This is a genomic window from Alcanivorax profundi, from assembly GCF_003597125.1.
Lineage (GTDB): Bacteria > Pseudomonadota > Gammaproteobacteria > Pseudomonadales > Alcanivoracaceae > Alcanivorax > Alcanivorax profundi.
Map to the genome: position 1 here is coordinate 575,611 of NZ_QYYA01000003.1, position 49,419 is coordinate 625,029.

Here is a 49,419-nt window from a genome sequence, read left to right on the forward strand (position 1 = left end):
GCTGATCAATACCGCCAGGCGGTGAGGCTGGGAGTCAGTCACCAATCAGGATTCCAGGCCGTCCAGTACCACTTCTGGCTCGCCATCGGCGGCGCGGATTTCGCCCATCAGGAAGGCTTTCTCGCCTTCAGCTTCCATGAGCGCAAGGGTGGCATCAACTTGATCGGGGGCTACGGCGATGACCATGCCGACACCGCAGTTGAAGGTGCGATACATCTCAAAGGCGGGAACCTGGCCTTCCTGCTGTAGCCACTGGAAGACAGCCGGGAATTCCCAGCTGCGGGTATCGATCACTGCCTGGGTGTTTTCCGGCATCACGCGGGGCAGGTTTTCCGGCAAGCCGCCGCCGGTAATGTGGGCGAGGGCATGCACGTCAACCTGCTCGAGCAGCTTGAGAAGGGGTTTGACGTAAATGCGGGTGGGGGCCAGCAGGTGCTCGATCAGCGGCTTGCCGTCCAGTTCGATGTCGGTGTCTGACTGCGCCATGATACGGCGGATCAGGGAATATCCGTTGGAGTGGGGACCGGACGCGGCCAGTGCGATCAACTTGTCGCCGGCCTGCACCTTGCTGCCATCCAGAATGCCGTCTTTTTCCACCACGCCGACACAGAAGCCCGCCAGGTCATAGTCCTCGCCTTCATACATGCCTGGCATTTCTGCCGTTTCGCCGCCGATCAGGGCGCAACCTGCCATTTCGCAACCTTCGCCAATGCCGGTCACCACGCTGGTGGCGGTTTCCACATCCAGCTTGCCGGTGGCGTAGTAATCCAGAAAGAACAGCGGTTCGGCGCCGCCTACGATCAGGTCGTTAACGCACATGGCGACCAGATCGATGCCGACCTTGTCGTGACGGCCGGTATCAATGGCCAGGCGCAGTTTGGTGCCAACGCCGTCAGTGCCGGCAACCAGAACCGGGTTCTTGTAGCGGGAAGGCAGCTCACAGAGGGCGCCAAAACCGCCCAGGCCTCCCAGAACTTCTGGCCGTGTGGTGCGTTTGGCGACAGGGGCAATGCGCTTTACCAGCTCGTTGCCAGCATCAATGTCTACGCCTGCGTCACGGTAAGTCAGCGGCCGTTTGGATTCGGTCATGGGAGGCTCCGGATAGGTGAAGGCGCGTATTTTAAGAGCCTGAGGGCTATCTTTCCACTGCTGTGTTGGGTTGAAAATCCGGTTCGCCTGCACGCAGTGAATAGGTGATAATGGCGCGCTTCAAAGAACAGGCTGGATTTCGCACCTATGCGGTTTGACAGATTACGGGTTGTGCTGGCATCGATACTGCTGGCGTTGGCCGCCCCGGCGATGTCCGGGGCGCTGGATACAGTAGATGTGCCGGTTGCGGACCGCAGCGCGGATGCCATGGAGGCTGCGCTCAAGGCTGGGCTGGATGAAGTGCTGGTCAGGTTGAGTGGCTCCCGTGATGTGCTTGATGAGCCTGTCGCGCAGGACGCTGCCGAGCAGCTGGATCGCTGGGTCACCCGTCATGATTATCGCGATAACAGCCTGGTGGCCCATTATGACGTTCAGGGGTTGCTGGGGTTGCTGTCGTCAGCGGGAGTGCCCGTTTGGGGGCTACCGCGTCCCCGTTTGCTGGTCTGGCTGGTCGATCAAGGTGCAGGCAAAGGGGATATGGTCTCCCCTGAGCACCCCCTGTATGCCGAGGTTGAGGCCGAGGCGGCGCGGCGTGGGTTGTCGCTGGTGTTCCCTCAGTGGGATAGCGAGGACAGGAATGCGCTGGCAGTGGCCGATATCCGGGGGCGTTTCGATGACCGGCTTGAACAGGCCTCTGCCCGATATCCTCATGAAATGACTGTGGCCGCGGTGCTATATAGCGGTTCCTCCGCCAAGGTAAGTTGGCGCATCCTCCAGGGTCGCAAGACGCTGGAGCAAGGGCGTCTGGAGGCGGATGATAATTCGGCAGCGGTGGCGAGGTTGGCGGATGAGCTGGCCGATACATTGGCGGGTCGTTTTGCGGTCAAGGGCAATCGTACCGAACAGCGCACGCTACTGACCGTGAACGGTGTCGATAGCCTGTCTGGTTGGCACAGCTTGGATCAAAACCTGAAAGGAATCAGCGGGATGCAGCAGGCCATGCTGATCCAGGTCTCGGATGCCTCGCTGGTCTATGCGTTGGATTTTGCCGCCGATGACAGCCAGCTACGTGACTTGCTGGAGTTATCGTCCAGCCTGCGTCCCTGCCCGGACCCGGCCGTCCCCGGTCCACAGTGGCTGTATTGCTGGCAAGGCTGATCATGCAACAAAGTGGACAACTTCCCCTGGCCCTGCAACTACGGGAAGGGAATGACCTCGAAAACTTTGTGCCAGCAAGCAATGGTGCGGCGCTGCAGGGCGTGCATGAAGTGGTGACAGGCAATGACCGTCAGGCCTTTGTATGGGGGGCGACCGGGCAGGGCAAGAGCCACCTGTTAGAGGGCGCGGTCCGTCTGGCCCAGCAGCAAGGGTTGAGTGCGTGTTTATTGCCAGCCCGGGAGCTCATACCCCTGAGCCCGGAAGTGCTGGAGTCCATGGAGCAGTTCACCCTGCTGGCACTGGATGATGCGGAGCACTTTGCCGGGCAGCCACAGTGGGAAGAGGCGCTTTTCCATCTTTATAACCGTCTGATGGCCAACGGTGGGCGCCTGGTGGTGACCGCCAGCGCTTCACCGGGGGCATTGGGGCTGGCGTTACCGGATCTGGCGACCCGGCTGGCGGCCGGCCCGGTTTACCGACTCCAGGTATTGGAAGAGGAAGGGCTGGAAACCCTGCTGCAGGACAGGGCAAAGGCCAGGGGACTCAAGTTGGAGAGGGATGTGGCCCGTTATGTGGTCACCCGTAGCGAGCGTAGCCCGGCAGCGCTGCTCGCTCTGCTGGAGCGCCTTGACCGACTGGCACTCGCGCAACAACGTTCTGTCACTATTCCCTTTGTCAAGGATGCGCTGGGGTGGTAAAAAGACTCGCTTAACAGATAAACAACAGTTTGCTACCGATATTGACGGTAGCATTGCTCGTGATTACATGGGGTTACATGGCTTCCAGCCCCGCGAGTGGAATGACTATTAGAACAATAATGCCAGGCGTTGAGCCTGCAGGAGAATAGAATGCGCCACCTTGGGCTACGGTATTGCCTTGCTGGCTGCGCCATGATTTTCGCGGCCTCTACCCATGCGACGACCTATGAGATTAACAGTACAGAAGATGCTGAGGTCACGGTTGTTGTGCATGGATCTGGTGAGAATGCTGAGTGGCTGGTGACTACCAGTCTTGCTGATGGGTTCTGTTCGCTGCGGGAAGCGGTTGTTGCCAGTAATTACCAGATTGAAGTCGATGGCTGTGCGGCCGGAACAGCCAGCAATATCATTCGTTTGGAAGAAGAAGAGACCTACTTGCTGACTGAAGGTGAGTTGGTGGTGGGTAACGGCGAACGAATCATTATCACCGAAGATGAGTCCACCTCTCCCTCCACTTTCACCGATACAACAGAACCCCTCCAGGCTCAAATCCGCTTTGAAATGATGCTTGATGCATTTGAAGAACCCGATGGAAAGGTTTTTCCTGTCATTTCTGCTGCACAACAATCCCGACTCTTCAATATCGATCCAGGCGGAGCCATGACTCTTGTCAATGTCGTGCTGGAAGAGGGAGACGCAAGCAGTGACGATGGCAATGGTGGCCTTATTACGGCAAACGGGCCGATTGTGATCAACGAAAATGTGACCTTCCAGCGTGGACGTGCGACTAACGGTGGTGCGCTATATCTGAAAGAGGGCTCCGGTGTGGCTTTCCTTAACGGCGCCCGATTTGAAGACAATGTTGCCACGGGAGTCGGAAGTGTTATCGCCACAGATGATACTTTTGTGAGCTCTGTAATTGGCTATTCCTTTTACATGGCGGGAAACAGTGCACAGGGCGGAGCAGACGCAGCACTCATCCATATTGATGGTGATGAGGATTCGCGGGTGGGGCTTGAGCTGATTAACGGCACCATGACTGACAATACTGGCGGTGCGATCAATGTTGTCACTGATAACTACACCGCCATCCTTTCCAACATGACCATTGCTTTCAATGATGGTGTCGCCCTGACGTTGGCTGAAACCGCGTTTGATGATCCAGCCAACGCTGAAGTAACGGACCATATTCTGCATACGGTAATGGTCGGCAATGACGGAGGGGCTTGTGCAGGGGCGGGTCTGGATGGCTCGGCTAACCCCGATGCTGCAGCACGCCTTCTTTTCACGATTACGGATGACTCCTCTTGTCCTCTGCCAGAAGAACAGACTGAAGGAACCCCCGTAACCAATGATCCAAACGGTGCCACTGCCGATGTCTTCCTGGGGGAAGGTCGACGGGCTTGCGGACATGTTGATTTCGGTGGTGAGCAGACCGGGGCGGGTGCCTGCCCTCCCATGACGGCGGAGGCGCTGGGTGGGCCATATCCAGGCTTTCTGCCCAATCCCGAGCCGAGTGCTGTAATTGGTGGGGATCCCATGGCGCCAAGCCTGTTCGATCGGGGGTTCCCGGAAAACGTGGCTTCGGTGGATCAGTGTGAAACCAGCGATAATCGTGGAAACGCACGAGGTGGTGCAGGTGGGCGTTGTGATATTGGTTCCATCGAGTATCTGAGGGCACAGGCAATCGCTGACGAAATTGACCTGATCAGCGGCAAAAGCGTGTTGGCGGATGTGATTGCCAATGATCTCAACGACACCACCATTGACTGTGCACGTGTGTCGGCACCTGATGAGTGCTTGACGGTAGTGATTCAGCCGGAGCGAGGTTCTGCAACGGTTGAGGTAGACGGAGACGGTTATCCAAGAATCCGATACCGCCCAGCCAGTCGTTTTCAGGGTGTAGACCAATTGCGTTATGAAGTTCACCGGGATGCCTTTTTCGGCGGTACAGACATTGGCACCAATCAGAGTGAAATTGCGAACCTTGTTGCTGAGCCAGCCAGTGGCCTTACCGAATCCAAAAGTATTGGCGCGCAGGGTGGCTTGATGCTGCTGTTACTTGCGGTTGCCGGGATGATCCGACGATTCCCCAAACTGTTGCCCGGCCTTTTGCTGGTGGCTGCTGCACCAGCGATGGCGGTAGATATCACCGTCAATTCGCTCAGAGATGATGTGGTTCCGATCAAGAATGACGGATTGTGCACCTTGCGAGAGGCCTTGGAGAATGCTTCCGGCGCGGGTAGCCCGGATTGTGCCTACGGTGGACAATCTGAAGACCGTATCCTGCTTCCTGCTGGCGAGATCAATCTGCAGTCGACCCTGATTATTGAGGGGGGGAGTGTGGTGATTGAGGGTAAGGGGGTCCAGGATGAGGATGCCGGTGATGACGAGGAAACACAGACAAGAATTCTTGGGAATAACACTTTTCGTCTGTTCGAGGCGCAAGCTCCACAGAATAGTGGGCAGCCAGGGGTGACTTTCCGGTATCTGACTCTGGAAAGGGGCGCGGCTACCGATAATGGGCAGCAGAACTCCGGTGCTGGCGGGGTAATCATCACCGGCGGATCAGTGATCTTTGACCGGGTTGCGATACTCGACAATCATGCAGATACCGTGGGCGGAGTTGCTTTTGTCCGTACCAATGCGGGTAACAAGAAACTGATTAGTTTTAATAGAGCCTACGTTCGCGGCAATACGGCGGGCATCTCCGGAGGTGTCTTGTCGACTACCCCACTGAGCAAAGAAGTTGTTGAAGTGGCGATGGTTGACAGTACCTTTGAGAACAATTCCGCAGCGGTTGAGGGTGGTGTCATTGATGCGAATATTGCTGCCGGGCAATTGGCGGTGAGCAACAGTACCTATGTGTCCAATAGTGCTCCGGAAGGCGCTGCGATGGACCTTTCTGACATGATTATCAACGCGACCATCGCTAACAGCACCTTCCTGAACAATGCGGGCGGTGGTAATGGCATTGAACTAGGAAATGCCGATATCCGGCTGCAGCTGGGGAATTCAATCTACTTTGGCAGCGGAGATGCCTGTAGCACGGACACGACAGATCCTACGCCCCTTTATACTAGTCACTACAACGCGTTTTCCGGTGCAGCCTGCGCAGCAGATACGGAAAGTGACAACCAATCCGGAGTAGGGACGACAGCGTTGTCCTCAAGTTTGACGGCGGCAGAAGGCAGTGCCGTAGATTATGTGCCGCCATACCTGGCCATGTCAGATGCTGCCAATGACATTATTCTGGTTGACAAGGGTAACGACGAGGACGCTTTGCAGTCAGGTACTGCGCAGCCTAAAAGCTGTCGAACCACCGACCTCAGAGGGATTTCACGAACGTCAGGTGACGGATGTGACATAGGTGCATTTGAGTACCAGCAAATCACAGCAGGTGATGATGAGGCCACTAATCGAGCCTTGCCGGATCGACGTGCTGCCATTGATATCCTGGAGAATGACCTCGCCAGCGATGGTGCAGAAATTGTGTATCTGGAAGAGCTTGATCCCAGAGTTTTCAAGTCAGGGGTTTTCTGGTTCGAGCATGCGGAGTTGGATAACAATGATCCCCCTGTGTATCAAGGCACTGGTTTCATGTATGAGCAGGATGCTGATGATCCGACCTTGTTTGTCCTTGATACGGCAGGTACAGCAAGTGAGGCGGTCAATGGTGCCTCAATTCAGTTCGTTTGGCTTTATTACAATGAAAACCGTACAGGCTATGACCTGAAATGTGGAGATCCGATCTCTCAGGATGTTATCGATGCCAATCCAGATCTGCTGGAGGATGGTGATGTCGCTGACGAGTGCATTGTGTTGTTTACGCCAGCCAATACCGAAGTCTTCAATGAAGGTGTTTGCCAGGCAGAAGCGGATGAGCCTGTTGTGACGGCATTCCTTTATGGGTTTGAAGACAGCGAAGGCCAGATGGTTCAGGCAGGAGAGGAAGCCACCGTTGAAGTGACGATTACGGACAAGGCACCTATCCTCGAGGGCAAGTCAGTAGTCAACAAGCGCGGAAACAAGGTCGTGTTCAAGCTTAGCGCATATGATCCCGATGATCCTGATGCCGAATTCGACTGGAGCAAGTACTTTATTCATGTTCGTACTGAACCATCGTTTGCCAAAGAGGATGAATACGGTAGTGCTATCGACAAGGGTTTGATCATTGATCAGGAGACTGGCACGGTGACTTACCTTCCGGACAGTAACCTTAGCCCGTTCAAGGATTCTTTCTCGCTTGAGGTGGAGGATGTGCTCTGTGACACCACTTCAACAGCGGCGACTTTCACGATCAGTTACCCGAGTGAGTCGGCCTCTGGCGGAGGAGGGAGTGCCGGGGCACTGCTGCTCGGTGCAATACTGTTGCTGTTACGCCGCCGGTTTGCGGCGTAACAGGGTTCGTTTGATCAGCTCCCACACCAATGCGCCCAGTATCATGCTGAGCAGCAACATAAACAGCTTGGGTATGTCTGCCAGTGTCCAGAACAGGATGTCGATACTGGTGGGCTCCAGGTTCTGGAACACCACAATGACCAGCAGCACCAGCCCCAACAGTTGCAGCGCGCCAAGGGGATGAGCCAGCAGCCATTGTCCGGATTTCTTGCCGCCCCGGGCCAGGGCGGAGGACTTCTTGCCTGTGTTATCGAGCTTGTGATCATCCATGGCGGACTCCTTTCATTGCTGTGTGCTTTTTCCTTCTCCTTCTCACCATAGTCCAACTCGTCGCCAGCGTGCCAGCCCTCTATACTTGTTGATCTGTAGACAAGCGGAGGTATGAATGGATATCAGTGCGGGATGGGATCTTGTTGTAATTGGCAGTGGCCCGGCAGGTGAAGCGGCGGCCATGCAGGCGGCCAAGAAAGACCTTCGCGTTGCCATTGTGGAAGATCAGCCCTCGCTGGGTGGAAACTGCACTCACTGGGGCACCATTCCCTCCAAGGCGCTGCGGCATCAGGTCCGCCAGGTAATCCGCACCCAGCGCAACCCCCTGTTGCGCGGCATCATCAACCCGCGGGAAATTCGTTGGCAGGATCTGATCGCCCGTACCCGCGAGGTCATCGATTCCCAGGTCAAGGTACGTACTGACTTCTATATCCGAAACCGGGTGACGGTGTTCGGCGGGCGTGGACGCCTGATCAGTCCTAATGAAGTACAGGTGGATGACAGGGAAGGGCGTCAGCATCTGCTCAAAACCCGCAATGTCCTCATTGCTACAGGCTCACGGCCATATCACCCTGAGGATGTGGATTTTGACCACCCAAGGGTTTACGACTCCGATACGGTCCTGACCATGGATCACACCCCGCGTCATCTGATCATTTACGGTGCGGGGGTGATTGGTTCCGAGTATGCCTGCATTTTTACCGGCCTGGGGATCCGGGTTGATCTGGTGAACTCCCGTGAGCATTTGCTGGATTTTCTGGATACGGAAATTTCAGATGCGCTCAGTTACCACCTTCGCGAACAGGGGTGCACCATCCGCCAGGGTGAGCAGTACAAGCGAGTGATGGCGGATGGCGATGGCGTGACCCTGGAGCTGGAATCGGGCAAGAAGCTGCGTGCGGATGCGCTGCTGTGGTGTAACGGTCGCTCCGGGAATACTGCGAATCTGGGGCTGGAAGAGGTGGGGCTCAAGGCGAATAGCCGCGGCCAGCTCAGTGTCGACGAGCGCTACCAGACAGCACTGGAGAACATCTACGCCGTCGGCGATGTGGTGGGCTGGCCCTCACTGGCCAGTGCCTCCTACGATCAGGGGCGTTTCTGTGCGGCTGCCATCGCCGGGGATGAGATCAAACAGGTCAAGGATGTCCCTACCGGCATCTACACCATCCCGGGCATCAGCAGTGTGGGGCAGACCGAACAGGAGCTCACCGAAGCCAGAATTCCCTACGAAGTGGGGCAGGCGTTTTTCCGTAATCTGGCGAGAGCCCAGATCACAGGTGAGCGGGTCGGGATGCTGAAAATTCTCTTTCACCGTGAGACATTGGAAATCCTCGGAATTCACTGCTTCGGCTACCAGGCCATGGAAATCGTCCACGTAGGCCAGGCGATCATGCGCCAGCCCGGCGAGCAGAACACCCTGGAATACTTCATCGATACCACCTTCAACTACCCGACCATGGCGGAAGCATATCGGGTGGCGGCGATTAATGGGATTAATCGGATACGGCGGTGATTTCAGTTAACAGTTAACAGTGAATAGTGAACAGCGCGCGTAAGCGCCTTGTTTTGATCTGAAACGTATGAGGCCGCGCCCAAACCATGAGCGCGGCCTCATACGTTTCAAAACCCAAAAACTCAATCGCGTCGCTGTTAACTGTTCACTATCGATTGTTCTTCCCCGCCTCCATAAAAAACTCCCGATTACGCTGCCTCGCCTGGCCATTTTTGCGGACCAGAACGTAGGTGGCGCCGGTGCCGCCGCGGTTGGCGGGGGCGGTGTGGTAGGCGAGGACCAGGTGGCTTTCCTGTAGCCAGTGCATCACGTAGCTCTTGAGAAAGCCGGGGCGCTCGCTGTGCAGGCCCTTGCCATGGCTGATCAGGACAGTACGCTGGTTTTGTTCATGGGCCCGGCTGAGGAACTCATGGACCAGGGTGCGGGCTGCCATCAGCTTGACCCGATGCAGATCCAGCACGTCCTGGGCGTCATATTTGCCCAGCCGCAGTTTGCGGTACACCCCTTCCTGCACGCCATCCTTCTTGACCCCGATGATGTCCAGCGGGCCCACCTGCTCAACGTGCTCGGGCACGGTCAGGGGGTTGTTGTCCTGCTTGCCTTCTGTCACTGCAGAGGCACGGCGCAGTTGTTCGCGAATGCTGTCCTGGCGTCGCGGGCTGGCGTCATGATTGCGCCCGTCAGGCTTGATGGGGGTCACATCGGCCATTTCCTGGCGAAACAGGTCGTCGTCGCTGTTCATGTGCGGCCTCCAGCATGTTTGCACTGTTTTACTTGCATGGTACCCAATGCCGGCAGAAACTGGGAGTGAGGGTCCGCTCTGAGGTGATGATATGGAACGCCGACGATTCAGAAGACCGCGCCTGAGTCTCAATGTTCAGGCTTGCAGTAACGACCATGCTGTTGGGCATGTGCTGAACCTCACCGATGAAGGGGTGTGCCTGACAGGCCGTGGAGCCCCTCCTGCCGAACCGTTTCCTCTCAAATTCGAGCTTCCTCTGCCTGTGTATGGTCAGAGGGAAATCCATGTGCTGGCAGAGCCACGCTGGCACGATTACCTGTCCAATGGTCATTGGCGGGGAGGGTTTTATCTGCAGGCTGATAATGATGCGATAGCGCTATTAACCACGCTGGCAGGGCGATACGGCGACCGCTGATCTCGGTTGATCAACAGGTTCCCGAATTTCAGAAAAACCCGTAGCGGGCAGGCCAGCATGGCTGACCTGCCTGTGCCCCCACTCATTCTGAGCGGGGATTCACCATCAGAGGTGACTCGTCAGGCCGAGACCTTACTGCGGCCGTGAGTCGCGGGTTTCTCGCGACTCATTGTTCTCCTCTGAATTGTGCCGATGGCGTTTTGCGTCGCGTTTGCGGCGTTCACGATCAGCACGTTTGTGTTCTTCTTCCCATTCATCGGGCTCATAGTCATCAAAGTGTCGACGACCCATCTTGCTGCTCTCTTTCCAGCGGGTGAGTGGAGGGTTCCTGCGGATATATAGCACTAAAACGGGGAAGGGAGAAGGGCCCGGCACACCTTTGTATTCATGTGCCGGGTGAGAGCCGACTAGCGTGCGTAGGTCCGGTCCAGATAGGCCAGAATATCTGCCGATTCATATAGTGCCGTCCCGGTATTGGGATCCACCAGATAGGGGACGGCAATACGGCCGGTTTTTTCCATCAGGGTCACCCGATTACGCTGGGTCGGCTGGTAATCGGGGGCCAGGCGTTTGCGCACGGGCGGAAGCACCCAGTCCTGCCATTGGTCGCGGCCACACTGTCGCAGCAGGTAGGGCAGCTGCAGTTCGGTGAGGCGTTCGCGCACCAGGCGTGCAAACGGGCTGGCCTCGAAGGAATACAGCTCCAGCGGTTGTTCAGGTGCGCGAGATTCCATCAGGTGCAGACCATGACGGGCGCGGGGCAGGGAAGCGGCGGTGGCCGCGGCGGTACGCAAGCTGCGTACCAGCCAGCGCTGCGGTGCGGGCCGACCGCCGTACTCGTTGTAGAGGTACTCAATGATATCGGCAGACTCGTACAGGGCGGCGCCCGTGTTGGGATCCATCAGGTAGGGAAACTGCTGTTTGCCGCCCAGGCGCTCCACCAACGGCCGGTAACGGTCGCCGCCTTTGGGGCAGGGGAATACCATCACATCCAGATCCAGATCGGTGAGGGCCTCACGGACCAGGCGACAGAAGGGACAGCCTTCCATTTCATACAGTTCCAGCGACTCGGCGGGAGTCTTGCGGTGGCCGCGGGTGGCAATGCCGCGGCCCTGCTGCAGGGCTGAAGAGGTCAGCGATTGCAGCACATCCAGGGTATGAGACATGTTCGTGCTCCTGTTTACGATGACCGCACCATAGCAGTTCCCCGGCGGCGGGCAATGGCTGCACAGACAGGGCCAATCTGTTTGCCCTTTCCGCTCAAGTCGCTTGTTAACTCATGTCATTGAGTGACGGGGCCGGGGCAGGCACTCTTACCGTCTTTCTATCGTGGGCAGGAAGCCTGTTTTCGCACTGCCCTTCATAACCCGTCAGCAGATCGCTGACATCTGCCTGAGGCAAGAGGAAGGTTCCATGACCGAAGCCTATATCTACGACGCGATTCGTACGCCCCGAGGCCGGGGCAAGAAGGACGGCTCGCTGCATACCGTGAAGCCGATCACCCTGGTTGTTGGCTTGATTAACGAACTGAAGGCCCGCTTCCCGAACATGGACCCGGCGATGATCGATGACATCGTCATGGGTATCGTGTCCCCGCTGGGCGATCAGGGCGGTGTGCTGCCCAAGATTGCGGCCCTGGCTGCCGGTCTGCCGGAAACCGTATCCGGTCTGCAGATCAACCGTTTCTGCGCCTCTGGCCTGGAAGCGGTAAATCTGGGTGCCATGAAAGTGCGCTCCGGTTTCGAAGACCTGGTACTGGCCGGCGGTGTAGAAGTCATGAGCCGTGTTCCCATGGGCTCTGACGGTACGCCCTGGGCGCTGGACCCGGAAACCAACTACGACACGGGCTTTATCCCGCAGGGCATCGGTGCTGACCTGATCGCGACCGTGGAAGGTTTCACCCGTAAGGACGTGGATGAGTACGCCGCCAATTCGCAGGCCCGTGCAGCCAACGCCTGGGACAAGGGTTACTTCGCCAAGTCCGTGGTGCCGGTTAAAGACATGAACGGCCTGGTGGTTCTGGACCGTGACGAGCACGTTCGCGCCGGCACCACCGCCGAAGCGCTGGGTAACCTGAACCCGTCTTTCGCCATGATGGGCGAAATGGGCGGTTTCGATGCTGTGGCACTGCAGAAGTACCACTGGCTGGAAGAGATCAACCACGTTCACACCCCGGGTAACTCCTCCGGCATCGTGGACGGTGCAACCCTGTTGCTGATGGGCAACAAGGACGCCGGTGACAAGATCGGTGCCAAGCCCCGTGGCCGCATCGTTGCCACCGCTGTGAGCGGTGCGGATCCGACCATCATGCTGACTGGCCCGGCACCGGCGGCCCGCAAGGCCCTGGCCAAGGCCGGCATGACCGCCGACCAGATTGACCTGTGGGAAATCAACGAAGCATTCGCTTCCGTGGCCATGCGCTTCATGAAAGACATGGGCATCAGCTATGACATCACCAACGTGAACGGTGGTGCCATCGCCATGGGTCACCCGCTGGGCGCCACCGGTGCCATGATCGTCGGCACTGTGCTGGACGAGCTTGAGCGTCGCGACCAGAAATTCGGCCTCTGTACCCTGTGTGTGGGTGCAGGTATGGGTATCGCCACCATTGTTGAGCGCCTGTAAGCGGCCACCGGAATTGGAGATATTGAAATGACTGAATCGACTATTCGCTGGGAAAAGGGCGCGGATAACATTGTTACCCTGACCCTGGACGATCCGCAGCAGTCTGCGAATACCATGAATGACCGCTACACCAAGTCCATGCACGACACGGTGGAGCGTCTGGAAAAAGAAAAAGCCGACATTGCCGGCGTTATCATCACCTCTGCCAAGAAAACCTTCTTCGCCGGTGGCGACCTGCGTGACCTGATCAAGGTCAAGCCGGAAAATGCCCAGGAAATGGCGGATGGCGGCAAGTTGCTCAAAGGCGATCTGCGCAAGCTGGAGACCCTGGGTATTCCGGTGGTGTGTGCCCTCAACGGCACCGCGCTGGGTGGTGGTCTGGAAATTGCCCTGTCCTGTCATCGCCGTGTTGCCCTGAACAACCCGAAAGCCCAGTTTGGTCTGCCGGAAGTGTCGCTGGGCCTGCTGCCGGGCGCCGGTGGTATCGTGCGTACCGTGCGTATGCTGGGTATCCAGAACGCGCTGATGAACGTGCTGATGCAGGGTCAGCGTATGAAGGTCGACAAGGCCCTCAAGGTTGGCATCATCGATGAAGTGGTCGACTCTGAAGAAGAGATGATCGCCAAGGCCAAGGAATTCATCCTGGCCAACCCGAAGTGCCAGCAGCCCTGGGACGAAAAAGGCTACAAGATCCCTGGCGGTACCCCGTCCACCCCGAAGTTTGCTGCCAACCTGCCGGCCTTCCCGGCTAACCTGCGCAAGCAGCTGAAAGGCGCCAACTACCCGGCACCGAAGAACATCATGGCGGCGGCTGTCGAGTCTGCCCAGGTAGACGTGGACAACGCCTTCAAGATTGAAGAGCGCTACTTCATTGATCTGGTGACCGGTCAGGTTGCCAAGAACATGATCAACGCCTTCTTCTTCAACCTGCAGGCCATCAACGGTGGCGCCAGCCGTCCGAAAGATGTGCCGAAGTTCACCGCCAAGAAAGTCGGTGTACTGGGTGCGGGCATGATGGGTGCCGGTATTGCCTACGTGACCGCCATGACCGGTTCCGAAGTGGTACTGAAAGACATCTCCGTCGAGAATGCCGAGAAGGGCAAGGACTACTCCCGCAAGCTGCTGGACAAGGCCATCTCTCGCGGCAAGATGACCGAAGAGAAGAAAGAGCAGGTGCTGTCCCTGATCACCGCGACTGCCGATGCCAAGGATCTGGAAGGCGTGGACTTTGTTATCGAAGCCGTGTTCGAAAGCACCGAGCTGAAGCACAAGGTATTCCAGGAAATCGAAGACGTGGTACTGCCCGACGCGGTACTGGGTTCCAACACGTCCTCCCTGCCGATCACGGGTCTGGCCAAAGGCGTGAAGAAACAGGATAACTTCATCGGTATCCACTTCTTCAGCCCGGTAGACAAGATGCCGCTGGTGGAAATCATCTGCGGTAAGGACACCTCTCCGGAAGTGCTGGCCAAGACCTACGATTACTGTCTGCAGATCCGCAAGACCCCGATCGTGGTCAACGATGCGCGCGGCTTCTTCACCACCCGTGTCATCGGCACTTTCGCCAACGAAGGTATCGCCATGCTGGGCGAAGGCGTTTCTGCCGCGTCCGTAGAGCAGGCTGCCCAGCAGGCTGGCTACCCGGTAGGTACCCTGAAGCTGATCGATGAAATCAACATGGGCACCGCCCTGAAGATTTCCAAGGCAGCGGAAGACGATGCCAAGCGTGATGGCACTCCGCCGCCGCCGCATCACCCGGCTGGTGACGTCATGAAGAAGATGGTTGAAGAGCTGGATCGTCCTGGCAAGCTGCAGGGCAAGGGCTTCTACGACTATCCGGAAGGTGGCAAGGCCAAACTGTGGCCGGGTCTGAAGGATGCCTTCGGTGACTCCACCGAGATTCCGATGGAAGACATGAAAGAGCGTATGCTGTTCATCGAAGCCATGGAAGCGGTGAAGTGCTTCGAAGAGGGCGTTATCGAGTCTGTCGCCGATGCCAACATCGGTTCCATTTTCGGTATCGGCTTCCCGGGCTGGACCGGTGGTGTGATCCAGTACATCAACCAGTACGAGGGTGGTCTGAAGGGCTTCGTTACCCGCGCCCAGGAACTGGCCGCCAAGTACGGTGACCGCTTCAATCCGCCGGCATTGCTGGTCGAGAAAGCCGAGAAGGGCGAGATCTTCGAGTAAGCTCTCTCCAGTCATAAAAAAAACCCGGCTTCGGCCGGGTTTTTTTATGGGGGAGTGCAGTGCAGGGGTTAGAGCACTCCGTTGTTGCCAGGTTGTCGATTGGCTTTGCGCAGGCAGGCCGTCAGCGAGCTTATGCGATTGCGTGGCTGGCGTGAGGTGAATCCGGCATCATGCTTTGGAGCCAGCGACGAAGTTCGCTGGGTTTTAGGGGCTTGGGGAGCAATATATCTCCACCGGCGTCGAGACATTGCTGTCGATACGCTTCGCTGCTGTTACCGGAAATAAACAGTATCGGCAGGGTAGGTGCCTGGTTGCGGACCTCTCTTGCCACGGTAAATCCATCCAGAATCGGCAGCTCCACATCCGCCACAAGCATGTCTACCTCGCGCTGCTGAAAGAGACGCAGGGCAGCCTCACCGTCGGCGGCCAGGACATAGTCATGGCCCATTTCCTCGATGATACGGCAGATGATAAGACTGACGGCTTTATTGTCTTCAACAACCAGAATTTGCATACCTGATTTGTAGCCCAAGCCCGCACGGGAAACAAGGGCAAGGCGCTTCTTTGACACGCAAGAGTGTGACAAGGTGCGACAGGCGGCAATTCTGACTGCTGGAAATTGATATAATTGGTCCGTTAAGCCCTTACGGGGGTAAAACCGTGTCAATTAGCTGCAGTTTCTTTATTATTGGCGTTCCACGGCCCCAACGGGCCACAGCAGCCCGGCTGACAATAATGCTGAACGGGTGGATCAGACGGTAAGAGGATAGCTGGTCGATGTACCATCGCAGAACGATCAATATCAATCGAGTGGTCAAACTGCTTCAGGGGGCAGCACGTTCCGGGGCCAGTATTCCGGAGCTTCTCGACAAGTGCGGTATACACCGCCAGTTGCTTGAAGACCCGGATGCCACTATCGAGCGTGATACATTCATCAAGATGATGCTCTTGATCATGGAGCAGACACAGGATGAGTTCCTGGGTTTTGGTCAGGGCCGCAAGTCAAAGCCTGGCACTTTTTCCATGATGGCCCATGCCGTGATTAATTGTCCGAATCTCGGGGCGGCGGTTGAGCGGGGGCTGCGCTTTTATGACCTGTTCGAATTGAGTTCATTTTTGAGTCTGGAAACAGGTGAAGATACGGCCAGGCTGGTCGTCCGTACGGATCCTCGACTGGATTTCCGTGAGGTGATCATTGAGGCCTCCCTGTTCATCTGGCTGCGTTTCATGAGCTGGTTGGTGGGCAAGGCGATCGAGCCACAGGAAGTGAAACTGGACTACTCGGACAGTAAAAATGATGAGGAGCACCGTTTCCTCTTCGATTGCCCCATCGTCTACGGCGCCGATGAGAACGCCGTGAGTTTCAAGGCCGAGTTTCTGGAATTGCCGCTGGTACAGAACGAGCTGTCGCTGTCCAAGTTTCTCAAGGACTCCCTGGCACAACTGTTTGACGGTAACATCCACAATGTGGGGCTACCCGCCCAGATTCGTGCCATCATTTCCAACGAATACGGTAACAGCTTCCCGGATTTCACCGAGATCTGCGGCAAGCTGAACATGACGCCACAGACTCTGCGTCGTCGCCTCAAGGAAGCCAATACCAGCTACCAGGAAATCAAGGACTCGATCCGCAAGGATGCTTCCGTGTACTACCTGTCAAAGCCGGAACTCAGCATCGACGAAATTGCCTTGCTGATGGGCTTCAGCGAAGCCAGCTCCTTCCATCGTGCCTTCAAGAAGTGGACAGGTAAAACGCCGTCCAGTTTCCGTAAAGAGCACTTCGGCGTGACGCAGTAGCCTAACCAGGACCCGAAATGATCGACAACGACGCCACCACGGCGCGCCTGCTGGTGACCTGCCCGGACAAACCGGGCATCATCAGCGCGGTAAGCACTTTCCTGTTCAATCACGGTGCCAACATCACCGATTTCGATCAGCACTCCAGTGATGCCCATGGCGGCACATTTTTCCTGCGACTGGAATTCCAGACCCCGGATCTGGACTGTTCCCGCGATGCTCTGCGAAACAACTTCGCCACGCGCGTGGCGGAACCGTACGGTATGCAGTGGCAGATCAGCTATGCCAGCGAGAAGAAGCGCATGGCGGTGCTGGTATCCCGTCATGATCATGTGCTTATGGATCTGCTGTGGCGGACCTCCCGGGGAGATCTGCCCGCCACCATTCCGATGGTGATCAGCAATCATGATGACCTGCGTGATGAGGTCGAGCGGTTCGGTATCGAGTATCACCATATTCCGGTGACGGCAGACAACAAGGCGGAAGCGGAAGCCGAAGCACTGCGGTTGCTGGAGGGCAGGGTGGACGTGGTGGTCCTGGCTCGCTACATGCAGATTCTCAGCCCGGATTTCGTGTCCAATTACCCCCATCGGGTGATTAATATCCACCATTCCTTCCTGCCGGCCTTTGTCGGCGCGAATCCTTATCAGCAAGCCCACGACAAGGGGGTGAAGCTGATCGGCGCAACCAGTCACTACGTGACCGCAGATCTGGATCAGGGACCGATTATCGAGCAGAACGTGCAGCGGGTCAGCCACCGCCATTCTGCGGCAGAGCTCAAGTCGCTGGGTCAGGACGTGGAGCGTCAGGTGATGCTGCGGGCGGTGCGTTGGCACCTTGAAGACCGGGTCATCGTGGACGGCAACAAGACGGTGGTGTTTGTGAAATAGAGGCGGGTAGGGCTATGACACGGCGCTGAAGCTCTGCAGGCAAAGCTTCAGCGGCGCTGTCACTGGATACTCAGTTTGTGAATCGAAGCCCGATACCGAGGGTGCCGTAAGTTTCGGATTCCAGGCTGGTGTACTGGTATTCGGCGGTAAGAGCAAGTTTGTCGAGCAGAGGTACCGCGACCCCTGCGGTAATGAAGGGGGCGATACCGCTTTGGTTGTCGCTTTGCGGGGCGTCATCAACGATGCTTACTGTCGCGCCGCCGCCATCCAGCAACACTCGGCGTTGATCATCTTCCAGCTTGAAATCGTAAAGGTAGCCCCCTCCTTTCACGTAGAGCCAGTAAGGGCTTTGCCACACGGCCGCCAGAGTGAAGCCGTTCAGTTTCAGCGAGGTTTCTTCTTCGACCCTGACACTGCTGGCCCCGGCCCCTTGCTCTGAGGTAGTAGGGGATCGGGTGAACATGCTGTCCTCCCGCACCTCGCTTTGGCTGATAAAGCCAGCTTCCAGACCAAAGCGACTATTTTTGCCCAGCTCTACACTGTTCAGCCACATGCCAATATTGATGTTCAGCCCATCCGCGGTGTCAAAGCCATAGGGATCCATGTCTGCCCGGATCATCTGGGCTTCGGCGTAGAAATCCACGTCCGGCGGTGCCAGCTCTTCTTCGGCGTGCAGGGGGGCAATCAGGGCGCCGGTCAGCGCCGCGGTCAGCGGGAGTGTTGTTTTCATTATTGATCCAGCCGTTGTGATAAGGACAATGTGCCTCATTGTAACCAGCGCGAGGCAGACATGCACAGCGACTTCCTGAATTCCGGTGACGAAACCCTGTTGGGGCTATGCCGCCCGGGCTTTGAGGCGGATCTTGCCGCCGAACTCAATTTCCATGCCGCCGACAACATGGTGGCGGGCTACCCGCGCGCGACCGCCCATAGCGGCTATGTGCTGTGGCACAGCCAGCAGGGCAGTATGGCTGCCGTGATGGAGAGTGGCTTGATCTTTGCCCGCAGCCTGAGTCTGGCAATAGGGCAGTTTGCCGATATTGGTGATGATCGAATCAGCGCGTTGTGGCCCTTGCTGGAGGATGCTGCCCCGTTTTGCGAGGTTTATCTCGACCATCCGGACACCAATGAGGGCCGCGAGCTCCAGCGTTTTCTCAAGGGGTTCCGCAAGGCCCTGGAGCCGCGCTTGCGCAAGGCGGGTCTGTTGCGCCAGAACGCAAGGCAGCGGGTGCACCTGTTCTTCAGTGATTCACATAACGGCTGGGTTTCAACCAGTCCGGCCGCGATTCCGCTGGCGGAGGGGGGCGTGCGACGTCTGAAGTTGCCGTCGGAAGCCCCAAGCCGGTCTGCGTTGAAGGTGGAAGAGGCCCTGTTGCGGTTCTTTGGTTCCACCGAGGCACTGACCGCCCGGACGGCGGTGGACCTGGGGGCGGCCCCGGGGGGCTGGAGCTGGCAGCTGGCACGGCGGGGGATAAAGGTGCAGGCAGTCGATCACGGCAAGCTCAATGCCCAATTACTGGATGAGTATCCGGTGGAACACATCTATGGGGATGCCTTTACCTGGCGCCCGCGCTCCCCGGTGGATCTGGTGGTCTGCGATGTGGTGGACAAACCCGCCCGTACCCTCCAACAGATGGAAAAATGGCTGGTACAAGGCTGGAGTCGCGCCGCTTTGTTCAATCTGAAATTGCCGATGAAACGCCGTTTTCAGGAAGTCTGGCAGCTGCTGGAAAAATTGTCAGCGTCGATGGAAAAACACCCGGAGCGGGGGCAGGTGGAGATCAAGGCTGCACATCTGTATTACGACAGGGAAGAGATTACGGTGTGGGCCGCCTTCCACCGGGATTACTGACGATGACTGTGACGCGCCCGGCGAAGGGGTTCTTTCTGACATTGGCGGCGTTGTACTTCGCCCAGGCTTTGCCCGTCAGCATGCTGGGCAAAGCCATGCCGGCACTCGCCAGGGAGGCGGGATTGTCGACCCAGTGGATAGGCTTTCTCGCCTTGCCTGCGATTCCCTGGGCATTGAAATTCATTTGGGCCCCCTGGGTAGACCGTTGGGGAAGCGGGCGACCCAATCATCGCAAGCGATGGGTGCAAGTCTGCCTGCTGGCTGTGATTGCCGTATTGGGCGTAGTGGCCATGTTCCCGCGAGAATGGTTGCTGGGGCCGGGCTTTGTGGTGTTGCTCGGGCTGCTTTTCCTGCTCAACTTTTTCAGCGCGACCCAGGACATTGCCACGGATGGTCTTGCCACCCGCTTGCTGACGCCGGAATGGCGGGGCCTGGGGAACAGCATTCAGGTAAATGGTTACAAGATTGGCATGATGGCCGGAAGCAGCGCCTTGCTCATTCTGGTTGACCTGTGGGGCTGGCATTCCACTGTGGCGCTGGTGATCGCGGCCATGATGTTGGTGTTGGTCCAGGTCACTCGCTTCAAAGAGCCAGCAGAGCCTGTTCACCAGCAGCAACGGGAGCCGGTGAGTCTGAGTTGGTGGTGGCGTGAATTGACCCGTTTCTGGCTGCGACCAGGGGTCTTGTCGTGGTTGCTGATCCTGCTGTTTTATAAAGTCGGTGACAGTTTTGGTACCCGTATGATCAACCCCTATCTTGTCGACAGCGGCTGGAGCTTGTCGGCGATTGGCACACTGGACCTGTTTGCGTCATTAATGGGGCTGGCGGGGGCGGCACTTGCCGGGTTGATTATGGTGCGTGTTCATCGCCGCAGGGTGTTGGTGGCCTTTGCCCTTTTACAGGCATTGTCCTTTGTGGCCTGGGCCTGGCTGGCCAGTACCGGCAACCCAGTACCGGCGACACAGGTGTGGTTGGTGGCCCTGTTTGAGCAGTTTGCAGATGGTCTGTCCACGGTGGCCCTGTTTGTCGTGATGATGGATTACTGTCGCAGTAGCCATGAGGGTAGCGACTACACGATGCAAGCCTCTGTGAGGCTGTTTGCAGCAGGCCTTTTTACATTGGTCAGTGGTTTTAGCGCTGCCTGGATGGGGTATGCACTGCATTTCCTGTTGGCGGGATTGCTGTCGGCGGCGATTATTCCCGTTATCCTGATCTGGAAACCGCCGGCATCCTAGCCGGCGTTGGCATCCGGTAACGATAACTCGTGTTGAGTGCTGAAAATTACATCCTCGGTGTTGCCTTCTTCTCCCATGCCAAGCAACAGGGGAAGTGCCCGAAACACTTGCAGGGTTAAGGTTTTCCCCTCCACCTGTGCATGGGCCAGTGGGCGGCTTTCGGGTCCGGTGATTGAGAGTGATGGGCCCAGTGGAGTCATGGCGAGCACCCCATCCAGAGGCGGCAGGGGCATCTCCATGCCTGGGCCTAGGGAAACCTGTCCACCCTGGTAACGTAGCGTCCCGGTGGCTTCTGCGATGGTGTTCTCCCGAATACTGAGGGAAGCGAGGGCCAGGTCCAGATTACCGTGAGCCTCTCCCTGCGGCATAAAGTCATTGATGAGATCCATCGGCAGCTGTGCTCGCCAGTGCTGTAAAGTCCAGTCGCCCCAGTCAGCACCGATCCAGCCCTCCGCATGGATCGGCCCGGTGTGCAAGGCAACCTGTACGCCCGGTGTCAGCCAGTGCCAGTCCATTTCCCAGCGAATCTGAAGCGCTTTTCCCTGCCATTCCATATCGCCCTGGCCACGCCACCACAAGCCCGAGAGCTGGGGCCTTGGTAACCCCTCTTCATTGTCAATGGCTTCGGGCAACGCGCCAGTCACCACAGACGCCGGCATGAGCATGATCATGAAAAAAAGAAAGGCGGTTATAAAGATGGCGCTGAGACCCAGTATTGACCGTAGGGGAGGCATCCAGTTTCTCCCGGTTGTTGTTATTGGACAGCGAGGCTGCGGCAATTACGGGTTAGGGGAAAGCAAGATGAAAATAAAATATGAATCTGGTCACGAAAATAAATTCGCTTTTGGTAAAAGGGGACAGGCGTTGAGCTGGTTTTTGTCATTACCGGTCAGGCGGTGGTGGTTCAGTAAAAAGGGTGCCTATGATGAAAGTGCGTGCGAGGGATCGTTGTAAAAACTAATACATAATTATTATTGGTGGCGGTTTTATTAACAGCAAATAATCATTATAAAAAATGAATTTTTATTCCGGATTATCCATTTTTAGAGAGTGAGAAACGTTTCCCGGTTTAACGGTGTGGATGCGTGGATGATGATCGCCTGACGTGCAGAACGGAATCTGCACATAACACCTAACAAGAAGAATCACAGGGAAGAGGGACTGAGCATGTTCAGGATAAACAGCATGGCCTATGAGGTGCCGCTGGTATCAGGCCTGTATGCGCAACGGTTTATCGAGTTCATGGAAGCCAGAGGGATCAGTAAAGAGGCTTTGCTGGAAGGCACTGAACTGGACGAGGTGCTTAAGAACTCAGGGACACTGTTGTTATCCATCAATCAGGTTACCCGCATGATGGCCTCAGCTCGTCGTTTTCTTGATGATGATATGGCCGCGTTTGAGTTTGGCAGAACGCTGGATCTTCAGGGTCATGGCTTATTGGGTTTTGCTTTGCTCAAGCAGAAAGACTTCCGCGACCTTGCCAACATGGTTGTGCAATACCTGCGGGTGTCATTGCCGATACTGGATATGAGGGTGTCATGCAGCGGCGATGAAATTCGCATCGCGTTGCAGGATGTGTGGGATCTCAAGGAGCTGCGCCCTTTCTTCGTGAATATCTACATGGGTAGCATATATTCGCTTACCTCTTTGATTTGTCGCAGGTTTCACTTCGAGTTTGATTTTTCCGTCGATCATGAACATGAAATGTGGCACCGCCTGGCCCCCCACGCAAATTTGTCGTTTTCGTCATCGGGGAATCAGGTGGTGGTGCCGCTTTCAGGTCGCCCGGCAAGGGATGGCAATGATGAGCTGGCATTCTATCTGGCTAGTGCCCGTTCCCGGGATGATGTCAAAGGCGATGAACATATGGAGTTGGTGGCCCGTGTCCGTGAAGAAGTGCTGCGATATCCCGGACGTGAAGGCACTCTGGAGCGTGTGGGTGAGCGGTTGGGTATGAGTGCGAGATCACTACGTCATCACCTGAAAATGGCCGGTGTATCGTTTCATGATATCCGAAACCAGGTGCGCAAAACCTTTGCAACGCGCTATCTCAAAGATACCAACATGCCACTGAACAAGATCGCCGAAGTGCTTGGTTATAGCGATCAAGCGAGTTTTACCAAAGCCTATCGTGGCTGGACCGGTGCAACACCGGGAGATATACGACGAGGTTTTATTCAGACTCAGTCGTGATGGTTAAGGTTGTCTCGCGACTATGCCCAGAAATCGCCATTGAGCGGGTTATTCTCTTGCCGTTGCGGTGTTTCTGATAGCAAAAACGTCTTTTTATTATCAGCTGAATATACGTTTTTGCATGCGCTTCTCTTGCTGAATGCGTAAAGCATCACAGCTGTCTTTTTTAACAAACTCTGCGTCACTCCTAACAATGCACCTGATCGGGGCTTGCGAATAATGACTGCAATGTACCTGTGGGAAGGGAAACGTCTGCCTGTTATTCCTGCACATGGAGTTGCGGGTGCATTGTCGCAGGCTGGCAGGGAAGCAGTCGCCATGGCTCTGCGATAACAACAAATGAAAATTGAGAATAATCAATACGAGGAGTGAGTCATGACCCCCCGAACGCTGAATATCGGACCGTTCCAGATGCGGTCACTGGCAGCGGCTGCCATGCTCGCCGCCAGTGGCGCAGCACAGGCGGTACCTGTCGAAGCAGACATGTACTTCCAGTGTACTTACCCGTTGATCGGGCAGCAGCCGCTGACCGCCAACATCCAGACTGACATGCCTGAAAGTATTGGTGTAGGTGAGGCCACGGGTGCGTTCACCCTGAGCATTACCGCGACCGCTGAAGGCAATACCTGGCAAGGGCTTAGCCTGGTGGGAGCTACCACCATCGAGGGGTCTGCACAGGCGGATTCTACGGTGAGTGGTAATTCCCTGAACTTGCCTCTGACCATTCCGCTGGGCATTCCTGTTACGGATATTGCGGGCGTTTCGGGCCCGTTTGATCTTGTGGCGACTGGGGATACTCCGTCACTCACCTTTACCGAAAGCAATGTCGGCATGGTAGATATCTTCGTGGAAGAAAATATGTCTCTTGCCATGATCGCGCGCAAGGCGGATGGCACCTATGTTGACTTCGGTTCCGCCTGGCATGATCCAAACAACCCGGAAGTGTTCCTGGTGGATTGTGTAATGGATCAGGCCCGTATGAATGACAACGGCGTGACCAATCTGCTGCACTCGTTTGAAGTCGAGACTGTGGCGGTTGAGCAGAACATCGATGTAGATATGGACGAGCTGGACTTCGGCCAGGTGCAGGGTGGCCTGACTGAAATGCAGACGGTGACCATTTCCAATACGGGTGGCCAGCCACTGGGTATCAATGGTGTTTCCATTGCTGGTACTGACGCCAGTGCCTTTATGCAGACCAACGACTGTACCACTCTGGCACAGGGCGAAAGCTGCACGGTGGATGTCACCTTCATGCCTACCGGCGAAGGGGCTCGCAGCGCCAACCTGGTAATCGAATCTGATGATCCGGATTCCCCAAGCGTGGAAGTTGCCATGAGTGGTCAGAGCGTTCTTGCACCTGAACCGGCGATGACGGTTGACCCTGAATCGGTTTCTTTTGGCTCAGTAACGGTGGGTACCAGCAAAGACAGCTCTGTCACCATCGGCAACGAAGGCACTGCTGCCCTGACCATCACCAACGTCTCTGTTGGCGGTGCTGATAGCAGTGAGTTCATTCAGAGCAATAACTGTGTGAATGTGGCCCCGGATGCAACTTGTACCGTATCTCTGACGTTCACGCCTGCGGGCGAAGGCGCCAGAAGCGCGACGCTGAACATCCAGTCCAATGACACGGCTAGTCCGAATCTGGACATCGCGATGACAGGCACCGGTATCTCCAATTCCCAGCAAGGTGTAGAGATGACCTATGGGCTGTCTGGCAGTACCCACATCAAGAAAGCCTACGGCGATGTGAGCCTGAGCGGCACCATCGATGCGCTTCTGGATCTGGCCAGCGGTGATTTTACTGCGGATCTGGCTCTCGATCCTTCAAGTGGCAGCTTCCGTATCCTCTACGGGTGGAAACTGGTAACGGCCGATGCGGATATCGAGTTCGAACCGGTGGGTGAAACCACAGGTAACATTGGGGCTGGTAATGTTCTGACTGCGGAGACCCAGATGTACATCAAACTGCCAAAAGTGAAGATGAAAATCTTTGGCTGGGCTCTGCCTGTCGGCGGTGGCGATGAGTGTCGTACCTCCGAGCCCGTATCCATCCAGCTGGCCAGCCCGGAAGGGGAATCCTTCGATCCGCTGGGCGCGGGTGGCAACCTGATCGGGACCTACGATCTGCCGGGCCTGGAAAACTGTGGTGGTCTGACTGACCTGCTGAACGTCTTCATGGCGGGTAGCGGTAACACCATCGAGCTGTCCCTGGATCCGCAACTGTAATGTTCTGGCGGTGCTCTGCTTCGGCAGGGCGCCGCTCAGCACTACAGTTGTTTCGGTCTTGCTGTGCCAATCCGGGCACAGCTTCTATCTGATCTTAATGGTTGCCCAAAGCCGGGCGGTTGATGCCGGTTTTGGGCAACCATTAGTGATGGACAAAGCTTATGTCTCTTGAACATGTTGGGCCGGTGGCGACGACGGCGTTGCTGATGCTGTTGTCGGCATCGTCGGCGGCGGCCCCGGTCTCCGCCACGCTGGATTACACCTGTGTTTTTCCCCTCATTGAAGAGCAGCCCCTCAGTGTCGACATCACCTCTGAGATGCCGGGCAGCCTTGCGGTTGGGCAACCCTCAGGAAGCTTTCAGATCAATGGTACCGCGACTGTTTCTGCCGAATCCTGGAATGGTCTGGATTTTGTTGGCAGCGATACGTTGTCCGGACAAGTGGATGCCCATGCCTCTGTCACTGGTAACGGACTGTCGTTACCCCTTGTGATTCCAATGGAGATCGCTGCACAGCCAATGCCTGATGAGCAGGGCGCCTTCTCTATTGTCGCTTCAGGTGTGACACCGTCCCTGACGTTCACGTCCGACAATCAGGGGGCGGTAGAAATACGGGTAGGGAACCTGGTGCTGAACCTCACTCCCCGTGACGATAATGATAATCCGACAGGACTCGGTGATTTTCAGAGTGATTGTGTGCCGGTCACGGGTGAGGAGGCTCTGCTACACACCATCACGGTGTCTGGCGATGACGCAGGTTCTGCTACGTTCGGGGTAACGGGTGATGCTGTTCTGAAAGGAAAGGCGAATTGGCCCTTAGTGGGAGAGCTGACCGTGGAAACTTCGGGTAGTAGTGTTTCGGGGAGCATGGGGCTCGAGACGTCTGCGCTGTCACTGGATATCCCGGGTCTGTTCAAAACGTTCTCTCTGGATGCGCAGGCAACGCTTGAGCCTGTTTCTTCTGTATCGGGAGAGTTGATTGATGGCGAGTTGGTACTGTCTCTCCAGGCACGGATCCGGCTTGCCGATATTCGCCTTAAATTGTTCGGTGTGCCGATCGCCATTTACAACGGTGAGCAATGTGTCAGCTCACAGGCAATGTCGCTATCAGCAGTGACGCCTCCCGGGCAGCATTTTGATGTTACGACCGGGGGGCAGGTGACGGGTGAGTACTCTGTGCCAGCGTTTGAAAATTGCGGGGTCATGACAGGGCTGGTCAATCGGTATCTGGCGGGGGCGGGCAGTAGCTTGTCCCTGCAGCTGGCACCGCTATAACAAAAGGGCGACAGGATGAAACGAACAAACCGTAATCTCATCAGACTCCCGGACATCATGACGGGGTTGGTGGCGACGATATCATTCGGGTTGTTGTCGTTGGCGTCGGCAAGCCATGCCGATGACAGCTTTTATCAACCCCCATCGCCTATTCCTGCCGGCTTGCCAGGGGATATCGTGTCCTCGCGCGAAGCGAAGGCAGGGCCACCCCGTGCCCGTGAACTGGCCCATGCCTGGCAGGTGATGTACTTGTCCTCCGACGGGTTGGGAAACCCGAATGTGGTAACTGGCACGGTACTGGTTCCAAAAGGCCATGACCCGGCGACCTTGCCAGTGATAGGGATGGCGCCGGGTACGGCAGGGCCGGCTTTCCGCTGTGCGCCCTCGCGGATGATCGACAAAGGTGCCTTCTATGAGCAGCCGGCCATCAACGACATGCTCGAGCGAGGCTATGCCGTCGCGGTGACGGACTATGTTGGCTATCACCCGGAACCTGAGACGACTTACATTATCGGGAAGTCCATGGGTGCGGCCTTGCTGGATGTGGTCCGTGCCGCTCAGCGACTGCCAGAAAGTGGATTGTCTTCGTCTTCGGCGGTGATGTTGCGGGGGTATTCCCAAGGTGGTGGGGCGACACTCTGGGCGGGTGAAATGCATTCTGCCTATGCCCCCGAATTGGACTTGCGAGGCCTGGCCGCCGGAGGCGTACCCGCAAACCTGGCCCAGGTGGCGCTGCCTTTGAATGGGCAAGCGGGTTTCGGGGTGTTGTTGTATGCGTTACTGGGGCAAGACAACCTGTACCCGGAACTGTCTTTGACTCCGTACCTGAATGCTCAGGGGCAACAGGCCGTTACGGAGATGGTCAGCGACATGTGTGTACTGGAATTACTGCAGGATTTTCAGGGCGTTTCCCTGGCCGATGTGACCGACGTCAACCCGTTAACCGGGCCGCGCTTGCAACGCATTGCCGAGAATGAGCTGGGCAAGGGCACGCAGTCGGTGCCTGTGTACCAGTATCATGAGGAGCAGGATGGTTTGGTCGCGTTTTCCCAGGCGCGTGATCTTAAAAACCTGTATTGCAGCAAGGGGGTAAACGTTCAGTGGCAACCGGTGGATACGCAAGGCAGCAGCGGAGTCGTGCGGCACATCAATCTGGCCTACCGGGGAAACAGCGGGGTCAATCTGTTCATCGATGAGGTGCTACAGGGACAGACGCCGTTATCCAATTGCGACGGGGGTTGAGGCGGCGAGATTGTGGGGGGCTGCGAAATCATGGCCAGCCAGTATAATGGCGGCCTGTTTTCGCAACCGGAGCCCCGTTCCATGGACGCCCAACACCACCTTGATGCCACTGGTCTGCTGTGTCCGGAACCGGTCATGATGCTCCACAACAAGGTTCGCGACATGGCCCCGGGCGAACTCCTGGAAGTCCGCGCCACAGACCCCTCCACCGAGCGAGATATCCCCAAGTTCTGCCAATTCCTCGGTCACACCCTGGAGAAACAGCAGGTTGAGGGGGAGGTGTATTGGTATTGGATCAGGAAGAAGCAGTGAACAGTTAACAGCGATGCGCGGTTAGCGCATTCAGGCTTTTTAACGTACGAGGCCGCGCCCAAGAATTGGGCGCGGCCTCGTTGCTTACAAATCAAGCAAACGTTGCTCGCGCAACTGTTCACTACCCTTACCGCTCTGTCGCCAACATCGCCACCGCAGCCAGCGCTTCCGGGTCCCGTTCTTTGAGTTTGTTGGCGATACCGTGCTGGAAGAAGTAGCGGAAGTGGTCTTTCTCCTGGGCAGAGGTGAGACATTGGGCGCCGGGGAGCACCGGGGTCTGTACCGGGTCGTTTTCTTCCGCAACCATGGCCGACAGGGTGCCATCCGCGTGCAGGCGCCAGCTGACCACTTCCATCAGGCTGATGGTGTGGAACTCATCGGCTGAGAATACGGCGTGGGTGCCGATGGTGTCCGGGATTTCCTGAACAGAGTGCTGCCCGGGTTGGGGTTTGCCAAAGAAGCGAACGGCGGCATCCAGCTCTTGCACTTTATGTTCCGGGGCATCCACGAACAGGTAGTCACTGCCTGGCAGGCGGTATCCTTCCCAGCGACCGTTTAACGGGTCGGCCAATGCCATTGCGGTAACGGGGCTTTTCAGCCAGGGGACCATGGCAACCGTATCGCCATTGGCCAATCGGGCCCAGGCCAGAATCTTCAGCGAGAACAGGGTGTCAGGATGGCTGTCATTGGCGTACAGCAACTCAATGCCATCGTATTCCGGTGACAGGCGAAGTATAGGGGGCTGGGCCGCTTTGCGACGTGGAGAGAAAGGAACAACGTTGCTGTTCCCGCCAGGGTGTTGCCGGTGAGCCGAAGTCATGGGCACCTCCCGGTACGTGTCCTAGAGGGTCGCCAATGTTGTTACACCCGGCAGGGTGCTGGCACGATCACATGCCATGGCGACCGTTGGTTCACGTTAGCCTGTCAGACGCAGGCATGCAAGTTGTCGCGCAAGCGTCATGAGCGGTGGCGCGAATGCCGGACAGATGGCACCCGCAGGAGGTGGGCGACGCGATGGTCTGTGGGACCATCGCGTCAACGGAGCAAGAAACTCAGGCGCTGACGAGAGCCAGTGCGCCACTGGCGATCGGTAGCGCCATGGCAAGACGCCAAGCTAACCGCTGCTGATAGGGCAACAAAAACACCAGAGGCAAACCGGCAAAGGCAAACAGACCGATGGCCATGAACAGCGCCAGACCGGTTGGCCACACCTGCAGTACACAGACCAGCGACACCGCCAGACAGGCCCAGCCGCTCCAACGGGCCAGCCGGGCTCGCGGCTCTGGCAGTTTGCGATCCAGAATCTGCGGCTGATGACGCTTCATTGCCAATGCCAACAGGGTCATACCGCTGAACGCCAGGCAGACAGCAAATAGCAGGATCATGCGTTTTCTCCCGCAGGCGCGGTTGTGGAAGGCGTGGTACGTTTAGCCGGTTTTTTTCGCGGTGCACGCTTGGCGGGGGCTGGCTTACGTATCAGTCGCCAAAAGGTGTAGCCACCCGCGCCAGCAAAGGCCAGACAGACCAGATCGACACTGGCCAGGGCAGGGTGCTGCCACGCCACGGCAGTGAATAGATGGGAATCCGTCGTCAACACATTGATCACCGGCACGGCCAGCCACAATACGGTGCCGAGGGCGACCTGTTCCTGCCAACCGCTCCGGTTGGGGCGTAGCAGGGCATGGATCAGTGCGGCAAGCCATACCAGAAAGAACACCTGTATTTCCTGATCGCCCCGGTTTTCCAGCGTCACAGGCAGCAAACGGTTGCCAATGAAATAGGCGGCAATCGCGATCATCAAGCCAGAGATGGCCGCCATATTGAGACCGTTCACCAGCTTCAGGGAAGAGCCCGGAACCTGGTCGCGTTTTAGTTGCTGTGTGCGCTTGTTGACCCACAGCAACATGCCAGTGATAGCCATGGCGGAGCCGGCAATGCCGAACAGGAAAAACAGCCAGCGTGTCAGCGGGTCCGCGAAGCGAGCCATGTGCAGGCTGGTGAAGACATTATAGATTCGCCAACTGGGAGCAACGGGATCTTCAGAGGGTAGCAGGGTCTGCTGCAGTTCCCCGTTTACGCCGTTATATACCTGCACCGGATCGCCCCCACGTTGACGCGCGGTAATGGCAGGGTCCCGGTCTACACGCAAGCTGATGACGGCATTATCGCGGTTCGGATTGGTGACGCCGATGCGTGTCACCGGTTTACCGAAATGGGCTTCGGCTTGTGCAATCAGGGGTTTGATGTCGACCATCTCGGCGGGGTTGCCGGGGCGCTGGGCCTCTTCTCCACCACGGGAAAAGACCTCGGAGAAAAAGTCACGCCGGTTTTCCGGATAGGCGGCATCAATTCCCCAGGGCATCAGCATGGTCATGAACAGTAGCAGGCCCGAATAAGTGATCATGAAATGGTAGGGCAAGGCCAGTACGGCCGTGGCATTGTGGGCATCCAGCCACGATCGTTGTCCCTTGCCGGGCCGGAAGGTAAAGAAATCCTTGAAGATCTTCTTGTGGGTAATCACCCCGCTGATGATCGCAATCAGCATGAACATGGTCGCCAGACACACGACCCAGCGGCCGACTTCCCGGGGTACCCCATGCAGCTGGTAATGGAAGCGATAGAGGAAGTTGCCACCGGCGGTGTCACGCGGTTCGACCACCTGCCCGCTGTCGGCATCCATGGATACGCTTTCACCGCGATGACGGCCGCCCCCTTGTTGTTGACGCTGCTGCAGCGGTTGCCAGCGTAGCTCGGCGACGGTGTGCCGGGCGGAGGGCAGGCTGATATCCCAGGAACGGGCGTCGCTGGCCTTGTCGTTGAGCACCGCCACAGCCATGTCCAGTGTGTTGGGGGTCAGGGTGGAATCGTGGGTTTCCGGCTCCATCCACAGGGTGATTTCTTCACGGAAGTAGGCACTGGTACCGGTAATAAAAATCGCGACCAGCAGCCAGCCCAGTAACAGTCCGACCCAGGTGTGTAGCCAGGCCATGGATTGGCGGAAGGAGCCGTTCATGACGGGCTCCCGATCAGATACAAGGCGCCAAACACCAGGCTTACTAGTGCAATGCCACCCCAGGCCCGCCAGGCGCTGCGAACAGAAAAAGCCCAGATGGCAGCGCAGGCGCATAGCAGGAATGCCACCAGAATGCCGGTAATGACGGCTTCGTTACGGGGCATGGGCAAAATCACGGCCAGGGCCATGGCGCACAATGCGCTCAGGGCATAGCCTCCCAGCGCCGCGGCGAGTGTCCGGGACGTTATCGAGCGTGGAGTCATAAAGCGATACTGCGGCAAGTTAACGAAAAATGAGAATCGTTATTATCCGCGATAACGTGCAAACAAAATGCACATTTGCTTGAGGCAAGCGTAAAGAATGTCAGCGTGATCAGGCCGCCTGGGCAGACTTGGCGTCAGCTGTTGCGTGAACAAGGGGTTGTTTCATCCGCCAGCGCAGGCGCAAGCCAAGAAGAACCGCCGCCACGGTGAGTCCGGCCACCAGTCCGATCCAGAAACCGGCTGGCCCCATGGCCGGTACCAGCCAATCGGTCAGCCCCAGGCTGTAGCCCAGCGGCAAGCCAACGCCCCAGTAGGCAAACAGGGTCATCAGCATGGGCTTGCCAGTGTCTTCAAAACCGCGCAGGCAACCGTTGGCACATACCTGCAAGGCATCGGAAATCTGATACAAGGCGGCAAACAAGAGCAGGTAGGAGGCGAGTGCAATCACCTCCGGGTTACTGGTATAGATATGCGGGATCCAGTGGCGAGCAACCACCAGAGCGAGCGCGGCAACGACACCGACAATGACGCTGATCATTAACGCGATCTGCACGGCATTGCTAAGGCTCGCTGTATCTGCACGGCCCCGGGCGTGGCCCACGCGTACTGTGGCCGCCAGCGCAAAGCTGAGCGGCACCATGAAGATCAGGGAGGTGAAATTCAGCGCAATCTGATGGCTGGCGACGGTTTGCGCCCCCAGGCTGCCGATCAACAGCGCAATCACGGCAAAGATGCTGACCTCAAAGAAAATCGACAGGCCCACAGGCAGGCCCAGACGCAGCATGTAGCCCAGACTCGGCATTTCAAAGTGGCGCCGGCGCAGGTTCAGCGGCGCACTCCGGTAAACCGGGTGGCGATGAGTGTAGACCAACATCATCAACGCCATGCACCACATCACCAGCGAAGTGGCCCAACCGCAGCCGACGCCGCCCATGGCCGGGAATCCCAGCTTGCCGTAGATCAGGATGTAGTTGCTGGGGATGTTGATCAGCAAGCCGATCACGCTGAACAGTAACACCGGACGGGTGTGATTCATCGCTTCGGTGTAGCTACGCAAGGCGAGCATGATCGCCGCCCCCGGCATGCCCCAGCTCAATGCATCCAGATAGCCGCTGACCATGGGGCGGATGGCAGGATCTACCTCCATCCAGACCATGACCGGCGCCACGCTGCGCAGGATCAGCGCGCACAGCACACCCAGGCCAAGGGCAAGCCAGAGGCCCTGCTGGGCCAGCGGGTTGATACGGTGGTAAGCTTCGCCGCCCAGATGCCGTGACAGGATCGGGGTGGCGCTCATCAGCACGCCGGTCATGAACAGGAACAGGGGCACCCAGATACTGGCGCCCACCGCAACGGCGGCAAGGTCATTGGCGCTGACGCGGCCTGCCATCATGGTGTCAACAAAGCCGTTGGCGGTCTGTGCCAGCTGGCCACCGAGAATCGGCAGGGCGAGCGTGAGCTGGGCGGCAAATTCCTGACGGCGGGAAGACATAGGCGTGATAAATCGTATGAGTGAGACACAGGGTTGGAGCAAGGCGGCTACCATACCGCAAAGCACAACAAAGGTGCACCGTAGTGCTGACCTTGAGGTCCTTTTTCGCGCGACTTTTTTCCACGACTACGCCACGGTGCTGGTAGGGGGCGCACTGGAGCCGGTGTACCTGCCCGGCAGCCCGCACCGAATCTGCTATACACAGGATTACTTTCGCAGTGCCTTGCACGAGATTGCCCACTGGTGTGTCGCCGGGGACGCCCGTCGCCAGCTCGAAGATTATGGTTACTGGTATGCGCCGGATGGTCGTAATGCCGAGCAACAGGCACAGTTCGCCAGTGTGGAAGTGCTCCCCCAGGCCTTCGAGGCGTTATTCTGCGCCGCGTGCGGTCACGATTTTCGGGTGTCACTGGATAACCTGAATGGGGATGGCGGGGATGAGCGGGTCTTCGCCGAACAGGTCTGGGCTCGGGTAGAGGCTCTGCTCAAGCAGGGCGTGCCAGAGCGTGTCGAACGTTGGTGCGATGCGTTGGCGGGCTTCTACGACCGCCAAGACCTTCCCCTGTCAGATGCCCTGCGACAAACCTTCCTGCTACCGTTATAGGAGCGGGGGATCCACCGAGATTGGCGCGATTTCGCGGTGGAACCACCGCTCCCACAAAACCTGGGATGCCCTCATTGTGGGAGCTTGCGTGCAAGCGAATGGTCAACCTATCGTCTGCAGGCAGACTCCCACAAAAAGATTTGTCCCTGGACTACACCTGGGGTTTGGCTTCTGATTTTCCTCGCAGCTCATAGCTCGCTGCTCGTAGCTAAAAAAAGGCCGCGCCCTATGGGCGCGGCCTTTTCTGTGAGGATCATGGATCCAGCTTTGCGCTCTTAACGCAGCATATGCAGGAAGTGCATGTGTTTCTCGTACTGGTCCAGAACGTCGGCGATCACCTGCTCCTTGGTGTAGCCCATCAGGTCGTAATCCTGACCCCCTTCTTCCAGGAACACTTCCGCGCGGTAGTAGGTGTCCTTGTCCGCATGTTTCCTGGAATGGTCCAGCTGACGGATGGTCAGTGACGGGCGGGTATAGCCGCGTACCCGGACACCGTATATGAAATCTATCTCGCCGCTGTGGCTGATTTCCAGATAGGCGCGGTCGTCTTCATGGCGAATATCCACTTTCAAACCGTAGGTTTCCAGTTCAGCCGCCACAGTTTCCAGTGCCGGCTTTACGGTAGTTTCCAGAAACTCCAATACCCTGGCCCGGATCGGGAAGTTGACCATGTTCTTGAGTCGGCTCTTCCATCCGCCAGCCGGGCGTTGATGGCCCACGTTCAACTCGGGAGGGGGCGCGACTGACGCCTGCAGACTGCGCAGACGGATGTTTTCCACCTTCAGCGAGCGCAGCAAGCCATAGGCGGCAATCAGCAGCACCAGGGAGAATGGCAGGGCAGCGGCAATAGTTGCCGACTGCAGCGCGCCCAGTCCGCCGGCGAGCATCAGGGCAATGGCGACAATGCCTTCAGAGCTCGCCCAGAACACGCGTTGCCATACCGGGGTGTCGTCATGGCCACCGGACGCCAGCATATCCACCACCATGGAGCCGGAGTCGGAGGAGGTGACGAAGAACACGATCACCATCAGCGTGGCGACGCCTGAAATAAACCCAGAGAAGGGGAATTGTTCCAGGAAGTGGAACAACGCCACCGACATGTTCTCGTTCACCAGGGCGCCCAGCTCGGCAAAGGTATTGCTCATGATCATGTTGATGGCGGAGTCGCCGAACACGGTCATCCAGAACAGGGTGAACCCGGCAGGCACGAACATGACGCCCATGGCGAATTCACGAATGGTACGGCCACGGGAAATACGGGCAATAAACAGACCCACAAAGGGCGACCAGGCGATCCACCAGCCCCAGTAGAAAATGGTCCAGCCGCCGACCCATGCCTGCGGGCCGCCGTCTTCCTTGGGTTGGTAGGCATACAGGTTGAACGTCATGCTGACCAGTTCAGACAGGTAGGCGCCCACGTTCTGCATGTAGGTTTTCATCAGGAAGACGGTAGGGCCGAGGATCAGCACGAAGGCCAGTAGCAGAAAGGCGAGGCCCAGATTGAGTTCAGACAGGCGCCGAATCCCTGCGTCCAGCCCGGTGACCACGGAAATCGTGGCCAGGCCGGTGATGCCGATGATCAGGAATACCTGCACGGTGTCGCTGACCGGCAGATCAAACAGATAATTCAGCCCGGCGTTGACCTGCTGAACGCCAAAGCCCAGTGAGGTGGCGACGCCCAGTACGGTGCCCACGACGGCGAAGATGTCCACCGCATGCCCGATGGGCCCATAGATCTTTTTGCCAATAATGGGGTAGAGCGCAGAGCGCAATGTGAGGGGCAGCCCGCGGCGGAAACTGAAGTAGGCGAGAATCAAGCCGACGATGGCGTAGATCGACCAGGCATGCAGACCCCAATGGAAGAACGTGACCCGCATGGCCTCTTTCGCGGCGGCAATGCTGTTGGGCTCAGCCATCGGCGGGCTGGTGAAATGCATGATGGGCTCGGCGACACCAAAGAACATCAGGCCGATGCCCATGCCTGCTGAGAACAGCATGGCAAACCAGGAACTGTAGCTGTAGTCCGGCTCTGAATGGTCAGGCCCGAGCTTGATTTCACCGTAGCGGCTGATGCCCAGGAACGCGACCAGAGAAATAATGATGGCCACGGTAAGAACGTAAAACCAGCTGGCTTCTTCAAGCACGGCGAGTTTCAGGTTGTTGAAAAAATTGCCTGCGGTTTCAGGGGCAATAACAGAGAAAAGTACCAGACCCATGATGATGATCAGTGAGCCGTAGAAGACAGGGGGATTGATCTTGGTCTGGATGCCCGAGGTGGGTGTGCTCTCCTGCTCGGCAGAATCAGACATAGGAAGCTCCTTGTGCAGTTGGCAATCGGGAACCCTTCTATCTCAATCGAACGCTGCGTCCTTCAGGATAGTGACACAATGCAAGGGTGCGGCCGGCCATGGCAGAAACCGGTAATCACACCGCAGAGCACAATAACAATTGCAGTCAGTGGTTCCCTTGTGCCATCACCTTAACATAGGGGTGGCCCCTGTGTTGAGGCGGTGGCTTGATGTGGTTCTCGGCAGGACGCCAGCGGCGGGTTTACAACCGGCCGCTGCGTTTGAGCATCAGATACAGCTGATTGAGCTGGGTTGGCATCTGCTGTGGGGTTGTTGACGTCACCAGCGCCCCGGCGTGACGCAGGCGGGTGTGCAGCTGCTGGCGGGCCTGCTGCTCCTGGGCATCCGCGCACACCTGCAGGGCTTCGTCAAAGTCGCCGGGGCGGCGACGCGACAGAGCTTGCTGTTCCGGCAACAGCATGTCGGCGACGAGTACCAGATGATGCCGTCGTAACAGGCTGACGGCGGTCATCAGGTCATCGCGGTCTTCCTGTTGCAGGCGGGTAATCAGTACCACCAGGGCCCTGCGCCGGGTGTGTCGCACCAGTTGGCGGGCCGCCAGACTGAAATCACTGGCATGGTGACTGGGGTGCAGGTCATACAGCCCATTGAGCAAATGGTTGATCCCTTGCTGACCCTGAACTGGTGGTAGCCAGCGCGGCTGGTCGCCGGAGAACAGCATGGCGCCGGCCTTGTCCTTTTGCTTGAGGGCGCTGAAGGCAAGCAGCAGGGCGGCGTTAAGGGCATGGTCGAAGCCGGTCAATTCACCCACCGGCATGGCCAGGCGTCGGCCACCGTCGAGCATCAACAATACCTGCTGATTCTGTTCGTCCTGATATTCGCGGCTGATCAGGCTGCGGCGCCGGGCGGTCGCTTTCCAGTCGATCTGCCGCAGGCTGTCGCCGGGGTGATACTCGCGCAGCTGGTGAAACTCCATGCCTTCCCCACGGCGGGGCTTGAGCCGGGTGCCGGTGAGCAGAAAGGCATGGCTGGCATCCAGCGTGCCCTGGCCAAGGCGCGAGAAGTCCGGGTAAACCGGCACGGTGCAGGCCGCCGGAGACACCTTGCGGCCTCGCCACAGGCCAAGGGCGCTGGGCACCCAGAATTCCAGGTCGCCGAATTCCGCGGGGCCGCGTCGAGCGGGTCGGTAGCTGTAGCTCAGCTCGGTAATTTCTTCCTCGGCCGGCGAGATCAGGCAGGGCAGGCCGGTGTCCGGGTCGTCGCCGGGGTGATGATCCGCCAGCAGGGTGCCGTGTCGCAGGGAGGCGCTTGTCAGGCGAACCCGGACGGTGTGAGGTTGTTGCACCGACAGCGCGCTGGGCAGACGGCGCTCGGCCAGGGGGGCGGGCATGCGCCGCAGTCGCCAGCCATCCAGTCCTGCCACAATCAGCACCACGGCACCCAACGCCCACCACAGTGCCCGCAGCGTTTGTGCGTCGAACAACAGCAGTGGCAAGGCCAGAGCCGCCCAAATGGCGATCATGGCCAGCAGCCGACGATCGGGTTTCATTGGCGTGGCGCTTCCACCTGGTCGAGCAGGCGCGACAGTACGGATTCGGGGGTCTGGCCTTCGATTTCGGCATCGGCACTGAGTTGAATGCGGTGACGCAGTACCGGGCGGGCGACTTGCTGGATGTCGTCCGGGGTCACAAAGTCTCGGCCTTCAAACAGGGCGTGCACCCGGGCGGCCCGGGCCACAGCGATACTGGCCCGGGGGCTGGCGCCGTGGCTCAGACCGGCAAAATCGCGGGTGGTGCGGACAATCCGCAGCGCGTAATCGAGAACCTGCTCATCAATCAGGATGCCGTCACTGAGCTGGCGCATGGCCAGAAGGCCGGGGCCATCGGTGACCGGGGACAGGGAGTCCACATCGAGGCTGGCGCGAATGGTGCCGTCGAGCACCATGTTCACCAGGCGAGTCTCGTCGTGGTGGGCAGGGTAATCAATCATGACCTTAAACAGAAACCGGTCCAGTTCCGCTTCTGGCAGTGGGTAGGTCCCTTCCTGGTCCAGCGGGTTCTGGGTGGCCAGTACCATATAGGGTTCCTGCAGGCTGAAGGCCTTGCCTTCAATAGTGATCTGCCGCTCCTGCATCACCTCCAGCAATGCCGCCTGGGTCTTGGCCGGGGCGCGGTTGATCTCGTCGGCCAGCAATAACTGGGTAAAGGCCGGGCCGCGACGGATGCGAAATTGCTCGGTCTTCTGGTCATACATGGCATGGCCGGTGACATCGGTGGGCATCAGGTCCGGGGTGAACTGAATGCGGTTGAAGTCCAGTTCCAGCACCTTGGCCAGGCTGCGTACCAGCAGGGTTTTGCCGAGCCCCGGCACGCCCTCGATCAGGACATGGCCACCGCCGATCAGGGCAATCAGCACTTCGCGGACCACTTGCTGCTGGCCAATCAGCACCTGATTGAGGCGCTGTTCAATGCCTTGCGCAAGCTGGGTGGCATCGGCAAGCGTGGAAGGGGATGTCATGACAAGCTCCTTATTGTCTGGAGTAGCTGTACGGTTTGCAGCAGGTGTTCGCGGCTTTCCGGCTCGCCATACAAGGCGAGGCGTATCTGTTCTGCTCGGGTGTCCAGCCGCCGGCCGGCCAGGGCAAAAGCGGTGTCCGGGTCTGGATGCAAGCGGTTGAGCACGCTGCCGGCCTGCTTGCGCAGGTCTCGCAGCAACGCGGCGTGTTGTCGGGTGCGCCACTGGAAGTAGCCGCTGGCATGCAGGTGCTGCAGATAATCGTGATGGTCACCGTCGTTGGCGGGATGCAGGGGGCCTTGACGGGGAATCCGGTACCACAGCCACAGTCCCAACAGGATTGCCAGGGCACTGATCAGCTCGGGGGCGCGGCGCCACAGCCACTGCACCAGGGGTGGCATTTCTACTGAACGCACAAACCAGACCGGGCTATCCCCGGTGAGCCAGCCAAGCAACCAGGCGTGGTCGAAATAGAGCAAGTGATCGTTGTCCCACAGGCTCAAATCGGAAAGCACCGTGATCTGGCCGTCGCCAAGGGAAAGCTGAATCAACTGGCTGCCATGCTCGTTATCCGCCCAGCCGGTCACTTCCGTGGGCCACTGGCGGTGCGGGGCGATATCGTCTTCCTCATCCCAGCTGTCATGCCAGAGAACATGGTCGCTATAGAGTTGGATGTAGCGGTCGCGTTCACTGCCTTCACCGTGCAATAGCAGGGGTTCGGGTTGTTCCGGGGCATCACAAAACAGAGAGACACAGCTTTCACGCAGGTCGTCGTTATCGCTGTCCATGCAGTAGCGTAGTGGATCGCCGGCAAACAGCGGCATGGTGGCCAAAACGGCAATCAGGGGGTCTTCTTCCAGTTCCTGAAATTCATCCTCGTCTTCGAGGCGCCAGACGGTGATGCCCAATGGGTACAACAGAGGATCATTGTCTTGCCATTGCTGCTCGCTGGCGCTGGCCTCATCGCGGTTTTCCGGCAGGGGGCGCGCTGCGACGATCAGCTCACCGCCGGTTTCGACCCACTCCAGTAACTGGCTGACCTGGCTGTCGGTCATCAGGCCGCGGCGCTTGTCAAACACCAGCACCCGGGTGTTGTCGGGCAGGGGAAAAAGGGCGGCGGCGCTGAGGATGCGTTCGCTGGGTTGCTGGCGCTGCTCTAGCCAGGCTTGTGCGGCATGATAGGGGTTGCGCAGAACCGTGCTGTCCAGTGGCATGCGGTGCACCGCGGTCACCGGTTCGGTGAGGGCGTAATACCCGCCCACCATGGCGGCGATGACGCTCGCAATGACGACCGGTAGCCACTTACCCATGGGCGGTCTCCGCTTGACCCAGCGATTGCCAACGGCTCAGCAATGCCTTGACCTCGGCGGCCTGCACCGGACGGTGGGCCCAGGCAGTGCGCACCCAGGCATTGATCAGGTCGCCAAGAAACTGAAGTGCGGGAGTGCTGCCGTGATGCTGGCGCAGGGTCCGCAGGCAGTGCTGTTCGGTACTGCCTGCCGCCAGGGGGACCGGGTAGCGCTGCAGCAAGGTGGCGAGGCTGGCGCGAAGCAGCAGCGAGAGTGCGCCGCGAATATCCTCTGCTTGCAGGCAAGCATTCACCGCACTGGCGATATCGTCAGGCAGGCTCTGGCGACGGATATCCAGCCCCGCCACATGCGTGGGGATCGCGTTCTGCGGCTGGCGACCCGGAAGCCGGAAGCCCATCTGATTGACCACCTTCAATAGCAGCCAGACCACGACGCCTGCAAAGACTGCCCACACGATGCCCCATAACAAGCCGGACGGAATACTGAACGGCTTGTCGGTGCTGGCCCGTGATTCGCTGTTGGTCAGCCATTCGAACAGCTTTTTCCAGAGTGTTTCCCAGATACTGCTGTCTTCGCTGTCTTCGTCCTGATCCTTCCATTCCCGGTAAGTGAAAGTGTCGAAGGGCATGTAATCTTCGCCGGCGAGCAGTTCGATGACCTGCTGCTGCTCATCCTTGGTGTCAGCGGGCAGTGTTGCCTGTGCCTGTGCCGGTGGCGTCGGCAACAGCAGGGCGCCGACCAGCAGGGCGAGGGCGGCGCTGGTGCCGGCCCGCGCCTTGCCGATGCGGGTCAGGCCCAGCTGCAGGTCCCAGCCTTCAAGCCAGGTGCGTTTGTTCAGGTAAAGCGAAAAGCCGCAGGCCACATACAATGGCTCGGTGATGCACATGGCCAGATACAAACAGACCGAAGCCATCAGGCTTTGCAGATTACTTTCCTCGAAGAACCAGTCGCTCAGCTCCAGATTCAACTGCCAGGGCACCAGCATGTACACCAGCGCCATGAGTGCAAACGACATGAACTGTTCCAGGTGAATCATGACCACCGTCATCAACCAGGAACGGTTGGAGGGCGCGCGGTGCAGTACCTGCAAGCGTTGGTTCAGTTGCTGGCCGCGGGCTCCTTCCAATTGCCACACCGGGGTATTGAAACTGCGTGACGGGCTGAAGCGGCGCCAGGTGAGCTGGGCAAACAGGCCTGGCAGGGCATAGCGCGGCCAGCGGCGAAACAGTTGCCGAAGGCTAAGCTCTTCAGCAAACAGGGCATGGCTGTACCAGGCCAGCAATGGCCGTTCCCACAGGGGTTTTAGCCACCAGAACAGCAGCAACGGCCACCAGGCTTCCTGCGACGTGGCAAGCCATAGCAGCAGGCCGTAGGGAATCAGGGTGAAGGCCAGCCAGGTGCGTATCACCGGCCAGGCCCAGCGACGGAACAGGCGGGTGCCGAGATCCACTGCCTGCCAGGGGCTGCGTGGTGCGAGCCGGGCGCTAGCGTTTTCGAGATCCATCCCGTCCCCCGAAAATCAGATAAAGATACAGCAGCCCCCAGCACGCGGCCCCAACCGCGTACTTCACCATCGGCTCGAACTCCCGTGGTGACCAGAATGCTTCAATAAAGGCGGCCAGCAGTAGCAGGGTAAAGACCCCGTACATGGTCGGTAAGGCATCACGGGCGGCCAGTCGCAGGGCATCCAGCCGGGTATAGGCGCCGGGTGCAATGATGGCCCAACCCAGCCTCAGGCCGGCGCCGCCAGCCAGCACAATGGCGGTCAGTTCCGGCGCGCCATGGGCAATCACAAAGGTGAAGAAAGGCTGGTCGCCCCCGACATTAATCAGGTGTGCGGCAATGGCGCCAAAAAAACTGCCGTTGAACAGCATTACCACAATGGCGCCAACACCGAGCAGCAGGCCACCGGCAAAGGTGCGGAAGGCGATACCGATATTGTTCTTGATGTAGAAGCCGAACATCACCACATCGTCTTCGCCGGTGCGGCCTTCATGGACGTTTACGTCACTGCCTTCCGGCTGGTACATCATCTCGATGTCTGCCAGGGAGCTTTCGTCCAGCACGGTGTAGACCATGTCCGGTTGTTGCTGCACCAGCCACCAGGCCAGGGCAATAGACAGGACAAAGCTGAGCGCGCTGATCAGGTGCCACTGCCATTGCCGGCGAACGGCCTGGGGGAAGCCATGGGCGAAGAACTGGCCAATGCGTTCTGCCAGCGGCGGGTTGTAACGATACAGCTGACGGTGGGCGCGCAGCACCAGGTTATTCAGATACTGTTGCAGCTCCAGGCTGTAGCTGCGTTCACGAGCCAGGGCCAGTTGATGGCAAAGTTGGCGGTAGTCGCCCACAAAGTGATCCAGCGGCAAGGCCTTACGGCGGCTGACGCGCACCGCTTCCAGCTGGGTGAGCTGTTGTTCCAGTGATTCCCAGCCCGGCCGATACTGTTGCTCGAAGCGGATTTGTTTCACCGCGCTCCCTCCATCAGAAAGCGGGTCACGGCCTGCAGTTTCTTCAACGCCAGCGGTGGGCTCAATTCCGGATAGGCAAGCTGCGCCAGTTCCTGCTGGCGTGCTTCGGAAAACTGCTCATGGCGTTCCTGAAAGGCCAGTAAAGCCAGCTGGTCGTCCCGATTGAGTGACCAGTCTGGTGCTTCGTTATAGCCTTGTTCGTTCTTGCTGGACGTGGCGGGGTTTTCCACATGTATGACCAGGGTGTTGGCCGCCATATCGCCAAGGCGCTGAAAGCGCGGGCTGATCAGCGTGCTGACAAAACCGAGCAGGTAAAACAGTGGAAAGGCATCGGCGGTACGCAGCAGGTTGCGGATCAGGCTGCCGTTAAAGCTCAACGGGCTGCCATTGCTGTGCACCACGGCGATTCCCATCCACTTCTTGCCGGGTGTCTGGCCATGACGAAGGGCTTCAAACAGGGTCGGGTAAAACCATTCCAGCAGGAACAGGGTGATCAGCATCAGCCCGGTACCCGCTTTGCCTGCCAGGCTCAATAACAAAGCGACAATGGCAAAGATCAGCAACCGCAATAGCAGATCAATGCCGTAGGCCATGGCACGGGTGACGGGCCCGGCTAATGACAAGGTCAGCAGCGCCCCTTCCGGCGTTTCAATTTCCAGCCGGTCGTCAATCCGCATGCGGTTCCTGCGGTTGGGCGGCTTTTTGCTGGCCAACGCGAATCTGCATGGCTGCCAGCACAAACAGCATCACCGTGAGGGTGGTCTTGGCGATGGCGAGGGTGCGCACCGGCGGCGGATCGAGTAGCTGTATCGCGTAACCACAAAAATAGAACAACAGGACAAAGCACAGCCAGGTGGCCTGACGTTTGTTGCCATCTATCACTGCCGGCAGCATCACGATCAAGGGGGTATAAAGCACCGCCGCGATGATCAGGGTAGAGACCAAATGGGTGTCCGGCGGCGCCAGGCTGAACAAACCGGTGATTCCCACCAGCAGTAACAGCGCATAGGTGATGCGCAGAAGAAGCAGAATCATTAACGGGCCTTCAATTGTTTTGCCAGTTCGCCCAGACGTTTGCCCAGGGTTCTGGCCACGGAAATTTCATGATCGGTCAGGGTCGGATCGCTGTGGGTTCCGGAAACATGGGTCGGGCCGTAGGGGGTGCCCCCCGTGGTGGTCTCGACCAGGGCGGTTTCCGAGTAGGGCACCCCGGTAATGACCATGCCGTGGTGGAGCAGGGGCGTCATCATCGAGAGCAGGGTGCTTTCCTGTCCACCGTGCAGACTGCTGGTGGCGCTGAATACGCCAGCGGGTTTGCCGATCAGCGCGCCTTTCATCCACAGTTCACTGGTCTGGTCGATGAAATATTTCATCGGCGCGGCCATATTGCCAAAACGGGTGGGGGAGCCAAGCGCGAGCCCGGCACAGCCGCTCAGGTCGTCCAGGGTGCAATAGGGGGCGCCGCTCTCCGGTACCGGGGCGGCGGTGCTTTCATGGTCGGCGCTGATGGCGGGTACAGTGCGCAGACGCGCTTCCAGCCCTGTTCCCTCGATACCACGAGCGACTTGCCTGGCCAGATTGGCCACGCTGCCGTTGCGGCTGTAGTAAAGCACCAGTACATAATCCGTCATGCCATCGGCCTAGTTGTTATGATTTCAGCAGGTCCAGCACATTTTCCGGCGGCCGTCCCAGTACCGCCTTGTTGCCCTTTACGACGATAGGGCGCTCGATCAGCTTGGGGTATTGAACCATGGCGGCAATGACATCGTCATCGCTGCTGTCTTTGCTCAGCCCCGCGCTTTTGTAATCGGCTTCCTTGTTGCGTACCAGATCGTGGGCTCGGTTCAGCCCCAATTGTTCGACCAGTGTTGTCAGGGTGCTCGCATCCGGGGTGTCGTCCAGATACTTTACTATGGTGGGCGCAACGCCGTTGTCTTCCAGCAGGGCCAGGGTCTGGCGAGACTTGGAACAGCGCGGGTTATGATAAATCGTGTAATCCGTCATGGCTTTGCATATTCAGTGAATTCGCCGGTCATTGTAAGCTGCCGGCCACCCGTGGCAAGGAGAAGGACGCCATTTCTATGCCGGAACCGATGGAAAAGGATGATGAGCTGATCCCGGTGCGGGCGCGATACGATTCCATTCGCGCCTTTGCCGGTTTGCTGATGCGTCAGTTCAATGAAGACGGCTGTCGTCAGAGTGCTGCCGCGCTGACCTATACCACCCTGTTTGCCATTGTGCCGGTGATGACGGTGAGCTTTGCGGTATTGGCATCGGTGCCGGCCCTGAAAGACAAAGGCGCCCAATTCCAGCAGTGGGCATTCAATTATTTTGTTCCTTCCGCGGGCAACATGATGCTGGATCATCTTCAGTCGTTTGCCCGGCAGGCCTCCAATCTCACCGGGCTGGGGATTGTATTTTTGGTGGTGACCTCGGTGCTGATGCTGCACACCATCGAGCAGACCCTGAATCGCATCTGGAAGGTGCGGGGCGGGCGCAAGGGGCTGACCAGTCTGTTGATGTACTGGGCGGTGCTGTCGTTGGGCCCCATCTGTCTTGGGGCGGGGCTCGCCATCTCGTCCTACCTGACATCGCAGGCGATCTTCAACGAGACCCTGACCTTTCTTGGTGGTGCACGCTTCTGGCTGACGCTGCTGCCGTTTCTGTTCACCACCATCATGCTGACCCTGCTGTATACCGTGGTGCCCAATACCAGTATCCCGTTTCGGCAGGGGGTGCTGGGGGCTGCAGTCGCGGCACTGTTGTTTGAGCTGGCTAAAGGGGGCTTTACCTTCTTCATCAAGCAGGCACCCAGCTACCAGGTGGTGTACGGGGCGTTTGCGGCGGTGCCGGTGTTCCTGTTGTGGATCTACATTTCCTGGATGATCGTGCTCGGCGGGGCGGAACTGGTGCGGGCGCTGGTGGTATTTCATGAATATCGCAGCAAGGTGCCCCGTATGCATGCCCTGATGCGCCTGTTGCATGTGTTCTGGGAGCGTCAGCAGCACGGTAAACTGCTGAGTAGTCGGGAAGTGCGCAGGGTGATGCGCCAATCCGGGATCTCGCAATGGGATGAATTCCGCAATTTGTTGCTGGATGCCCGTCTGATCCGCCGCACTGAAGAGGGCGGTTATGTATTGTCACGGGACTTGCGTAATCTGACCCTGGGGCAGCTGGTGTCCATGCTGCCCTGGCCGGCCCATACCCAGTTGCGGGTGCGCCATCAGGAGCAGATTACCCCCTGGGAGCAGCAGCTCAAAAGCCGCATGGATTCAGCCCGGCAGGAGATGATGGCGCCCCTGGATGTCTCACTGGATGCGTTGTTTCGTGACGAAAAGGCTGTCGGCAATGATCAGCGGGAGAGCTCGAATGAATAAACACGTACTGGTATCCGGCGTCGTCCAGGGAGTAGGCTACCGCGCCTGGACCCAGCGTGAAGCCGGTCGACGGGGCCTGGTCGGTTGGGTTCGTAATCTCGCCGATGGCCGTGTGGAAGCTTTGCTGCAAGGGGATGAGGATACCGTCGCCGATATGCTCGATGCCCTGCACCAGGGCCCCGCCATGGCACAGGTGACCGCAGTGGATGTGCAGGCGAGTGATGCGCCACTGTCCAATCATTTTGAGGTACGCGGATGAAACAGGTAGAGCTGGTCAATGGAGACCTGCGTTTTCCCGCCCTGATGGCCGGCGAAGGGGAGCCGGTCATCCTGTTGCACGGTTTTCCGGACACCTATGAAAACTGGGCCGTGCAGATCAATGCCATTGCCGAGGCTGGCTATACCGCCATCGCGCCGGCATTGCGGGGCTATGCGCCCAGTTGCCAGCCCGGTAATGGGGATTATTCCCTGTATGCCGCGGTAGACGATCTGATGGTCTTTGCCGCCCAGCTGGGCGGCCGGGTGCATTTGATCGGTCACGACTGGGGCGCGGCGGTGGGCTACCTGGCCTGTGCCCAGGCCCCGGAGACCTTCTGCTCGTTCAGTGCCCTTGCAATTCCGCCGCTGCGCCGCCTTCCCCAGGCGCTGATCAAGGTGCCCGAGCAGGTATTGCTGAGTGGTTACATGCAGTTCTTTCAGCTGCCCATCGCCCCGGAACGCTGGCTGAAACGGGGGGATCTGTCCGGGGTGGAAAGCCTCTGGCAGCGCTGGTCCCCGGATTGGGATCCGGCCATGTATCTGGATAACGCCAAACACACTCTCGCCGAACCCGGCGTGATCCCTGCCGCACTGGCCTGGTACCGCTCGCTGTTCAAGGTCTGGAAGAAAGAACACCGCAAGGCGCGGGCCTGGCTGGGCCGTGACATTGCCACCCCGACACAGATCCTGATCGGGGAAAACGATGGTTGCATGAGCCCAAGGCTGTTGGAGCACACCCTGGTGGAAAGTGACTTCACCGCCGGGGTCGAGCTGCAAACCCTTGCCGGGGCAGGGCATTTTCTGCATCTGGAAAAGCCCGAAGAGGTCAACCGGCACCTCATCCGGTTGCTCAAATCCACCGAATGTGACTGTTCCCTGTAACGAACAGGGCAAAAGCGGGTTTTCTCCTTCTGTGGGGGCTGGGCTATACTACCGCCCCCAAATTCAGTCCCAGCAGGAGTTCCCCCATGACGGTGATTCGCCAGGATGACCTGATCCAGAGCGTCGCAGATGCCTTGCAGTACATCTCTTACTATCATCCGGTGGATTTCATCCGCGCGGTGAAAGAAGCCTACGAAAAGGAAGAGAGCAAGGCCGCCAAGGACGCCATGGCGCAGATCCTGATCAACTCCCGCATGGCTGCCATGGGCCGTCGCCCCATCTGTCAGGACACCGGCATCGTCACCGTGTTTGCCAAAGTGGGCATGAACGTGACTTTCGAAGGCGACATGAGCCTCGATGACATGATCAACGAAGGGGTACGCCGCGCCTACAACCACCCGGACAACGTCCTGCGTGCCTCGGTGCTGGCGGACCCGGATGGCAAGCGCGCCAACACCAAAGACAACACCCCTGCGGTCATCAACTACTCCATCGTGCCCGGCGATACCCTGGAAATCGACGTGGCAGCGAAAGGCGGTGGCTCTGAAGCCAAATCCAAGTTCGCCATGCTCAACCCGTCCGATTCCGTGGTGGACTGGGTGCTGGAACAGATTCCGAAAATGGGCGCTGGCTGGTGTCCGCCGGGCATGCTGGGCATCGGCATCGGCGGTACCGCCGAAAAAGCCATGCTGATCGCCAAAGAAGCCCTGATGGACCCCATCGACATTCACGAGCTGCAGGCCCGTGGCCCACAGACCCGTTCCGAAGAACTGCGTCTGGAACTGTTTGAAAAAGTGAATGCCCTTGGTGTTGGCGCCCAGGGCCTGGGTGGCCTGACCACCGTGCTGGACGTGAAAGTGGTGGATTACCCCACCCACGCCGCCAACAAACCGGTCGCGCTGATCCCCAACTGTGCCGCCACCCGCCACGCCCACTTTATTCTCGATGGCACCGGCCCGGCTGACCTGAAAGCCCCGGACCTGGAAGAATGGCCCGACATTGCCTGGGGCAACGACGAAGGTGCCAAGCGCGTTAACCTGGACACCATCACCCCGGAAGAAGTGCAAACCTGGCAGCCCGGCGATACCCTGCTGTTGTCCGGCAAGTTGCTCACCGGCCGTGACGCGGCCCACAAGCGCATGGTCGACATGATTTCCAAAGGCGAAAAACTGCCGGTGGACTTCACCAACCGCTTTATCTACTACGTAGGGCCGGTCGATCCGGTGCGCGAAGAAGTGGTCGGCCCGGCAGGCCCCACCACTGCCACCCGCATGGACAAGTTCACTCGCACCATGCTGGAAGAAACCGGCCTGATCGGCATGGTGGGTAAAGCCGAGCGTGGTGATGCGGCCATCGAAGCCATCAAGGACAACAAGGCCGTGTACCTCATGGCCGTCGGCGGCGCTGCCTACCTGGTTTCCAAAGCCATCCGCAAATCCCGCGTGGCGGCCTTTGAAGACCTGGGCATGGAAGCCATCTACGAATTCGAAGTGGAAGACATGCCCGTCACCGTGGCTGTGGATTCCGAAGGCGAATCCGTACACAAAACCGGCCCGGTCATCTGGAAAAAGAAGATCGCCGAAAAGAGCGCGTAGTACGGACTACCGCTCGACGAAAAAGCCGCGCACCGCGCGGCTTTTTTATAACGAAATCCCCCAGTCGAACTCGCCTCCGTAGGAGCCATGCTCGCATGGCGATCCCGAGCCAAAGCGAGGCAAAAAACACCCCAAGGCTTTCCCTTCCCCCTCACACAACCCCTCTGTTTTCACCCGCATGCAAGTTGAACTTGTAGGATATGGCTTACATAAATTTGTAAGTGATTGAGATAAAGTGGTTTTTCAGAAAAGCGGATGCAAGAAAAGTCCGAGTAAAAATTCCCGTTCAACATGCAAGTGCAAGAAAAGTCTGTTGAGATTGATTCCTGGATGAGGGTTAAGTCACTGATTGGTAGATGGTTTGGTGTGATTCTTGGCTGGGGGCGTATCCGAGATATACAGCAAAGTGTTATATCGCATCTGCGATTGAATAAACTGTTAACTGAATCATGAATCCAAACGATTGGAAGCAAAACGGAAGGGTGTCGATTTGGAGCTACGAAGGAAAGCCTCGTAACTATCCGGGCTGGCATTTGAATTGTGATGAGGCTGGGGCGATGTCATTGATGCGTCTTGTTGCGTCCCTTGCAAATTCTCCAGAGCTAGCGAAAAGAACGGTTTCGGTTACTAGGCCGGTACAGGCGCAGCTTGCAGTTCCAAATTGTTCAGCTAAGCCAAGGGTTCCCGAGAAGCTAGTCTTAGAGGTATCGTCTAAGTGGTTCATAAGCGAGGCCAAAGATAAGATTGTGCTAGGTTTTCCCGCAGAAATGGCCATAGAGCTAGAAAATGGGCTTCGGTCTCTCTCGCAAGGAGATGGAGATTACTATATTGGCGAAAAAGGGAGTGAGCTGTGGTTCTGGTGGTAGCAGTTAACAAGTGGCGGCAGCCGGACCAAATTTCCGCTCGTTCCTCACTCCAATTTGCCCGCTGCGCCGGGCGTTATACATAGGGGCCTGCATCATGATCGGTGTTATCTGCAAGGCACAAGAAGGAATGGAAGGCCTGGCTAAGGACTGGGTTCCGGAAGCGTTCTCAGAGTTTGAGCTGAAAACGGGATTCTATAATGTCTTGGGGTGTGAACTTAAGGAAGAGAGCTTCAACTATGAAGCCGGCGATATATTGATTCACTTCACCCTAGAGGGGCTTCCTGCGCCACAGGCTATATCATTCAGTTGTGCCCGCTCACCGGAGAACCAAAAGCTA

At 58.0% G+C, this 49,419-nt stretch carries 46 protein-coding genes (1 of these 46 only partly in view); 23 read left to right on the plus strand and 23 right to left on the minus strand.

Translation table 11 applies throughout. From position 1 onward, the window contains the following. Together purN and purM are read right to left on the minus strand one after the other, a co-directional pair. Positions 1–42, minus strand: partial view of a phosphoribosylglycinamide formyltransferase gene (gene purN / locus D4A39_RS12475; RefSeq protein WP_119918255.1) — the 5' end (the start) only. 648 nt of this gene lie to the left of the window's left edge; the window shows 42 of its 690 coding nt (coding positions 1–42); its start codon is at positions 40–42; the stop codon falls past the left edge of the window. A 3-nt stretch (positions 43–45) separates the two neighbouring features. Further along, entirely contained in the window at positions 46–1,089 is a 1,044-nt protein-coding gene (purM, locus tag D4A39_RS12480; protein ID WP_119918220.1) for a phosphoribosylformylglycinamidine cyclo-ligase, read from the minus strand. A 147-nt stretch (positions 1,090–1,236) separates the two neighbouring features. On the opposite strand from purM, the gene D4A39_RS12485 reads away from it, so the two are divergent. The 3 genes from D4A39_RS12485 to D4A39_RS12495 all read left to right on the plus strand — a co-directional run bounded on the left by D4A39_RS12485 (position 1,237) and on the right by D4A39_RS12495 (position 7,346). Further along, a complete protein-coding gene (locus tag D4A39_RS12485) occupies positions 1,237–2,247 on the plus strand; it encodes a DUF2066 domain-containing protein (protein ID WP_022986736.1) in 1,011 nt (336 codons plus the stop codon). 2 nt (positions 2,248–2,249) lie between these two features. Next, the gene (gene hda / locus D4A39_RS12490; protein WP_022986735.1) at positions 2,250–2,945 is read left to right on the plus strand and encodes a DnaA regulatory inactivator Hda; all 696 of its coding nucleotides are present in this window, start codon (positions 2,250–2,252) and stop codon (positions 2,943–2,945) included. Between the two features lie 150 nt (positions 2,946–3,095). Beyond that, positions 3,096–7,346 carry a choice-of-anchor Q domain-containing protein gene (locus D4A39_RS12495; RefSeq protein ID WP_022986734.1) on the plus strand — a complete coding sequence of 1,417 codons (4,251 nt, stop codon included), beginning with the start codon at positions 3,096–3,098 and terminating at the stop codon, positions 7,344–7,346. Here the strand turns inward: D4A39_RS12495 and D4A39_RS12500 are convergent. Then, entirely contained in the window at positions 7,323–7,616 is a 294-nt protein-coding gene (locus D4A39_RS12500; protein ID WP_022986733.1) for a hypothetical protein, read from the minus strand. The two genes, D4A39_RS12495 and D4A39_RS12500, sit on opposite strands and share 24 nt — an antisense overlap. Before the next feature lie 115 nt (positions 7,617–7,731). Between D4A39_RS12500 and sthA the strand changes: the two genes are divergently transcribed. After that, positions 7,732–9,129, plus strand: coding sequence for a Si-specific NAD(P)(+) transhydrogenase (gene sthA, locus D4A39_RS12505; protein ID WP_022986732.1), 1,398 nt, complete (start codon positions 7,732–7,734; stop codon positions 9,127–9,129). Between the two features lie 148 nt (positions 9,130–9,277). Here sthA and smrA read toward each other — a convergent pair whose 3' ends face one another. Then, positions 9,278–9,871 carry a DNA endonuclease SmrA gene (smrA, locus tag D4A39_RS12510; protein WP_022986731.1) on the minus strand — a complete coding sequence of 198 codons (594 nt, stop codon included), beginning with the start codon at positions 9,869–9,871 and terminating at the stop codon, positions 9,278–9,280. Positions 9,872–9,962: 91 nt separating this feature from the next. On the opposite strand from smrA, the gene D4A39_RS17655 reads away from it, so the two are divergent. Continuing rightward, entirely contained in the window at positions 9,963–10,286 is a 324-nt protein-coding gene (locus D4A39_RS17655; protein ID WP_146026860.1) for a hypothetical protein, read from the plus strand. Between the two features lie 407 nt (positions 10,287–10,693). Here the strand turns inward: D4A39_RS17655 and D4A39_RS12520 are convergent, their stop codons facing one another. Continuing rightward, positions 10,694–11,452, minus strand: coding sequence for a glutathione S-transferase N-terminal domain-containing protein (locus D4A39_RS12520; RefSeq protein ID WP_119918223.1), 759 nt, complete (start codon positions 11,450–11,452; stop codon positions 10,694–10,696). 247 nt (positions 11,453–11,699) lie between these two features. On the opposite strand from D4A39_RS12520, the gene D4A39_RS12525 reads away from it, so the two are divergent. Both D4A39_RS12525 and D4A39_RS12530 read left to right on the plus strand, forming a co-directional pair. Next, entirely contained in the window at positions 11,700–12,911 is a 1,212-nt protein-coding gene (locus tag D4A39_RS12525; RefSeq protein ID WP_022986727.1) for an acetyl-CoA C-acetyltransferase, read from the plus strand. A 27-nt stretch (positions 12,912–12,938) separates the two neighbouring features. After that, a complete protein-coding gene (locus D4A39_RS12530; protein WP_022986726.1) occupies positions 12,939–15,101 on the plus strand; it encodes a 3-hydroxyacyl-CoA dehydrogenase NAD-binding domain-containing protein in 2,163 nt (720 codons plus the stop codon). A 130-nt stretch (positions 15,102–15,231) separates the two neighbouring features. Here D4A39_RS12530 and D4A39_RS12535 read toward each other — a convergent pair whose 3' ends face one another. After that, positions 15,232–15,615, minus strand: coding sequence for a response regulator (locus D4A39_RS12535; protein ID WP_052017545.1), 384 nt, complete (start codon positions 15,613–15,615; stop codon positions 15,232–15,234). 263 nt (positions 15,616–15,878) lie between these two features. On the opposite strand from D4A39_RS12535, the gene D4A39_RS12540 reads away from it, so the two are divergent. Together D4A39_RS12540 and purU are read left to right on the plus strand one after the other, a co-directional pair. Next, complete coding sequence (locus D4A39_RS12540; RefSeq protein WP_022986724.1) at positions 15,879–16,898, plus strand: AraC family transcriptional regulator; 1,020 nt, start codon at positions 15,879–15,881, stop codon at positions 16,896–16,898. A gap of 17 nt (positions 16,899–16,915) precedes the next feature. Beyond that, positions 16,916–17,788: a formyltetrahydrofolate deformylase gene (gene purU, locus D4A39_RS12545; protein ID WP_022986723.1), complete on the plus strand. Its 873-nt coding sequence runs from the start codon at positions 16,916–16,918 to the stop codon at positions 17,786–17,788. 70 nt (positions 17,789–17,858) lie between these two features. Here the strand turns inward: purU and D4A39_RS12550 are convergent, their stop codons facing one another. After that, the gene (locus D4A39_RS12550; RefSeq protein ID WP_022986722.1) at positions 17,859–18,518 is read right to left on the minus strand and encodes an outer membrane beta-barrel protein; all 660 of its coding nucleotides are present in this window, start codon (positions 18,516–18,518) and stop codon (positions 17,859–17,861) included. Positions 18,519–18,548: 30 nt separating this feature from the next. On the opposite strand from D4A39_RS12550, the gene rlmM reads away from it, so the two are divergent. Beyond that, positions 18,549–19,640, plus strand: coding sequence for a 23S rRNA (cytidine(2498)-2'-O)-methyltransferase RlmM (gene rlmM, locus D4A39_RS12555; protein WP_233552476.1), 1,092 nt, complete (start codon positions 18,549–18,551; stop codon positions 19,638–19,640). Positions 19,641–19,642: 2 nt separating this feature from the next. Then, the gene (locus D4A39_RS12560) at positions 19,643–20,875 is read left to right on the plus strand and encodes an MFS transporter (protein ID WP_022986720.1); all 1,233 of its coding nucleotides are present in this window, start codon (positions 19,643–19,645) and stop codon (positions 20,873–20,875) included. Here the strand turns inward: D4A39_RS12560 and gspN are convergent. Further along, entirely contained in the window at positions 20,872–21,534 is a 663-nt protein-coding gene (gene gspN, locus D4A39_RS12565) for a type II secretion system protein N (RefSeq protein WP_158586937.1), read from the minus strand. The genes D4A39_RS12560 and gspN overlap by 4 nt on opposite strands. Positions 21,535–21,544: 10 nt before the next feature. Here gspN and D4A39_RS17780 point away from each other — a divergent pair, with 10 nt between their 5' ends. From D4A39_RS17780 to tusA, 6 genes are all read left to right on the plus strand, one after another. Next, positions 21,545–21,829 (plus strand): hypothetical protein, encoded by a 285-nt coding sequence (locus D4A39_RS17780; protein ID WP_158586938.1) that lies wholly within the window; start codon positions 21,545–21,547, stop codon positions 21,827–21,829. 213 nt (positions 21,830–22,042) lie between these two features. Continuing rightward, entirely contained in the window at positions 22,043–23,068 is a 1,026-nt protein-coding gene (locus tag D4A39_RS12570; protein ID WP_031227085.1) for an AraC family transcriptional regulator, read from the plus strand. A 375-nt stretch (positions 23,069–23,443) separates the two neighbouring features. Further along, entirely contained in the window at positions 23,444–25,300 is a 1,857-nt protein-coding gene (locus D4A39_RS12575; protein ID WP_022986716.1) for a choice-of-anchor D domain-containing protein, read from the plus strand. A gap of 161 nt (positions 25,301–25,461) precedes the next feature. After that, positions 25,462–26,574, plus strand: coding sequence for a DUF6801 domain-containing protein (locus D4A39_RS12580; RefSeq protein WP_022986715.1), 1,113 nt, complete (start codon positions 25,462–25,464; stop codon positions 26,572–26,574). 15 nt (positions 26,575–26,589) lie between these two features. Further along, on the plus strand, positions 26,590–27,816 hold the full coding sequence (locus D4A39_RS12585; protein WP_233552477.1) for a lipase family protein: 1,227 nt from the start codon (positions 26,590–26,592) through the stop codon (positions 27,814–27,816). A gap of 81 nt (positions 27,817–27,897) precedes the next feature. Then, complete coding sequence (gene tusA, locus D4A39_RS12590; RefSeq protein WP_031227079.1) at positions 27,898–28,128, plus strand: sulfurtransferase TusA; 231 nt, start codon at positions 27,898–27,900, stop codon at positions 28,126–28,128. 127 nt (positions 28,129–28,255) lie between these two features. Here tusA and D4A39_RS12595 read toward each other — a convergent pair whose 3' ends face one another. The 5 genes from D4A39_RS12595 to D4A39_RS12615 all read right to left on the minus strand — a co-directional run bounded on the left by D4A39_RS12595 (position 28,256) and on the right by D4A39_RS12615 (position 32,896). Further along, positions 28,256–28,948 (minus strand): hypothetical protein, encoded by a 693-nt coding sequence (locus D4A39_RS12595; protein ID WP_022986712.1) that lies wholly within the window; start codon positions 28,946–28,948, stop codon positions 28,256–28,258. A 232-nt stretch (positions 28,949–29,180) separates the two neighbouring features. Next, a complete protein-coding gene (locus D4A39_RS12600) occupies positions 29,181–29,513 on the minus strand; it encodes a DUF3325 domain-containing protein (protein ID WP_022986711.1) in 333 nt (110 codons plus the stop codon). Next, a complete protein-coding gene (locus D4A39_RS12605) occupies positions 29,510–31,141 on the minus strand; it encodes a PepSY-associated TM helix domain-containing protein (protein ID WP_119918225.1) in 1,632 nt (543 codons plus the stop codon). The genes D4A39_RS12600 and D4A39_RS12605 overlap by 4 nt, the downstream gene beginning before the upstream one ends. Beyond that, the gene (locus D4A39_RS12610) at positions 31,138–31,404 is read right to left on the minus strand and encodes a DUF3649 domain-containing protein (protein WP_052017540.1); all 267 of its coding nucleotides are present in this window, start codon (positions 31,402–31,404) and stop codon (positions 31,138–31,140) included. The genes D4A39_RS12605 and D4A39_RS12610 overlap by 4 nt, the downstream gene beginning before the upstream one ends. A gap of 109 nt (positions 31,405–31,513) precedes the next feature. After that, complete coding sequence (locus D4A39_RS12615) at positions 31,514–32,896, minus strand: MATE family efflux transporter (protein ID WP_119918226.1); 1,383 nt, start codon at positions 32,894–32,896, stop codon at positions 31,514–31,516. Between the two features lie 16 nt (positions 32,897–32,912). On the opposite strand from D4A39_RS12615, the gene D4A39_RS12620 reads away from it, so the two are divergent. Next, a complete protein-coding gene (locus D4A39_RS12620; protein ID WP_119918227.1) occupies positions 32,913–33,500 on the plus strand; it encodes an elongation factor P hydroxylase in 588 nt (195 codons plus the stop codon). Between the two features lie 275 nt (positions 33,501–33,775). Here the strand turns inward: D4A39_RS12620 and D4A39_RS12625 are convergent, their stop codons facing one another. From D4A39_RS12625 to arsC, 10 genes are all read right to left on the minus strand, one after another. After that, the gene (locus tag D4A39_RS12625; protein ID WP_022986703.1) at positions 33,776–35,809 is read right to left on the minus strand and encodes a BCCT family transporter; all 2,034 of its coding nucleotides are present in this window, start codon (positions 35,807–35,809) and stop codon (positions 33,776–33,778) included. Positions 35,810–36,050: 241 nt separating this feature from the next. After that, a complete protein-coding gene (locus D4A39_RS12630; protein ID WP_119918228.1) occupies positions 36,051–37,358 on the minus strand; it encodes a DUF58 domain-containing protein in 1,308 nt (435 codons plus the stop codon). Next, positions 37,355–38,326, minus strand: a complete 972-nt coding sequence (locus tag D4A39_RS12635; RefSeq protein ID WP_102791465.1) for an AAA family ATPase — start codon at positions 38,324–38,326, stop codon at positions 37,355–37,357. Before D4A39_RS12635 ends, D4A39_RS12630 begins: the two co-directional genes overlap by 4 nt. After that, positions 38,323–39,633, minus strand: coding sequence for a DUF4350 domain-containing protein (locus tag D4A39_RS12640; protein ID WP_119918229.1), 1,311 nt, complete (start codon positions 39,631–39,633; stop codon positions 38,323–38,325). The genes D4A39_RS12635 and D4A39_RS12640 overlap by 4 nt, the downstream gene beginning before the upstream one ends. Next, positions 39,626–41,137 carry a DUF4129 domain-containing protein gene (locus D4A39_RS12645; protein WP_119918230.1) on the minus strand — a complete coding sequence of 504 codons (1,512 nt, stop codon included), beginning with the start codon at positions 41,135–41,137 and terminating at the stop codon, positions 39,626–39,628. Before D4A39_RS12645 ends, D4A39_RS12640 begins: the two co-directional genes overlap by 8 nt. Beyond that, the gene (locus tag D4A39_RS12650) at positions 41,118–42,104 is read right to left on the minus strand and encodes a stage II sporulation protein M (protein ID WP_022986698.1); all 987 of its coding nucleotides are present in this window, start codon (positions 42,102–42,104) and stop codon (positions 41,118–41,120) included. Before D4A39_RS12650 ends, D4A39_RS12645 begins: the two co-directional genes overlap by 20 nt. Continuing rightward, on the minus strand, positions 42,101–42,781 hold the full coding sequence (locus D4A39_RS12655; RefSeq protein ID WP_119918231.1) for an RDD family protein: 681 nt from the start codon (positions 42,779–42,781) through the stop codon (positions 42,101–42,103). The genes D4A39_RS12650 and D4A39_RS12655 overlap by 4 nt, the downstream gene beginning before the upstream one ends. Continuing rightward, positions 42,771–43,139 carry a DUF2069 domain-containing protein gene (locus D4A39_RS12660; protein WP_119918232.1) on the minus strand — a complete coding sequence of 123 codons (369 nt, stop codon included), beginning with the start codon at positions 43,137–43,139 and terminating at the stop codon, positions 42,771–42,773. Before D4A39_RS12660 ends, D4A39_RS12655 begins: the two co-directional genes overlap by 11 nt. Then, positions 43,139–43,735 carry an NAD(P)H:quinone oxidoreductase gene (wrbA, locus tag D4A39_RS12665; RefSeq protein ID WP_022986695.1) on the minus strand — a complete coding sequence of 199 codons (597 nt, stop codon included), beginning with the start codon at positions 43,733–43,735 and terminating at the stop codon, positions 43,139–43,141. Before wrbA ends, D4A39_RS12660 begins: the two co-directional genes overlap by 1 nt. A gap of 16 nt (positions 43,736–43,751) precedes the next feature. Then, positions 43,752–44,108, minus strand: a complete 357-nt coding sequence (gene arsC / locus D4A39_RS12670) for an arsenate reductase (glutaredoxin) (protein ID WP_022986694.1) — start codon at positions 44,106–44,108, stop codon at positions 43,752–43,754. A 77-nt stretch (positions 44,109–44,185) separates the two neighbouring features. Here arsC and D4A39_RS12675 point away from each other — a divergent pair, with 77 nt between their 5' ends. From D4A39_RS12675 to D4A39_RS12700, 5 genes are all read left to right on the plus strand, one after another. Then, positions 44,186–45,481 (plus strand): YihY family inner membrane protein, encoded by a 1,296-nt coding sequence (locus D4A39_RS12675; RefSeq protein WP_022986693.1) that lies wholly within the window; start codon positions 44,186–44,188, stop codon positions 45,479–45,481. Beyond that, the gene (locus D4A39_RS12680; protein ID WP_022986692.1) at positions 45,474–45,740 is read left to right on the plus strand and encodes an acylphosphatase; all 267 of its coding nucleotides are present in this window, start codon (positions 45,474–45,476) and stop codon (positions 45,738–45,740) included. Before D4A39_RS12675 ends, D4A39_RS12680 begins: the two co-directional genes overlap by 8 nt. Further along, entirely contained in the window at positions 45,737–46,621 is an 885-nt protein-coding gene (locus D4A39_RS12685; protein ID WP_022986691.1) for an alpha/beta fold hydrolase, read from the plus strand. Before D4A39_RS12680 ends, D4A39_RS12685 begins: the two co-directional genes overlap by 4 nt. Before the next feature lie 86 nt (positions 46,622–46,707). Next, positions 46,708–48,216 (plus strand): fumarate hydratase, encoded by a 1,509-nt coding sequence (locus D4A39_RS12690; RefSeq protein ID WP_022986690.1) that lies wholly within the window; start codon positions 46,708–46,710, stop codon positions 48,214–48,216. Between the two features lie 960 nt (positions 48,217–49,176). Further along, on the plus strand, positions 49,177–49,419 hold a 243-nt coding region (locus D4A39_RS12700), incomplete at its 3' end, for a hypothetical protein (protein WP_147393916.1).

Excerpts from the sequence above, each read along its gene's own strand:
- D4A39_RS12640 (WP_119918229.1), bottom strand. The coding sequence starts at position 39,633 with ATGGGTAAGTGGCTACCGGTCGTCATTGCGAGCGTCATCGCCGCCATG.
- D4A39_RS12625 (WP_022986703.1), bottom strand. The coding sequence starts at position 35,809 with ATGTCTGATTCTGCCGAGCAGGAGAGCACACCCACCTCGGGCATCCAG.
- D4A39_RS12615 (WP_119918226.1), bottom strand. The coding sequence starts at position 32,896 with ATGTCTTCCCGCCGTCAGGAATTTGCCGCCCAGCTCACGCTCGCCCTG.
- D4A39_RS12560 (WP_022986720.1), top strand. The coding sequence starts at position 19,643 with ATGACTGTGACGCGCCCGGCGAAGGGGTTCTTTCTGACATTGGCGGCG.
- D4A39_RS12610 (WP_052017540.1), bottom strand. The coding sequence starts at position 31,404 with ATGACTCCACGCTCGATAACGTCCCGGACACTCGCCGCGGCGCTGGGA.
- D4A39_RS12645 (WP_119918230.1), bottom strand. The coding sequence starts at position 41,137 with ATGGATCTCGAAAACGCTAGCGCCCGGCTCGCACCACGCAGCCCCTGG.
- D4A39_RS12525 (WP_022986727.1), top strand. The coding sequence starts at position 11,700 with ATGACCGAAGCCTATATCTACGACGCGATTCGTACGCCCCGAGGCCGG.
- D4A39_RS12585 (WP_233552477.1), top strand. The coding sequence starts at position 26,590 with ATGAAACGAACAAACCGTAATCTCATCAGACTCCCGGACATCATGACG.
- D4A39_RS12550 (WP_022986722.1), bottom strand. The coding sequence starts at position 18,518 with ATGAAAACAACACTCCCGCTGACCGCGGCGCTGACCGGCGCCCTGATT.
- D4A39_RS12595 (WP_022986712.1), bottom strand. The coding sequence starts at position 28,948 with ATGACTTCGGCTCACCGGCAACACCCTGGCGGGAACAGCAACGTTGTT.
- D4A39_RS12690 (WP_022986690.1), top strand. The coding sequence starts at position 46,708 with ATGACGGTGATTCGCCAGGATGACCTGATCCAGAGCGTCGCAGATGCC.
- D4A39_RS12635 (WP_102791465.1), bottom strand. The coding sequence starts at position 38,326 with ATGACATCCCCTTCCACGCTTGCCGATGCCACCCAGCTTGCGCAAGGC.
- D4A39_RS12600 (WP_022986711.1), bottom strand. The coding sequence starts at position 29,513 with ATGATCCTGCTATTTGCTGTCTGCCTGGCGTTCAGCGGTATGACCCTG.
- hda (WP_022986735.1), top strand. The coding sequence starts at position 2,250 with ATGCAACAAAGTGGACAACTTCCCCTGGCCCTGCAACTACGGGAAGGG.
- D4A39_RS12500 (WP_022986733.1), bottom strand. The coding sequence starts at position 7,616 with ATGGATGATCACAAGCTCGATAACACAGGCAAGAAGTCCTCCGCCCTG.
- D4A39_RS12570 (WP_031227085.1), top strand. The coding sequence starts at position 22,043 with ATGTTCAGGATAAACAGCATGGCCTATGAGGTGCCGCTGGTATCAGGC.
- purU (WP_022986723.1), top strand. The coding sequence starts at position 16,916 with ATGATCGACAACGACGCCACCACGGCGCGCCTGCTGGTGACCTGCCCG.
- D4A39_RS12520 (WP_119918223.1), bottom strand. The coding sequence starts at position 11,452 with ATGTCTCATACCCTGGATGTGCTGCAATCGCTGACCTCTTCAGCCCTG.
- tusA (WP_031227079.1), top strand. The coding sequence starts at position 27,898 with ATGGACGCCCAACACCACCTTGATGCCACTGGTCTGCTGTGTCCGGAA.
- D4A39_RS12530 (WP_022986726.1), top strand. The coding sequence starts at position 12,939 with ATGACTGAATCGACTATTCGCTGGGAAAAGGGCGCGGATAACATTGTT.
- gspN (WP_158586937.1), bottom strand. The coding sequence starts at position 21,534 with ATGCCGGCGTCTGTGGTGACTGGCGCGTTGCCCGAAGCCATTGACAAT.
- D4A39_RS12605 (WP_119918225.1), bottom strand. The coding sequence starts at position 31,141 with ATGAACGGCTCCTTCCGCCAATCCATGGCCTGGCTACACACCTGGGTC.
- D4A39_RS12580 (WP_022986715.1), top strand. The coding sequence starts at position 25,462 with ATGTCTCTTGAACATGTTGGGCCGGTGGCGACGACGGCGTTGCTGATG.
- D4A39_RS12495 (WP_022986734.1), top strand. The coding sequence starts at position 3,096 with ATGCGCCACCTTGGGCTACGGTATTGCCTTGCTGGCTGCGCCATGATT.
- D4A39_RS12660 (WP_119918232.1), bottom strand. The coding sequence starts at position 43,139 with ATGATTCTGCTTCTTCTGCGCATCACCTATGCGCTGTTACTGCTGGTG.
- D4A39_RS12620 (WP_119918227.1), top strand. The coding sequence starts at position 32,913 with ATGAGTGAGACACAGGGTTGGAGCAAGGCGGCTACCATACCGCAAAGC.
- D4A39_RS12630 (WP_119918228.1), bottom strand. The coding sequence starts at position 37,358 with ATGAAACCCGATCGTCGGCTGCTGGCCATGATCGCCATTTGGGCGGCT.
- D4A39_RS12575 (WP_022986716.1), top strand. The coding sequence starts at position 23,444 with ATGACCCCCCGAACGCTGAATATCGGACCGTTCCAGATGCGGTCACTG.
- D4A39_RS12655 (WP_119918231.1), bottom strand. The coding sequence starts at position 42,781 with ATGCGGATTGACGACCGGCTGGAAATTGAAACGCCGGAAGGGGCGCTG.
- D4A39_RS12680 (WP_022986692.1), top strand. The coding sequence starts at position 45,474 with ATGAATAAACACGTACTGGTATCCGGCGTCGTCCAGGGAGTAGGCTAC.
- D4A39_RS12485 (WP_022986736.1), top strand. The coding sequence starts at position 1,237 with ATGCGGTTTGACAGATTACGGGTTGTGCTGGCATCGATACTGCTGGCG.
- arsC (WP_022986694.1), bottom strand. The coding sequence starts at position 44,108 with ATGACGGATTACACGATTTATCATAACCCGCGCTGTTCCAAGTCTCGC.
- D4A39_RS12675 (WP_022986693.1), top strand. The coding sequence starts at position 44,186 with ATGCCGGAACCGATGGAAAAGGATGATGAGCTGATCCCGGTGCGGGCG.
- wrbA (WP_022986695.1), bottom strand. The coding sequence starts at position 43,735 with ATGACGGATTATGTACTGGTGCTTTACTACAGCCGCAACGGCAGCGTG.
- D4A39_RS17780 (WP_158586938.1), top strand. The coding sequence starts at position 21,545 with ATGAAAAAAAGAAAGGCGGTTATAAAGATGGCGCTGAGACCCAGTATT.
- D4A39_RS12685 (WP_022986691.1), top strand. The coding sequence starts at position 45,737 with ATGAAACAGGTAGAGCTGGTCAATGGAGACCTGCGTTTTCCCGCCCTG.
- sthA (WP_022986732.1), top strand. The coding sequence starts at position 7,732 with ATGGATATCAGTGCGGGATGGGATCTTGTTGTAATTGGCAGTGGCCCG.
- purM (WP_119918220.1), bottom strand. The coding sequence starts at position 1,089 with ATGACCGAATCCAAACGGCCGCTGACTTACCGTGACGCAGGCGTAGAC.
- D4A39_RS17655 (WP_146026860.1), top strand. The coding sequence starts at position 9,963 with ATGGAACGCCGACGATTCAGAAGACCGCGCCTGAGTCTCAATGTTCAG.
- D4A39_RS12540 (WP_022986724.1), top strand. The coding sequence starts at position 15,879 with ATGTACCATCGCAGAACGATCAATATCAATCGAGTGGTCAAACTGCTT.
- smrA (WP_022986731.1), bottom strand. The coding sequence starts at position 9,871 with ATGAACAGCGACGACGACCTGTTTCGCCAGGAAATGGCCGATGTGACC.
- D4A39_RS12535 (WP_052017545.1), bottom strand. The coding sequence starts at position 15,615 with ATGCAAATTCTGGTTGTTGAAGACAATAAAGCCGTCAGTCTTATCATC.